Origin of the sequence: Brachybacterium tyrofermentans (genome assembly GCF_014897585.1) — a bacterium.
GTDB lineage: Bacteria > Actinomycetota > Actinomycetes > Actinomycetales > Dermabacteraceae > Brachybacterium > Brachybacterium tyrofermentans.
Window position 1 is genome coordinate 112994 of the sequence record NZ_JABUXW010000006.1, and the last position, 55749, is coordinate 168742.

Genomic DNA, 55749 nt, shown 5'->3' on the forward strand with positions numbered 1-55749 from the left:
TGAAGAAGTAAGGAGTCCCGTATGGGCCAGAAGGTCAATCCGAATGGGTTCCGTCTCGGGATCACGACGGAGCACAGCAGCCGGTGGTTCGCTGATTCCTCGAAGGAGGGTCAGCGCTACCGCGACTACGTGAAGGAAGACGTCGCGATCCGCGAGCTCATGTCCAAGGGCATGGAGCGAGCCGGCATCTCGAAGGTCGAGATCGAGCGCACCCGTGATCGTGTGCGCGTCGATCTCCACACCGCCCGCCCGGGCATCGTCATCGGGCGTCGTGGCGCGGAGGCCGAGCGTCTGCGCGGTGCGCTGGAGAAGCTCACCGGTAAGCAGATCCAGCTGAACATCCTCGAGGTCAAGAACCCCGAGGCTGATTCCCAGCTGGTTGCTCAGGGCATCGCCGAGCAGCTCGCCGCCCGTGTCTCCTTCCGCCGTGCGATGCGCAAGGGCATGCAGTCCGCGCAGCGCGCCGGTGCGAAGGGCATCCGAGTGGCCGTCTCCGGTCGTCTCGGCGGCGCGGAGATGAGCCGCAGCGAGTTCTACCGTGAGGGACGCGTGCCGCTGCACACCCTCCGTGCGAACATCGATTACGGCTTCTACGAGGCCAAGACCGCCTTCGGCCGTATCGGCGTGAAGGTGTGGATCTACAAGGGCGACGTCACCGCCAAGGAGCTCGCGGCTCAGCAGGCCGCCTCGCAGGGTCCCCGCTCCGGCGGACGTGGCGGCCCGCGTGCAGAGCGCCCGCGTGGCCGTCGTAACGAGCGCAACGCCACCGCACGTCGGGACGGCAGCACGGAGGGCGCAGCACAGGCTGCCGCTCCGGCCGCCGCTCCCGCCGAGCAGCCGGCTTCCGCTCCCGTCCAGCAGTCCGGAACGGAGGCCTGAGCGACATGCTGATCCCCCGCAGGACCAAGCACCGCAAGCAGCACCACCCGACCCGCAGCGGTATGGCCAAGGGCGGCACCGATCTCGCGTTCGGCGACTACGGCATCCAGGCGCTCGCGCCTGCCTACGTCACGAACCGTCAGATCGAGGCTGCACGTATCGCCATGACCCGCTACATGAAGCGTGGCGGCAAGGTGTTCATCAACATCTACCCCGATCGTCCTCTCACCAAGAAGCCTGCCGAGGTCCGCATGGGCTCCGGTAAGGGTTCGGTCGAGTGGTGGATCGCAAATATCAAGCCGGGACGCGTTATGTTCGAGATCGCCGGCGTCGACGAGGAGGTTGCTCGCGAGGCTCTGCGCCTGGCGATGCACAAGCTCCCCATGAAGTGCCGCATTCTGAGCCGAGAGGGTGGTGACATCTGATGGCAGCGACCAAGCTCACCGCCGAAGAAATCGACAAGCTGGATGATCCGAAGCTGGTCGAAGAGCTGGCAAAGGCCAAGGACGAGCTGTTCAAGCTCCGTTTCCAGTCGGCCACCGGACAGCTCGAGAGCTCCGGCCGCCTGCGGTCCGTCAAGAAGGACATCGCACGGATCTACACGATCCTGCGCGAGCGCGAGCTGGGCATCCGTCAGGCGCCCGGCAGCGCCGAGTGACCGCGAAGCGAGGAACAGAGATGACTGAGAACACCCAGGCCGAGACCCCGGCCGTCGAGGAGCTCGACAAGGAAGGCGCGCACGCGTCCTCCCACGAGCGTCCCTACCGCAAGACCGTTCGCGGCTTCGTGGTCTCCGACAAGATGGAGAAGACGATCGTCGTCGAGGTCGAGGAGCGTGTGAAGCACGCTCGGTACGGCAAGGTCACGACCAAGACCAGCAAGTTCAAGGCCCACGATGAGGAGAACACCGCCGGTATCGGCGACCGTGTCGTCCTCATGGAGACCCGCCCGATGTCCGCCTCCAAGCGGTGGCGTCTGGTCGAGGTCACCGAGCGCGCCAAGTGATCCCGCGGTCCTCGTGACCGCATCAGGATCGTTCGAAGGGCCGGTTCTCCCCACGGGGAGGACCGGCCCTTCGGTCGTCCCGGAGCATCTCTCGTCCACGGTGCGTGAGGCAGGACGGCTCAGCTGCTGCGTGAGCCGGGACGATTCGACCGGTGCGCGCGGCGGGAGGACTCAGCTGGGGTGTGAGCCGGGACGATTCAGCCGGCGTGCGTCAGGTGCACGAGCAGCGCCCCGGCGTAGGCATCCTCCGCTTGCGGGGCACGGATCTCACGACGCTCTGCGCCGTCAGCGGGGGAGAGGTCGACGGTGAAGACCCCGTCCTCCTCCCGCCGGAGCGCGCGGAACGCGGTGCCCAGTGCCGAGCGCAGCTGGTCCTCCCGCGGAATCCACAGCGCCTCGTGCTGCTCGATCGAGTCCAGCGCCCACTCCGTGGTGCCGTTGAACCGGAACACCTGTCCGCCGGCCAGTCCTGGCCCCCGCTCGATCACCATGGAGGAGAGCATGAACGCCTCGTCGCGCATCTGCTCGGTGTCGATCATGAAGAGGTCTCCGTCCGCGGGCTCCCACGGAAGGCCTGCGTCCTTGAGTCGCCGTGCGACGTCGATGTCGATCATGCACCGAGTCTAGGTCGTTCCTCATGCGGCAGGTCGGACGTCACGAGAGCAAGCACACACCAGGTAGATGCCCTTCGCAGGGTGACACCGCCCCGTGGTAGCGCGTAGTCTTGAGCAGTTGCCGGACGACTGTCCCCGAGCGCCCCCGGGTGCATGGGAGCTGGAGTCCGTGACAGGATCCGGTACCACCAGATCCCTCCTCGTCGGAGACCTTGCACGAGAAGCGAACGTTCTGCGTTCTCCATGCTAGTGCGTGAGTCCGGCTGAGGGTTTTTTGGTGCCCGGGGCCCGTCGTCGGTGACGCCCCCGGTCCATGCTGTGACCAGGGACGATGCCGGGCATGGTCCACATTCCGTTCCGCAAGGCTCGGTCGTCCCGCTCCCGCGGGGCGGAAGAGAACCGGTGAGACGATAGGAGAACGAGTGATTCAGCAGGAGTCGCGACTGAAGGTCGCCGACAACACGGGTGCCAAGGAGATTCTGTGCATCCGCGTTCTCGGTGGCTCCGGTCGCCGTTACGCCAGCATCGGGGACACCATCGTGGCGACCGTCAAGGACGCCATCCCCGGTGGCAACGTCAAGAAGGGCGACGTCATCAAGGCGGTCGTCGTCCGCACGTCCAAGGAGCGTCGGCGTGCCGACGGGTCCTACATCCGCTTCGACGAGAACGCAGCGGTGATCCTCAAGGCTGACGGCGAGCCGCGCGGTACGCGCATCTTCGGCCCTGTCGGTCGCGAGCTGCGCGACAAGCGCTTCATGAAGATCATCTCGCTGGCACCGGAGGTGCTGTGATATGGCAAAGATGAAGATCAAGAAGGGCGATCTCGTCCAGGTCATCACCGGTCGCTCGAGCGACGGCGACAAGCTCGCCGCGCGCGGGCTCGAGGCCGGCGACAAGGGCAAGCAGGGTCGTGTGCTCCAGGTGTTCCCCGACACGGGGCGCGTCCTCGTCGAGGGCATCAACCGGCGCACGCACCACCTCAAGCCGAACCAGGCGGGGGGCGCGGGCGGCATCGAGCAGCGCGAAGTCTCTCTTCACGTCTCGAACGTGGCCCTGGTCGACCCTGAGGACAACAAGCCGACCAAGGTCGGGTACCGCGTCGAGACCGTCGAGCTCGAGAACGGCCGCTCCAAGCAGGTGCGTGTCCGCTTCGCGAAGCGCTCCGGGAAGGACATCTGATGAGCGAGACCGCTACCCAGACGCCCACCCCGCGTCTGAAGACGAAGTACAACGACACCATCAAGACGCAGCTGACCGAGCAGTTCGGTTACGAGAACGTCATGCTGGTGCCCGGAGTGACCAAGATCGTCGTGAACATGGGTGTCGGCGACGCCGCCCGCGACTCGAAGGTCATCGACGGCGCCATCCGCGACCTCGCAGCCATCACCGGCCAGAAGCCCCAGGTCACCAAGGCTCGCAAGTCCATTGCGCAGTTCAAGCTGCGTGAGGGAATGCCGATCGGTGCGCACGTCACACTGCGCAACGCTCGCATGTGGGAGTTCCTGGACCGCCTGCTGTCGACCGCGCTGCCGCGTATCCGCGACTTCCGTGGTCTGTCGCCGAAGCACTTCGACGGCAACGGCAACTACACCTTCGGTCTCACGGAGCAGGTCATGTTCCACGAGATCGACCAGGACAAGATCGATCGCGTCCGCGGTATGGACATCACGGTCGTGACCACGGCGAAGACCGACGACGAGGGACGCGCGCTGCTCAAGCTGCTCGGCTTCCCCTTCAAGGAGAACTGATATGGCGAAGACAGCCCTGATCAAGAAGTCGGAGCGCAAGCCCAAGTTCGCTGTGCGCGGCTACACCCGGTGCCAGCGCTGCGGTCGTCCGCATTCCGTGTATCGCAAGTTCGGACTCTGCCGAGTCTGCCTTCGCGAGATGGCTCACCGCGGTGAGCTCCCCGGCGTGACCAAGAGCAGCTGGTAAGGACTACCGCCAGAGGTCCCGAGGCACAGCAATGATGCCGAGGGAAACCAGGTGAGGAAGAAGCAACAGACATGACCATGACCGACCCGATCGCGGACATGCTGACGCGGATCCGTAACGCCTCAGGGGCGTACCACGAGACCGCGTCCATGCCGTACTCGAAGTTGAAGGCCCGCATTGCGGACATCCTGAAGGCAGAGGGCTACATCCTCGGCTGGACCGAGGAAGAGGCCGAGGTGGGCAGCAAGCTCGTCCTCGAGCTCAAGTACGCGGAAAGCCGTGAGCGTGCCATCTCCGGGATTCGTCGCATCTCGAAGCCGGGCCTGCGTGTGTACGCGAAGTCCACCAACCTGCCCAAGGTCCTCGGCGGACTGGGCGTGGCGATTCTGTCCACGTCCTCCGGCCTTCTGACCGACAAGCAGGCAGCCAAGAAGGGTGTGGGTGGGGAAGTCCTCGCCTACATCTGGTGAGCGGGAGAGGAGACTAACTACTATGTCCCGCATCGGACGCCTGCCGGTTGCAGTACCGGCCACTGTCCAGAACGTCACCATCGAGGATCGCACCATCACGGTGACCGGTCCCAAGGGCGAGCTCAAGCACAACGTGCCGGAGCCCCTCACCGTCGAGCGCGGTGAGGACGGCGCCATCGTGGTGAGCCGCCCCGACGATGAGCGCGAGAGCAGGTCGCTTCACGGCCTGACCCGCACGCTCATCAACAACATGGTCCTCGGTGTCACCGAGGGCTACACCAAGAAGCTGGAGATCGTGGGCACGGGCTACCGTGTGACCGCGAAGGGCACCGACCTCGAGTTCGCCCTCGGCTTCTCCCACCCCGTGTCGGTGAAGGCGCCCCAGGGCATCACCTTCTCCGTCGAGTCGCCGACCAAGTTCTCGGTCGCCGGCATCGACAAGCAGCAGGTGGGCGAGGTCGCCGCGAACATCCGCAAGATCCGTAGGCCGGAGCCCTACAAGGGCAAGGGCGTGCGGTACGCGGACGAAGTCGTGGTGCGCAAGGCCGGAAAGGCTGGTAAGTGATCATGGGTTACGCACTCAAGCACACCAAGGGCAACCGCGGCAGCAAGCTGCGCTCGCGCGGTCGTCGTCACCTGCGTGTCCGTCGTCGCGTCGTCGGCACCGCCCTGCGTCCGCGCCTGGTGGTCACCCGCTCGTCGCGTCACGTCTTCGTTCAGGTCGTCGACGACTCGCTGGGTAAGACCATCGCGTCGGCATCGACCATGGAGGCCGACCTGCGCGGCTCCGAGGCACCCAAGGCAGACAAGGCCCGCACCGTCGGCGCGCTTGTCGCCGAGCGTGCCAAGGCGGCCGGGATCGACTCCGTCGTGTTCGACCGCGGCGGCAACAAGTACCACGGTCGCGTGGCCGCCATCGCGGATGGCGCTCGCGAAGCTGGCCTGGCGCTGTGACCGCCCCCCGGACACAGGACGAGAAGAGGATCTGAATATGGCTGTACAGCAGCGGAACAACGGTCCCGCGGCCTCCGGCCGGCGGGACGACAATTCCACCACCAACAACACCGATCGTGGCGCCCGTCAGGGCGGCAACGACCGCGGCGGCCGTCAGGGTGGCCGCGGGCGTGGACAGGAAGCCGAGAAGTCGGCGTTCCTCGAGCGCGTCGTGAGCATCAACCGCGTGTCGAAGGTCGTCAAGGGCGGCCGTCGTTTCTCCTTCACCGCCCTCGTGGTGGTGGGTGACGGCGACGGAACCGTCGGCGTCGGCTACGGCAAGGCGAAGGAAGTCCCGGCGGCGATCGCCAAGGGTGTCGAGGAGGCGAAGAAGAACTTCTTCCGCGTCCCCCGCATCCAGGGCACCGTCGTGCACCCGGTCCAGGGCGAGGATGCAGCAGGCGTCGTCCTGCTCCGTCCGGCAGCACCCGGTACCGGTGTGATCGCCGGCGGTCCGGTTCGCGCCGTGCTCGAGTGCGCCGGAGTGCACGACGTGCTCTCCAAGTCGCTCGGCTCGACCAACCAGATCAACATCGTGCGGGCCACCGTCGATGCGCTCAAGCAGCTCGAGGAGCCGGAGGCCGTGGCAGCACGTCGTGGCCTGTCGGTCGAGCACGTCGCTCCGGCGGCACTGCTCCGGGCACAGGCCGAGGGCCGCGCAGCTGCCCGGGCCGCGAAGGTGGGTGCCTGATGCAGATCAAGGTGACCCAGATTCGTTCCGACATCGGCGGTAGCCAGAGCCAGCGCGCCACCCTGCGAGGCCTCGGCCTCAAGCGCATCGGTGACACGGTGGTGAAGGAAGATCGCCCTGAGATCCGCGGCATGGTCCGCACCGTCACCCATCTGGTGACGTTCGAAGAGGTGGACTGACTCTCATGACTGATTCCAACCAGAACCCTCTGAAGCTTCACGACCTGCGCCCCGCGCCGGGTTCCAAGACCGCGCGCACCCGCGTCGGTCGTGGTGAGGCCTCCAAGGGCAAGACCGCCGGTCGTGGCACCAAGGGCACCAAGGCCCGCAATACGGTGCGCATCGGCTTCGAGGGTGGCCAGATGCCTATGCATATGCGTCTCCCGAAGCTGCGCGGCTTCACCAACCCCTTCCGCGTCGAGTACCAGGTCGTGAACCTGTCGGCCCTGCAGGAGCTGTTCCCCGAGGGCGGCACTGTCACGGTCGAGGATCTCGTCGCTCAGGGCGCCGTGCGCAAGAACCAGCCCGTCAAGGTGCTGGGCACCGGTGAGGTCAGCGTCAAGCTCGACATCACCGCACAGAAGTTCTCCGCCTCGGCGGAGAAGAAGATCGCGGCGGCCGGCGGTTCCGTCACCACCGCGTGAGTCTCTTTTGACGGGGCACCGTGGCGCAGAATAATCTGTGCTGCGGTGCCCCGTCGTCATACCGGGGCTGGTCCGACATGTCGCGGGACTTCTGCGACAGCCGGACGGACCGGGACGTCCTACGGTCCTGTCCCCGGACCTCCAGGAGGGAAACTGGTGAACTCGTTCGTGCGCGCGCTGCGCACCCCCGAGCTGAGGGCGAAGATCTTCTTCACCCTCGGCCTGCTCGCCATCTATCGACTCGGCGTCTTCGTCCCCACCCCGGGGTTCGACTACACCAACGTGATGATGTGCTCCGAGCAGTCGATGTCGGGACAAGGCGCCTCCGCGATGGGCATGATCAACATGTTCTCCGGCGGCGCATTGCTGCAGCTTTCCGTCTTCTCGTTGGGCGTCATGCCCTACATCACCGCCTCGATCATCGTGCAGCTGCTGCGCGTCGTGATCCCCCGCTTCGAGGCCCTCCACAAGGAGGGGGCCTCCGGGACGGCGAAGCTTACCCAGTACACGCGCTACCTGACCATCGGTCTGGGCGTGCTCCAGGCGACCACCATCATCACGCTCGTGCGCTCCGGGCAGTTCTTCGTGGGCTGCAACCTCACGCTGGTGCCGGATGAGTCGATCCCGGCGCTGCTGCTCATGGTCCTGGCCATGACCGTCGGCACCGTCCTGATCATGTTCATGGGCGAGATGATCACCGAGCGCGGTATCGGCAACGGCATGTCGCTGATGATCTTCACGTCCATCGCCGCGTCCTTCCCGGGCGCCATGAGCCAGGTCTTCGAGCTGCAGGGCTGGATGACCTTCGCCCTCGTCATCCTCGTGGCCCTCGTGGTCATGATCGGCGTGGTCTTCGTCGAGCAGTCCCAGCGCCGGATCCCGGTCCAGTACGCGAAGCGCATGGTGGGCCGGCGCATGTACGGCGGCACCTCGACGTACATCCCGATCAAGGTCAACCAGGCCGGCGTCATCCCCGTCATCTTCGCCTCCTCGATCCTCTCGCTGCCGCAGATGGCCGCGTCCTTCGGGAATGCGGACGCCGGGTGGGTGCAGTGGGTCAACCAGCACCTCGTGATGGGCGGTGCGTCCTTCTCCTGGATCTACGCCGTCGTCTACGTTGCGCTGATCGTCTTCTTCGCGTTCTTCTACGTGTCGATCACCTTCAACGCGGAGGAGATCGCCGACAACATGAAGAAGTACGGCGGGTTCGTGCCCAACGTGCGCGCGGGCAAGCCCACCGAGCGCTACCTGCGGTACGTGATCAACCGGATCCAGACCCCCGGTGCGATGTACCTCGCGGTGATCTCCCTGATGCCGCTGCTCGCCCTGACCTACCTGGGCGCCTCGCAGAACTTTCCGCTGGGCGGTGTCTCGCTGCTGATCATCATCGGCGTCGGCCTCGACACCGTGAAGCAGATCGATGCGAAGCTCCAGCAGCACCACTATGAAGGGATTCTTCGGTGACCAGCCCCGACCTCTCGACCGATTCCACCAGCCCGCAGGCCCCCGCAGGCATCGCGCGCCGACTGCTGATCGTTGGGCCTCCCGGCGCCGGCAAGGGCACCCAGGCCGTGCGTCTCGCGGAGTCGCTGTCGATCCCCGCGATCTCGACCGGGGACATCTTCCGGGCGAACGTCTCCCAGGAGACCGAGCTGGGCGTGCTCGCCAAGTCCTATATGGACAAGGGGGAGTACGTCCCCGATTCGGTCACCAACGACATGGTGCGCTCGCGCCTGGCCGAGGCCGATGCGCAGGACGGCTTCCTGCTGGACGGCTACCCCCGCACCCTGGACCAGGTGGGCGCCCTCGACGGCGTGCTGACCGAGCTCGGGACCGCCCTCGACGCCGTGCTGCTGCTCGAGGTCGAGACGGAGGCCGTCGTGGCGCGCCTCGTCGCCCGGGGCGAGGAGCAGGGCCGCAGCGACGACACCGAGGAGACCATCCGTCGTCGCCTCGACGTCTACGCAGAGCAGACCGCCCCGCTGATCGATGTCTACGACGGCCGCGGCCTCGTGCGTCGTGTGGACGGCATGGCCTCCATCGACGAGGTGACCGCCGCGCTGCAGGAGGCGCTCGCAGCACGATGAGCATCCTCCCGGAGCGGGTGGAGCTGAAGACGCCCGAGCAGATCGCCGTGATGCGGCGCAGCGGATACCTGCTGCACCGCGTGCACGACCTGCTGGAGCAGAGCATCCGGCCCGGCATCACGACGAACGAGCTGGATCGGCTCGCCCACGAGATGATCCGCGACGAGGGCGCGACGCCCAACTTCCTGGGCTACCAGGGGTACCCGGCCACGGTGTGCATCAGCGTCAACGACGTCGTGGTCCACGGGATCCCCGATGACCGGCCGCTGCACGACGGGGACATCGTCTCCATCGACGGCGGCCTGATCATCGAGGGATGGCATTCGGATGCGGCGCGCACCCACATCGTGGGCACCCCGCGCTCCGTGGCCGACGAGAACCTCGTCCGCACCACCCGCGAGGCGATGTGGGCCGGCATCGCCGCGCTCGCGACCGCCCAGAGGGTCGGCGAGGTCGGCGCGGCGATCGAGGACTACGTCACCGAGGAGGCAGGGGAGTCCCTGTCGCACCTCGAGGGCTTCGGGGGCCACGGCATCGGCACTGCGATGCACCAGGCACCGGACGTCATGAACTACCGCACCCGTTCCCGCGGGCCCAAGGTCCGCGCGGGCATGTGCCTCGCGGTCGAGCCGATGCTCATCCAGGGCCCCGGGGCCTGGGAGCTCGAGGACGACGACTGGACCGTGCGCGCCACGGCCGGCGGCCGGGCCGCCCACAGCGAGCACTCGGTCGCGGTGACCGATGCCGGACTGCTGGTGCTGACCGCGGGCGACGGCGGCGCCGCCGAGCTCGCGCAGCGGGGGATCACGGCGGCGCCGGATCCCCTGGACGCCGCGGGCCGCTGAGCCCGTCCCGCCGCCGGACCGGGGGGCGGACGCACCGCATGGGGCGCCCGACGTGCCGCACCGCGGGGGCTGGCGTGCGGGACCGCACGGGTCTGCTGCCTCTGTGCAGGTACCTGCGTGCGGGTGCCTCTGCGCAGGTGACGTGATCGGCGTCATCCTCGGGGGCATGGCCGTTACCGGAGAGTCCGTGTAAGCTCGACGATTGGGTGTGCTCCGTGCGCGACGTCTTCGTCGTGTGCAGTCTGCAGTCCCGTCGTGCAGTGCGTCGGCCGGTTCCACCGGTTCGTCCTGTCACGCGGGCGACGCGCTCCGGCGCCACCTACGTCGACCACCGTACCGTCACCCGACGGTCGGTGTGCATGGACTGAGTATTCATCGAATGCGGAACTCGGCCACCGGCTTGCCGGAGGCGAGAGATTGGGGAGGCATGGCGAAGAAGGACGGCGTGATCGAAGTCGAGGGCGTCATCACGGAGGCGCTCGCGAATGCGCGTTTCCGCGTGGAGCTCGACAACGGGCACAAGGTGCTCGCGCACATCTCCGGGAAGATGCGCCAGCACTACATCCGTATCCTTCCCGAGGACCGAGTGGTCGTCGAGCTGAGCCCCTACGACCTCGACCGTGGCCGCATCGTGTACCGCTACAAGTGATCGTCCCGGGAGAAGGAAAGCTATGAAGGTCAAGCCGAGCGTCAAGCCGATCTGTGACAACTGCAAGGTGATTCGTCGCCACTCGCGTGTCATGGTGATCTGCTCGAACCCGCGTCACAAGCAGCGCCAGGGCTGAGCGGAGCACTCCGCCCATCCCGGCATCAGCCGTGACGGCCACCCCCGAGGTGGCAGCCCCGCTGGGGCACCGTCCGAACCATCGGACACACAACAGAAGAACCGATACCACCGGCCCTCGGGCCGGCCACCCGCAGCGCGGAGGCTGCGGCGTCCGGATACAGACCCGGACGAGGTATCGGATCAGGCCTCCGAGACAGTAGGAGAATGCACATGGCACGTCTGGTGGGAGTAGACCTTCCGCGCGAAAAGCGCCTCGAAGTCGCCCTGACGTACATCTTCGGCATGGGACGCACCCGCGCCCTCGAGACGCTGGCAGCGACCGGCGTCTCCGGCGACAAGCGCGTGCGCGAGCTGACGGACGACGAGCTCGTCCAGCTCCGCGACCACATCGAGGAGAACTACCGGATCGAGGGTGATCTGCGTCGTGAGGTCGCCGCTGACATCCGTCGCAAGGTCGAGATCGGCAGCTACCAGGGACTGCGTCACCGCCGCGGCCTGCCGGTCCACGGACAGCGCACGAAGACCAACGCGCGTACCCGTAAGGGCCCCAAGCGCACCGTCGCCGGCAAGAAGAAGACTCGCTGACCCACGGCATCTGCCGTCGGACCGCGGGCCCTTCGCAGGCCGCAGTCACTTCGCGCCGTTGAGGGATCCGGCGCACCCGATACCCACCAGAGGAGTTCCGCCGTATGGCAACCAAGACCCGTCAGGCCGCTGCGCGCAAGCCGCGCCGCAAGGACAAGAAGAACATCGTCAACGGTCAGGCTCATATCAAGAGCACGTTCAACAACACGATCGTGTCCATCACGGACCCGACCGGCGCCGTCATCTCCTGGGCTTCGGCCGGGCAGGTCGGCTTCAAGGGCTCGCGCAAGTCGACCCCGTACGCCGCGCAGATGGCCGCTGAGTCGGCCGCGCGTCAGGCGCAGGAGCACGGCATGAAGAAGGTCGACGTCTTCGTGAAGGGCCCGGGCTCCGGCCGCGAGACCGCGATCCGCTCGCTGACCGCGACCGGCCTCGAGGTCGGCTCGATCCAGGACGTCACCCCGCAGCCGCACAACGGCACCCGCCCGGCCAAGCGCCGCCGCGTCTGATCGTCGTCGGCCGTCACGGGATCCCGGATCCCGTTCCTGACGGCCGACCCAGGTGCCGGGCCGGCTCAGGCCGTGCCCGGCGCCCCTGGACATCACCCATCCTCTAGGCCCACCGCCCCCTTCTGAGCGTCATATGGCGGACGCTCGCTGAAAGGATCCACAGTGCTCATTGCACAGCGCCCCACGCTGACCGAAGAGGTCGTGTCGGACAACCGCTCACGGTTCGTCATCGAGCCGCTCGAGCCGGGCTTCGGCTACACCCTCGGCAACTCCCTGCGTCGCACCCTGCTGTCCTCGATCCCCGGCGCAGCGGTCACCTCGATCCGCATCGACGGCGTGCTGCACGAGTTCAGCACCGTCCCCGGCGTCAAGGAGGACATCACCGAGGTCATCCTCAACATCAAGAACCTCGTCGTCTCCTCGGAGAACGACGAGCCCGTCGTGATGTACCTGCGTCGTGAGGAAGCCGGTCGCGTGACCGCCGCCGACATCACCCCGCCGGCCGGCGTCGAGATCCACAACCCCGACCTCCACATCGCGACCCTGAACGAGAAGGGCCGTCTGGAGATCGAGCTGATCGTCGAGCGCGGTCGCGGCTACGTCTCGGCCTCGCAGAACAAGGGCGTCGACGGAGAGATCGGTCGCGTCCCGATCGACTCGATCTACTCGCCGGTCCTCAAGGTGACCTACAAGGTCGAGGCGACCCGTGTCGAGCAGCGCACCGACTTCGACAAGCTCATCGTCGACGTCGAGGCCAAGCCGGCCATCAGCCCCCGCGACGCCATGGCATCGGCCGGCAAGACCCTGGTCGAGCTGTTCGGTCTGGCTCACGAGCTGAACCAGGAGGCGGAGGGCATCGAGATCGGCCCGTCGCCGACCGACCAGGCTCTCGCCGCCGATCTGGCGCTGCCGATCAACGATCTCAACCTCACGGTGCGGTCGTACAACTGCCTCATGCGCGAGGGTGTGCACACCGTCGGTGAGCTGACCGCCCGTTCCGAGGCCGATCTGCTCGACATCCGCAACTTCGGGCAGAAGTCCATCGACGAGGTCAAGGCGAAGCTCGCCGATCTCGGACTGTCGCTGAAGGATTCCCCGGCCGGGTTCGACCCGTCCGCCCTGGAGTCCTACTCCGACGACTTCGGCGACCAGTACTGACCTTTATCTTTAACTAGGAGAACGACCATGCCTACCCCCACCAAGGGTGCGCGCCTCGGCGGATCCCCCGCGCACGAGCGGATGATCCTCGCCGGCCTCGCCACCGAGCTGTTCCGCCACAAGGCGATCACCACGACGGAGACCAAGGCCAAGCGCCTTCGCCCGTACGCCGAGCGCCTCGTCACCTTCGCGAAGAAGGGCGACCTCTCGTCGCGTCGTCGCGTCATGCGCGTCGTCCGCGACCGCGGTGTCGTCTACTCGCTGTTCGAGGAGATCGCCCCGACCTTCTCGGAGCGTCCCGGCGGCTACACCCGCATCACCAAGGTGGCTCCCCGCAAGGGCGACAACGCCCCCATGGCAGTCATCGAGCTCGTCCAGGAGGAGTACTCCGCGAAGCAGTCCGTGGTGAAGGAGGCCGAGGGCGCCGCCAAGGGTGCCTCCACCTCTGACGCCGCAGCGGAGACCGCGACCGAGGAGAGCACCGCTCCCTTCGGCGAGGACTCCTACAAGGGCGACACCCCGCCCGAGGGCTTCGACATCAAGGGCAACGAGGACTCGATGAAGTTCCACACCCCCGAGTCGCCCTGGTACGACCGCACGGTCGCCGAGGTCTGGTTCCGCACCGCCGAGGCCGCCGAGACCGCCGGCTTCGTCAACGCGAAGCCTGCTGCCGACGAGGCCGACGAGGCCTGATCGACGCACCGCTCGCGGGCCGGGACAGCACACCACGCTGCCGCGCCTGACCCGCAGCACGAGCACCACGCCGAAGGCGGGCTGCCGGGAGAGATCCCGGCGGCCCGCCTTCGGCGTTCTGCTCGGTGAGGCATTCCGAGGTCACGCAGGGACCGCACGCAGGGACCGTGTCCTGACCGTGACGTGACGGCCCGAACGTCGCCTGATCGTGACCGAGCCTCGACCGGGCCGGGGCGCGAGAGCGTTACGGTGTCCACGGAGCCCGCTGGGGGACGGCCGGGGCGATGAGGCCCCGTCGTGTGCAGTGCGTGTCTCGGCATGCACTGGTTCTTCCGGCTTGGACTCGTCATGCGCCCTCGGAGAACCGGAGCAGTCCATGTCCACTCACCATCTCGACCCCACGCCCGATGCTGCTGTCTGGCCGACTACCGCGGAGGAGCCATCCTCGGAGGAGCGGACACCGCGTCATGGCCCCTCTCGGCGGGCCGTGCTCGTGGCCTCCGCGGCAGCGGCCGTCGTCCCCGCCACCGGGACCGTGCTGGTCGCGGCACCCGCTCTCGCCGATCCGTCGGTCGCCGGCGGAGAGACCCGCATCGTCGATGTCCCGCTCGCGGACGTCGCGCTGATCGACGTCGAGGGCGGCGTCGCGCGGGACCTCGCCGAGCAGCCGGCGACCATGATCGGGGTGACCTGGCCCGCGGACGCCGACGTCCCGGAGGTCCTGGTACAGGGGCTGGACCTCGAGGGCGAGTGGTCCGGATGGATCCCGCTCGAGGCCGCGGAGGACACGGAGACGGGGGAGGGTGCTCCGGGGACCGAGGTCGGCTGGATCGGGGCGGTGTCGGCGCTGCGGATCCGCGCCGAGGTCGACGGCGGGGACGTCACGGAGGCCCTGGTGGCGCACGTGGTCACCACCTCCGAGGCCCCGGGCGATCAGGAGTCGACCCTGCTCTCGGGCCCGGATGCGACGGTCTCCCAGAGCTCGCAGCTGCGCACGATGTCCGCGACGGCGACGTCGGCGAAGAACCCCGCCACCCCGACGCTCGGATCCGGCGCACCCAGGTTCGTGTCCCGCGCGACGTGGGGCTCGAATGAGTCTTCGGTGCGTGGCACGAGCAGCACGGATCGTCTCAAGGCTGTGGTCATCCACCACACGGCGGGCACCAACAACTATTCCAAGAGCCAGTCCGCCCAGATCATCCGGGGGATCCAGTCCTATCACGTGGGCACTCTGGGCTGGGCGGACATCGGCTACAACATGCTGGTGGACAAGTACGGCCAGATCTTCGAGGGCCGAGGTGGCGGCCTGCACCGGAACATCGTCGGCGCGCACGCCTATGGGTTCAACACCGGCAGCTTCGGCATCTCGGTGCTCGGTGACTACTCCTCGACCACGCTGGCCTCTGCCGGGCGCCGAGCGATCGCCCAGGTGGCCGGCTGGAAGCTGCTGAGCACCTTCCAGTCCTCGGTCACGGCGAAGGTCTCCTGGACCCCCGGTACCGGCACCCGGTTCCCTCCGGGGGAGAAGGTCTCGCTGCCGAGGATCATGGGGCACCGCGACGTGAATTACACCGAGTGCCCCGGGTTGAACCTGTATCGGCAGTTCGGCGCGGTCCGCAGCGAGGCGCAGAGCTACGCGGACTCCGGCTGGACCAAGCACCTGGCGGCCTTCGAGAAGGCGGGCGGCTCCGCGGTTCTCGGCACCGTCGTCAAGAGCGCCCACAGCACGGGCAAGTACAACGCGACCGTGCTGACCAAGGGCCTCGTGATCAACGAGAGCGGCATCTCCACGGCGTACTACTGCCCGACGGCTACTCATTGGCAGGCCTCCTGGGGCCGGCCCAGCGGGCGACCCTATGAGGACGGTGAACGGGTCGTGCAGGCGTTCTCGTTCGGGATGTCGGCGGTGAACGGTCGCTACAACCGCTTCTCGGCCACCAAGTTCGGCGACGTCGCTCCGGGCCGCGACTTCTACTTCGACATCAACGACCTCGTGGACCTGGGGGTGGTGCATGGTTACGGGGGCACGATGTATCACCCCGATGAGCTGACCCGGCGCGATCACATGGTGGTCTTCATCTACCGGGCGATGGGGTCCCCCTCCTTCACGCCGCCGAAGTCATCGCCGTTCTCGGACGTCTCTTCGCAGGACACCTTCTACAAGGAGGTGTGCTGGGCGGCGGCGGAGAAGATCTCCGTCGGCTACACGGACGGGACCTTCCGGCCGGCGGACACGATCCGCCGGGACGCCGTCGCCTCGCTCCTGTACTACGCAGCAGGATCGCCGCCGGCATCCCCGAAGGACGCCGCCCAGTTCTCGGACGTCTCACCGACCAGCGGCTACGCCACGGCGATCGGCTGGCTCGCCAAGACCGGCATCTCCCGCGGCTACAGCAACGGCACCTTCCGGCCCCGGAACCGGGTGCCGCGGGACGAGATGGCGGCGTTCCTCTGGCGCTGGACGCGGGAGGTCTGACGGCGTGCACCCCGCAGGAGTTCGCGGACTCCTCCGGGGTGCTGACCTGCTGTGCTGTGCTGTGCTGTGCTGTGCTGTGCTGTGCTGTGCTGTGCTGGGTCCCGGTCCCGGTCCCGGCCCCGTGCCCGGTCGGGGACGCGGGATGCGGCACCCGGGATTCGAGATGTGGGTTGTGGATGGTCGGTCGTCAGCCGTTCTGCGAAGCGTCGGCTGCGGGTTCCACTCCGTCGGCCCAGGCGTACGACGTCTGCGTGCCCGGCCGCGTGACCGAGTCCGAGGCATAGGCGCTGCCGGCCCGGATCGCGTCCAGCACGTCGCCCGAACGCACCCAGGTGGTGCTGAAGCAGCCGATGAAGGCGTCGCCCGCCCCGGTCGTGTCGATCGCCTGGACGGCCGGGGCCTCGACGATCTCCTGGCCGTCGGCATGGGCCCACAGGGCGCCGCGGGACCCGAGGGTGACGATGACGTTGCTGATCCCCGCGGTCAGCAGCACCTCGGTCGCCTTCGTGATGTCCTCGAGGCTCGAGACGGGCATGCCGGTGAGCAGCTCGAGCTCGGTCTCGTTGGGGACCAGGAAGTCCACTCCGGTGATCCGGGCCAGATCGAGCTCTGGGGAGGCCGGGGCCGGGTTCAGCAGCACCGGGATTCCCAGCTCCTCGCCGAGATCGATCGCGGCGTACACCGTCTCCAACGGGATCTCCAGCTGCAGCACGATGAGTCCGCAGCGGGCGATGTCCTCCCGAGCGGCCTCGACGTCCTGCGGGGTCAGGAGCGCATTGGCGCCCTTGACGATGATGATCGAGTTGTGGGAGTCGGGGTCCACGAAGATCGGGGCGACGCCGGAGGTGGCCTCGGTGCGCAGCACATGATCCGTGCGGATGCCGTTGCGTTCGAAGTTCGCCAGCGTGGTGTCGGCGAAGACGTCGTCGCCCACGCGGGAGACCATCACGACCTCGGAGCCCAGACGCGCGGCGGCGACGGCCTGGTTGGCTCCCTTGCCGCCGCAGCCCATGCGGAACTCCGGCGCCTCCACGGTCTCCCCTTCGGCGGGCATGCGGTGGATGTAGGAGATCAGGTCGACCATGTTGGACCCGATGACGGCGATCGGCATATCAGTGGCTCTCTTTCTCGGCGGCGGCCACCAGCCCGGTGGTCACCGAAAATCGTGTGCTCCGGCCTGCGGGCAGCTGTACCAGTGTGCCCGCCCGCTCCGCGGCCAGGAACCCCTCAGGTCTGCTGGTCGCGGGCAGGGCGAAGGCGGCGACCTGCTGGTCCGGGTTCGAGAGGATCCAGCGGGTGGCCGTGGGGAACTGCGAGCTGTCGAACTCCGTGACGAACTCGAACTCGTCGCTGTTGGCCAGCGAGAAGCGCAGCGGGCCGCCCTGGGCCGGGAGATCGTCGGCGAAGTAGACGATCTCGGGGTCGAACTGCTCCGCGCCCACCAGGCTGTCCGGATCGATCGCGCCGCTGCGGATCCGCTGCGTGATCTGCTCCCACGCGGGAGTCGGGGCGACATGCGCCGGGATGCTCTCGCGCAGGTGGAAGGTGCCCTCCGGCAGCGTCTGCGTCATCCGTGCTCCCTCGAGGAAGCGGTAGTTCAGGTGGCAGATGTACTGCAGCGGCATCGTCGCGTAGGCGGAGAGGTTGGTGACCTCCAGGTCGATGTCCAGCAGGGCGGACCCTGCGCGCAGGGTGACCGACGGGATGGCACGGTAGTGGTGGCCGAAGCCCATGACGTACTCGTGCACGGAGCGGATCGTCACGGAGTCCTCGGCGAGGACCAGCTCGGCGCTGTCCATCTCCGCGCAGGAGAACTCACCGTGCAGCGGGTGATCGTCCTCGGGGGAGGGGCAGCCGGCGGCCAGCAGCCCGGAGTGGAAGGCGAAGCACCCGTAGGTCTCCGCGATCCGCTCCACCTTCCGCGGCTCCTCGAACATGCTCGTCATCCGCAGGGACTGCCCGTCGAACTCGGCATCCCAGACGATCTGCCCCAGGAAGGGCAGCACCTCCACGCGGCCGCGGGAGTTGCGGATGCTCAGCGATTCCACACCGGTGCGGCACCGACGGGCCGAGACGGTCCACTCCGGGCTCTGGCACACCACGCGCGGAGTCTCACCGAACAGCTCCCGGGGGAGGTCCAGGGTGAAGGCCATCTCAGCGCACCTCGGTCCGGGCATCGCCAGCAGTGTCGGCCGTGGCGTCGGCCCGGGCAGCAGTGCGCTGCGCGAGGCTGCGACGGCGCAGGGCGACGAAGAACAGCAGCACCGCACCGAAGCAGAAGAAGTTCACGAGGAAGCTGAGCCGCATCGAGCCCAGCGAGTCGGAGAGCAGGCCCTGCACGGCGGGGATGAACGCGCCGCCGATGATCGACATGACGATGATCGCGCCGCCGGTCTCGGTGAACCGCTTGTCCTCGATGACGTCGAGGTTGCGGGCGAAGATCGTGGCCCAGCAGGGTCCGAGCAGTGCGGAGGCGACGATCGCCGCATACACCGAGGTGAAGTTCGGGACCGCGACGATGTACACGATCGTGAGCATGCCCAGCGCCGCGTAGCCGATGAGCACGAGGTCCTCGTCGATCTTCGTCATGAGGAAGTTCGCGATGAACTTGCCGGCGAAGAAGGCGATGAAGCCGGCGATCAGGTACGAGGCGGCGGAGCGCTCGTTGATCGAGGGGTCCAGGTCCATGGCCAGGCGGATGGTGAAGGACCACAGGGCGGTCTGCATCCCGACGTACAGGAACTGGGTGAGGATCCCCGCGCAGAAGATCCGGTTCTTCAGGAGGTGGGCGAGGGTCTCGCCGAGCGGGGCCTTGGCCTCGGAGGCGTCCTCGCGCAGGGGCTTCGAATGCGGGTACTGGGTGATCGCGATGAGCACCACGAGCACCAGCAGCAGCACCAGGATCACCTTGTACGGATCCAGGGTGCGCCCCAGGGCCTCGGAGGTGATCGCGGCCCGCTCCGCCTCGGTCGCGGCGTTCGCGATCTGGGCGTGCAGGGCGTCGCCGTCCGTGAAGACGAGGTACTTGCCGAGCACGGCGCCGCCGAGGAAGCCGACGGCGGTGAAGGTCTGCGAGATGTTCAGGCGCAGGGTGGCCTTCTTGCGCTCGCCGATCATCGAGGAGTACGTGTTCGCGGAGGTCTCCAGGAAGGACAGGCCGATCGCGATCGAGAACAGCGATCCGAGGAACACCGCGTAGGTGGCGACCTGCGAGGCGGGGAAGAACAGCACGCAGCCCAGCACGTAGACGCTCAGCCCGATGAGCAGACCGGTCTTGTAGCTCGTGCGACGGATGACCCGGCTGGCCGGGATCGCGATCAGGAAGTAGCCGCCGTAGAAAGCGGACTGCACGAAGGCGGAGGCGAAGTCCGAGAGCTCGAAGACGGCCTTGAACTGGGTGATGAGGATGTCGTTCATGCTGGCGGCCATGCCCCACATGGGGAAGCAGATCGACAGCAGGATGAACTGGAACCTCGGAGTGCGGTCGAGGTAGCCGTCGCGCAGCTGGCGGGAACGGTCCTTGATCAGGCCCCAGGAGGTGTTCGGGAGGCCGACCTCCCCCTCGGTCGTGGCGGTGGTGGCAGCGCTGGTGCCGGCGTCGTCGCGCATCGAGTTCATGGCGGTCACCGTCCCAGCAGGGCGGAGCCGGCGGAGGCCCCGATGCGGGTGGCCCCGGCGCCGACCATCGCGTGGAGGGTCTCGGCATCGCGGATGCCGCCGGAGGCCTTCACCCCGAGGCGATCGCCGACGGCGGCGCGCATGAGGGCGACCGCCTCGACGCTCGCGCCCCCGGAGGCGAAGCCGGTGGAGGTCTTCACGAAGTCGGCCCCTGCCTGCTCGGAGGCCTCGCAGGCGGCGGTGATCTGGGCGTCGCTCAGCAGCGCGGTCTCGAGGATGACCTTGACCAGGGCGTCGCCGCTGGCCTCGACCACGGCGGCGATGTCCTCGCGCACACGCTCCCAGTCGCCGTCCTCGACGGCGCCGAGGGAGATCACCATGTCGATCTCGGCGGCCCCGTCCGCCACGGCGGCGGCGGTCTCGGCGGCCTTCACGGAGGGCAGATGCGCCCCGGAGGGGAACCCGACCACGGTGCACACGAGGGTCGCGTGGCCCTCGAGCTCACGGGCGGCCTGCGCCACGCGGGTGGGGCTGACGCACACGGTGAGGAAGCCGTTCTCGGCGGCCTCGTGGCACAGTGTGCTGACCTGCTGCGCCGTCGCGTCGGGGGCGAGCAGCGTGTGATCGATCAACGATGCGGTATCCATTCCAACTCCTTTGTTCGGATACCCCTAGTGAAGGTCCCGGTGCGGAGCGGCTGCAACGTCAAGATGGCACGTATGTGCCAATGTCGATGGTGGGCAGGGGCTGGCAGGGCCGGGCTCAGAGGGTCTCGGCGAGGGCCGTCGCCGTCGCGAGGTCCGTCACCAGGTGGTTCGCATACCGGTTCTCCAGAGCCGCCCGGATCAGCGGCAGCATCTCGAGGCCGCTGGTGACGAGGACCGTGCGTCGCAGACGCCGCAGCTCGGAGAGGGTGGGTCCGAGCGTGCGCTGGCTCAGCGACGGGGCGACGATCCGCCCCTCGGCATCGATGTATCGCCCGCAGATCTGCCCCACGGCGTGGTCCTCGATGTGCCGACGGTCCTCCGCGGAGAGCAGCGGCGACCGGTGCAGCGCCGTCGCGGCGGGAGTCTCCGCGCCGAACACGACCGCGGCGCACTCCGCGCGCAGCGCGAGCACCTGGCGTGAGGCCGGATCGTTCTCGGCGTCGAGCCGTGCGGCGACGCTGTCGTGCAAGATCGGGAACGGATAGGGATGGACCGGGACTGCGGAACGAGCGGTGAAGGCCGCCAGGGCCGCATCCACCTCGACTCCGGGATCGGTGCCGTTGAGCTGCACCAGGGCACGAGGTCTCAGGCGCTGGCGGCCCATCGCCTCGGTGACGGCATGGATCGCATCCGACCACCAGAAGCCCAGCACGTCCTCGCCCGTGGAGAGATGGGCACCGAGCATCTCGGCGGCGCCGGAGCCGAGCGCATACCGGTTGTCCATCGGGCCGCGGCCCGCGGGGACCACCAGGCGCAGCTCCGCGAGGCGGAAGTGCTCCTGCAGCTCGGAGAGCAACGCGGCGTCGGACTCCCGGGGATCGGCGACGTGCGTGCGCACGAAGCCGCGCTCGCGCGCGGTGGCGACGAGCTTGGAGACCGTCGGCCGGGAGACGTGGAGGGTCTGGGCGATCTCCTGCTGGGAGAGGCCGCCGGCATGGTAGAGCTTGGCGGCGTCCAGGGACAGGCGATCACGCGGGGTCAGCCCGTAGCGGTCTCGCGCCATCGTCGGATCCTTCCCTCGGGAGCCGGGAGCCGGGAGCCGGGAGCCGGGAGCCGGGAGCCGGGAGCCGGGCAGCGCGGGACCGGTCCGTCGTGGACCTGGCCCGCGCAGGCTCCGGCTCAGCCGAAGTAGCGGGGCAGGGTGCCCTCGCGCAGGGTGCGCAGCTCGGAGACCGCGAAGGCACCGACGCCCTGGATGTCCAGGGTGTCCGCACCGCTGGTGCCGATCACCAGGTGCGGCACACCGTGCTCGGTGCACAGGGCCTCCAGGCGCTCGGCCTGCTCGGTCGGGACGGCGACGAGCGCTCGGGCCTGGGACTCCGAGAACAGGGCGGAGGCGAGGTCCACGCCGTCGCGCTCGAGCAGCGCGTCGAGGTCGATCTGCGCGCCGGTGCCGAAGCGGGTGGTCGACTCGACGAGCGCCTGGGCGAGGCCGCCCTCGGACAGGTCGTGCGAGGCGGCGGCGACGCCCTCCTGGGCGGCGGCGATGAGCACGCGGGCGAGCGAGCGCTCGGCCTCGAGGTCGACCTGCGGGGGCAGACCGCCGAGGTGACGGTGGATCACGTCGGCCCAGGCGGAGCCCGAGAGCTCCTCGCGGGTGGTGCCCAGCAGGACCACCGAGAGGCCCGCGCCCTGCCAGCCCGAGGGGACGCGGCAGGCGACGTCGTCGAACACGCCCAGCACGCCGACCACGGGGGTGGGGTGGATCGCCGAGTCGATGTTCCCGGGCTCGCCGGTGGAGTTGTACAGGGAGACGTTCCCACCCGTGACGGGCACCCCGAGGGTCTCGCAGGCCTCGGCGAGGCCGCCGATCGCCTCGACGAGCTGCCACATCGGGCCCGGGTCCTCCGGGGAGCCGAAGTTCAGGCAGTCGGAGATCGCCAGCGGCACGGCGCCGGAGGTGGCCACGTTGCGGTAGGCCTCGGCCAGCGCGAGCTGGGCGCCGGTGCGGGGATCGAGCTTGGTGTACCGGCCGTTGGCATCCGTGGCGAGGGCGACCCCGCGGCCGGTCTCCTCATCCACCCGCAGCACGCCGGCGTCGTCGGGCATCGAGAGCGCGGTGTTCCCGCCGACGTACCGGTCGAACTGGTCGGTGATCCACCCCGTGGAGGCCAGGTTCGGGGAGGCGATGAGCTCGCGCAGGGTGCGGGCGAGCTCCTCGGCGCCCTCGGGGCGGGGGAGCGCCTCGGCGCGGTCGGCCTGCAGGGCGTCCTGCCAGTCCGGCCGGGCGTAGGGGCGGTCGTAGACCGGGCCGTCGATCGCGACGGTCGAGGGGTCGACGTCGACGATGCGGTGCCCGTCGTGGTCGATGGTGAGGCGACCGTCCCCGGTGACCTCGCCGATCACGGAGGCCTCGACGTCCCACTTGTCCACGATCGCCTCGAACTCGGCCAGCTTCTCGGGGCTGACCACGGCCATCATGCGCTCCTGCGACTCGCTCATGAGGATCTCGCCGGCGTTCAGGGTGGGGTCGCGCAGCAGCACGTTCTCGAGGTGGATGTGCATCCCGGAGCTGCCGTTGGCGGCCAGCTCGCTGGTGGCGCAGGAGATCCCGGCGGCGCCGAGGTCCTGGATGCCCTCGACGGTGTGCGCCGCGTACAGCTCGAGGCAGCACTCGATGAGGACCTTCTCCATGAAGGGGTCGCCCACCTGGACGCTGGGGCGCTTGACGGGACCGCCCTCGTCGAAGGTCTCCGAGGCGAGGATCGAGGCGCCGCCGATCCCGTCGCCACCGGTGCGCGCCCCGAACAGGATCACCTTGTTCCCGGCGCCGGTGGCGGAGGCGAGGTGGATGTCCTCGTGGCGCAGCACGCCGATGGCGAGCGCGTTGACCAGGGGATTGGTCTGGTAGGCGGCGTCGAAGACGGTCTCACCGCCGATATTGGGAAGGCCGAGGGAGTTGCCGTAGCCGCCCACGCCGGAGACCACGCCGTGGACCACGCGGGCGGTGTCGGGGTGGTCGATCGCGCCGAAGCGCAGCTGATCCATGACGGCGACGGGGCGGGCGCCCATGGCGATGATGTCGCGCACGATGCCGCCCACGCCGGTCGCGGCGCCCTGATAGGGCTCCACGTAGGAGGGGTGGTTGTGGGACTCGACCTTGAAGGTCACGGCCCAGCCGTCGCCGATGTCGACGACGCCGGCGTTCTCGCCCATGCCCACCAGGAGCTTCTCGCGCATCTTCTCCGTGGTGTGCTTGCCGAAGGTGCTCAGGTGCTTCTTGGAGGACTTGTAGGAGCAGTGCTCCGACCACATCACCGAGTACATGGCCAGCTCGGCGTTGGTGGGGCGGCGGCCCAGGATCTCGCGGATGCTCGCGTACTCGTCGTCCTTGAGGCCGAGCTCGGCGAACGGCTGGGCCTGGTCGGGCGTGCTGGCGGCATGCTCGACGGTGTCGACGTCGCCGGGCCGGCTGTCCGGGGTGGCGGTCGCAGGGTGGAGGGCGTCAGCGGTCATCGCGGGATCGGGTCCGTTCATCACGAGGGCACAGGAGCACCGGCGGTTGCCGGCGCCGGAGAGCGGGCGAGCCGCCTCGGCCTGCCCAGTCTACGATCGCCGGGCTCCTGCAGGCGGACGCGCCCACCGTGAGGACGACGACGGGCACCCCGTGCTCGCCGTGGCGAGCGCAGGGTGCCCGGGTCGGAACGGGCGGACCGTCCCGCTCAGCGCTTCTGTGCGCGACGCGCCTTCTTCTCGCGATCCCGCAGGACCTTCTCGCTGACGGGTGCCTCCGAGCTCGCTCGCTGCGCCCGGAAGTAGGCGGCGGCCTCGTCCTGCCGCTCCCTCTCCCCGCCCAGGGCGATCGGAGCGCGCACATGGCCGGGACGGATGTCGAACGCCGCCACGAGGTCCAGCACATGGGGGCGCAGGCGCCACAGCAGGCGTCGCACGTCCGACCCGATCTGACGCCCGCGCTGGGCGGAGATCATGCCGCCCAGCAGGAACCACGCCAGATCGTCCTGGATGACCGTGAGCCCGAACAGATCGCGGAGCTCGGTCAGCACCGTGCGTGAGCCCTCGTCCTCGAGCTTCTCGATCGCGGTCGTGAAGGCGCGCCATCGGACCAGGTCCGCATGGGCGCGGGCCGCCTCCAGCATCTCGACCTGATGCTTGTTGACCTCCGCGGCGGCGTCCGCCGGACTCATCTTCGCGGCGGATCGCAGCGAGAGTGCGACCTCCTCGACCTTCACCCGAGCACGGGCCGTGAGCATTTCCTCCTGGAACTCGCTCTGGCGCATCGAGTCGAAGGCCCGACGGGAGTTGCCCCGGTCGCTGAGATCCTGTGCGAGCCGTGCCCACGGGGTGTGGCGCTTGGCGAGCACCTCGGCTCGCTGGGCGATGAAGCGACCGATGCCGGCGCGGTCCACGCTCTTGAGCTCGGAGGTGTAGTCGCTCAGCAGGCGCTTGGCGACCAGCTGCATCAGCACGGTGTTGTCGCCCTCGAAGGTGGCGTACACGTCGAGGTCCTGGTGGAGGCCGACGAGCTGGTTCTCGGCGATGAATCCTGCGCCTCCACAGGCCTCGCGGCATTCCTGGATGGTGTCCAGGGCGAGCCGGGTCGAGGTGGGCTTGAGCGCGGCGGCGAGGGTCTCCAGATCCTCACGGGCCTCGGGATCGTCCTCACGGCCCGAGAACACATCGTCGAAGGCCTGCAGCAGCTGCTCATGGGCGAAGGTGCCGGCGTAGGTGGCGGCGAGCTTGGGCAGCAGGCGGTGCAGATGCGCCTGGTAGTCCATCAGCACCGTCTCCCGCGTGGGATCGGCCGCCGTGAACTGCCGGCGCTGCGTCGCATAGGTGATCGCGATGTGCAGGGCGAGCTGGCTGGCCCGGTTCGCGGAGCCGTCCAGGGAGACGCGGCCCTGCACGAGAGTGCCGAGCATCGTGAAGAACCGGCGGCCGGGGGACTCGATCGGTGAGGTGTAGGTGCCGTCGGCGGCGACATCGCCATAGCGGTTCAGCAGGTTGGTGCGGGGCACGCGGACCTGATCGAAGGCGAGGCGACCGTTGTCGATGCCGTTCAGCCCGCCCTTGGGGCCGTCGTCCTTGCTGCGCACACCCGGCAGCAGCTCGCCCTCGGCGTCGCGCACGGGCACATAGAAGCAGTGCACGCCGTGGTCCACGCCCTCGGTGATGAGCCGGGCGAAGACCGTCGCGGCTTTGGCGTGGAGGGCGGCGTTGCCGAGGAACTCCTTCCAGGCGGCGGGGAACGGGGTGTTCAGCACCCACTCCTCGGTGGCGGTGTCGTAGGTCGCCGTCGTGGCGAGCGCCTGGACGTCGGAGCCGTGGCCGATCTCGGTCATGGCGAAGGCACCGGGGGTGGCCAGGCTCATCGCATCGGGCACCCAGGCCTTCTGCTGCTCCTCGCTGCCGAGCTGCACGATCGCCGAGGTGAACAGGCCCCACTGCACGCCCGCCTTGATCTGCAGCGAGGGATCGGCGACGACGAGCTCCTCGAAGCTGGCGACATTGCCGCCGTTGTCGTTGGGGCCGCCGAGGTGCTCGGGCATCATCAGCCACGAGACGTTCTCCTCGGCGAGGATCCCCATCTGCGCGTAGGTGAGCTCGCGGTGCTCGGCGACGGTGACGTCGAGCGGACGGTGCAGCTCGGGGCGGGCGGCACGCACCCGGGCCGTGCGGCGGGCGTCGGCCCACTTGCCCATCAGAGCCTCGGAGACGGCCGGGACGTCGAGCCGGTCTGCTCCGCTCGGCGGGACGGGGATCGGGCCGGTCGGTGTCGGGCTCGACGTCGCCGGGGCGGCGTCCTCGGAAGCGGTACCCGAAAGATCGGTGAGTCGGTCGGCGTTGACAGTCATGCGTGCATTCCCTTCATGAGCCAGGTGACGAGGTGGATGACGAGCTGGTCGGAGGTGAGCGGGGGGTGGTCGGGGTCGGGGCGCGACTCGATCTCGCTCATCCAGGTGTCCACAGCGCCCTCGACGAAGCCGACGGCACCGTGCGCCCAGATCTGGGGGGCGGGGACGGTGCTCGGGAGGAAGGTGGCGACCAGGCGGGAGACGGAGTGCAGGAAGTGGTTCAGCCCGTCGCTGGGACGGGTGACGAAGCGGTAGACGCCGGGGGAGCGCTGCGCGGTCTCGACGTAGGCGCGGATCATGGCGTGGATGCGCTCATCGGCATCCGGCTCGCGGCCCACACGGGATTCGAGCTCCCGCATCTCGTCCAGGAGCTTGGCGTGCATGGACGTCAGGATGCTGCGCCCGAGCGCCCTCTGGAGCGAGGCCTTGTCCTCGAAGTACCGGTAGACGATGGATTTCGAGGTCCCCGAGGCCGCGGCGATGTCCTCCATCGTCACGTCGGGGCCGTTGTCATGGATGAGGTGCCGGGCGATGTCCAGCAGCTCGGCCCGCCTCTCCTCCCGGTGGCGGGCCCAGCGGGCCGATCGGCCGTCCACGGGGGCTTGCGTCGTCGCGTTCACAGAACCTAGGGTATCAAGTACCGCCGGTTCTATGTAAAGTCCCGGTTCTCGGTACAGTCGTCGCCGACGACGATCTTCCGCTCGTCGGCCATCGGCCGTCGATGTCTGGTCGACCTGACCACCGTACGCAGTGACCACGAAGAGGTGCACCCAGTGACTGACTTCCCGCGCGACGCCCTGATCCTCGGCGGCAACCGCATCCCGTTCGCCCGCTCCGGCGGTCCCTACGCAGGGATCTCCAACCAGGACCTGCTGACGGCCGCACTGGACGGACTGGTCGCCCGCTTCAGCCTGCAGGGCGAGAAGCTCGGGGAGATCGCCGGCGGCGCCGTCCTCAAGCTCGCCGGCGACCTGAACCTCACGCGCGAGAGCGCACTGGGGACCCCCCTGGACCCGCGCACGCCCGCCCTGGACATGTCCCGGGCCTGCGCCACGAGCCTGGAGACCATGGTCCACCTGTCCAATCGGATCCAGCTCGGCCAGATCGACTCCGGCATCGCCTGCGGCGTGGACTCCGCCTCGGACTCCCCGATCGAGGTCACCCCGCGGCTGCGTCGGATCCTGCACCGGGCCTTCGCGGCCAAGACCGCGATGCAGCGGGTGAAGGCGCTCAGTGCGATCCGTCCCGCAGATCTCACCCCGGTCCCGCCCCGCAACGGCGAACCGCGCACGGGCCTGTCGATGGGTGAGCACCAGGCGCTCACCGGGGCCCAGTGGGGCATCACCCGCGAGGCCCAGGACGAGCTGGCGCTGGCCTCGCACCAGAACCTCGCGGCCGCCTACGACGCGGGCTTCTTCGATGACCTGGTCACCGGCTACCGGGGTCTCGCTCGGGACCAGAACCTGCGTGCGGACTCCACCCTCGAGAAGCTCGGCTCGCTCAAGCCCGTGTTCGGCGTGAAGTCGCCGCAGGTCAGCGAGCCCACGATGACCGCCGGCAACTCCACCCCGCTCAGCGACGGTGCCTCCGCGGTGCTGATGGGCAGCCAGGAGTGGGCCGACGAGCACGGTCTGACGCCGCTGGCCCGGGTGGTCGATGCCCGCAGCGCCGCCGTCGACTTCGCGCACGGCGCGGAGGGGCTCCTCATGGCGCCGGCCTACGCCGTGCCCGAGATGCTGGATGACAACGGCCTGACCCTGCAGGACCTCGACCTCTACGAGATCCACGAGGCGTTCGCCTCCACCGTGCTGTCGACCCTCGCCGCCTGGGAGTCCGAGGAGTTCTGCCGGGAGAAGCTGGGCCGGGGCGGCCCGCTGGGTGCGATCGACCGCAGCAAGCTCAACGTCACCGGCTCCTCCCTCGCGGCGGGGCACCCCTTCGCCGCGACCGGCGGGCGCCTGGTCGCGACCCTCTCCAAGCTGCTGCACCAGCGGGCGGTCGAGACCGGCCGCGTCCAGCGCGGCCTGATCTCGGTGTGCGCCGCGGCCGGCCAGGGCGCCGTCGTGCTGCTCGAGTCGGTCACCGACTGACACGCCCGGCACCGACTCACGCTCCCGGTACCGACTGACTCGCCCGGCACCGGCCGACACAGCCGGTGCCGGCCGGGCCACCCGGAGATCAGGCCCGCCCATCTCAGATCCGTCCAGACCAGACTCCGCGTCCTCGACGCCGCACCCTCGTGTGAAGGAGACCCCATGACCGACACCGCTGCCAGAACAGACACCTACACGAAGTTCGTCCGCTCCGCCCCGGGCAAGCTCATCGCCAAGCAGGTGGGCCTGCCGCGTCCCTCGACGCTCCCACGCCGCGGCGACCGCCCCGAGCCCGTGCTCGGGCCGGTGGTCGTGCTCGGAAGCTCCGCGGGCGCCGAGCAGATCACCCGTGACCTCCTCGGCCAGGGCGTCGACGTGCGCCGACGCTTCGACGAGCTGCGCTCCGTCGGCTCGGTCATCGCGGTGCTCGACGAGATCAGCACTCCCGCGGACCTCGGGAGGATCCTGCTCCCGCTGTCCGGCGCGATGCGCTCCCTCGCCCCCGGCGCCCGGGTCGTCACGATCTCCCGTCCCGCCCGGGGTGAGGACCCCGCACGCGATGCGGCCCGCGGCGGCGTCGAGGGCTTCCTGCGCTCGCTCGCCCATGAGATGCGCGGCGGGGCGACCGCCAACGGCATCCTCGTGCGCGACGGCGTGGACCTCGACGCCCCCGGCGTGACCGGGGCCCTGCGCTTCCTGCTCTCAGCCCGCAGCGCCTTCGTCACCGGTCAGTTCCTCACGGTCTCCACCGCCGACGGGTCGCGCACCGCGGACCTCGCCAAGCCCCTCGCCGGGCGCACCGCCCTGGTCACCGGCGCCGCCCGCGGGATCGGCGCGGCGATCGCCCGCACCCTCGCGGCCGACGGGGCCCAGCTCGTGGTCCTCGACGTACCCGGCGCGGGCACCGAGCTCTCGCGCCTGGCCAACGACCTGCGCGCGGTACCGGTGCAGCTCGACGTCACCTCCGACGGTGCGGGGGACCGCCTGGTGGCGTTCCTGCGCGAGCGGGGGCTGAGCCTGGACATCGCCGTGCTCAACGCCGGCATCACCCGCGACAAGCTGTTCGCCAACATGACCCCGGAGCGCTGGGTCCCCGTGCTCGCGGTGAACATCTCCAGCCAGATCACCCTCACGCAGGCGCTGATCGAAGCCGGGGACGTGCTCGGCGACCAGCCGCGCGTCGTCTCCCTGGCCTCCACCAGCGGCATCGCCGGCAACCGCGGGCAGACGAACTACGCCGCCTCCAAGGCTGGCGTGATCGCCTTCGTCGGTGCGCTCGCCGCCCGCCTGGAGTCGATCGGCGGCACCGCGAACGCGGTCGCGCCCGGGTTCATCGAGACCGAGATGACCGCCAAGATGCCGGCCCTGACCCGGGAGGTCGCCCGACGGCTGAACTCCCTGCAGCAGGGAGGCCTTCCGGTGGACGTCGCCGAGGCGATCGCCTTCCTCGCCTCCGACGAAGCGGGTGGCCTGCGCGGCGAGACCCTGCGTGTGTGCGGACAGAACATGGTGGGGAAGTGAGCGCCGTGACCGGCACCGGGACCTCCCAGACGGGCGAGCGGATCAAGGACCTCTCGGAGGTCCCCTCGTTCCCAGCCATCTATGCGGCGGCGCTGGACCCCCGCTCGGCCCTGGATCCGCGACGGGCCCGACGGGCCCCGCAGGCCGATCCGACCCTGCCGAGCATCGCCTACCGGGTGCGGAAGGTGCGGATCGATGCCGAGCGCGCCCGCGACTTCGACCATCTGATGGGTGGGCCGGCCACCGACCTGGTCCATCCCGGCGTGCTGCACGTGCTCGCCTTCCCGGTCTCGCTCGCCCTCCTCGCCCGGCGCGACGTCCCCTTCGCACTGCTGGGTCTGGTGCATCTGCGCAACCAGATCCTGCAGCACCGCCCCGTGCGCGTCGGGGAGCTGGTGGACGTCGAGTGCCGGGTGCGGGATCTGCAGCCTCATCGCAAGGGCCGCACCTTCGAGGCGGTCTCCACCATCCTCGGGCAGGATGGCGAGATCATCGCGACCGACGTCTCCACCTACCTGATCACGGGGGAGGGCGCGGAGAGCGGTTCTGCGAGCGCCGCCGATGGCAGCGCCTCGGGCTCAACGAGCAGCGGAGGCCCTGAGCACTCCGCACGTCGGGCGTTCGAGGCACCCCGTCCTACCGGACGGTGGAAGCTCCCGGCAGACACCGGGCGCCGCTACGCGGCCGTCTCCGGAGACGTGAATCCGATCCATCTCTCCGCCCTGAGCGCGAAGGCCTTCGGATTCCCGCGCGCCATCGCCCACGGGATGTACACCGCCTCGCGGGCCTTCACCGAATCCGGGGTGGATCTCTCGCGGCCGCTGCGCTGGGACGTCAGCTTCGACGCCCCGGTGACGCTGCCGGGCACGGTGCTGGTGGCCTACGACGATGACCGCGGCTCCGGCGACCCCCAGGGCTCCGGCGACGACCGCGGCTCCGGCGGCGTGCGCTGCGTGGGCTGGCGTGCGGGCTCCGGGGACAAGGGGCCGCGTCGCTGCTTCGAGGTCGCGGTCACCACGCTCGGCTGATCAGAGAGCACCCTGTTCAAGGGCACGCTGGCCAGAGAGATCGCTGGTCAGAGTGACCCCTGTTCACAGAGCGCCCTGAGAGTGCATGCTGATCAGGGTGCTCTCTCAGCTGCCGGATCGCTCTGCCGCCTGCGCCCTGAGACCCGCCTCGAGCGTGGCGAGCAGGTGCTCGATGAACGCCTTGGGCTGGACGCCGGTGAGCACGTCGACGTTCGGCTCCCGGCCCCAGCGGCCCAGCTCATCACCCACGCTCTGCCCGCGGGTGAGGGTACCGGCGAGCTCGACGTCGACCGGGAGCGGGCGCGTCCCGGCGAAATGCCCCGTCACCGCGTGCGCGGCGACCAGCGGGTCATGCACATGCGCCATCCAGCCGAAACCGTCGGCCTGATGGAACTCGAAGTAGAAGCGCAGCGCCTCGGCGAGGATCATCGCCACCGGGTGGCCGGTGCTCTCCCCGAGCTGCGTGATCCGGTCCAGGGTGTCCTGGTGGAACTGCACCGCTTCGGTGGCCTCGAGCGACCCGAGCACGGGGCGCGCCGGGGCGCCGGTGAAGGCGGCGAGCACGCGCTGGGCGGCCTCCGGATCCACGGCGAAGTTCCATTCGCTCGTGGCCCCGGTGTTCCCCCGATGGTTGATCGCCCCTCCCATGATGTGCAGGCGCTTCAGCAGCCGCGGGAGCTCGGGCTCGATCTCGAGCGCGAGGGCGAGGTTCGTGTGCGGGCCCAGCACGAGACCCACGAGCTCGCCGGGATGCGCGCGGGCGATGTCGACCCACAGCTGTGCGCCCGAGCGGGGGTCCTCGGTGCGCTCAGGGTCCGGGAGCACGGCGTGGCCGAGGCCCTGCGGGCCGTGGGTGTCGTCGGCATACATCGGCTCCTGCGCGAGCGGGTGCGACGCTCCGAGCGAGATCGGCGCTGCGATGTCGAGCAGCCCGGCCAGAGCGAGGTTGTTGCGGTGCACGGCGGGGACGGGCACGTTGCCGCCGGTGGAGACGATGCCGGCGATCTCCACGTCACGGCGGCAGGCGAGATAGGTCAGGGCGATCGCATCGTCGATGCCGGTGTCGCAGTCGATCAGCACGGGGAGGGTCATCGGGCCAGCGTAGAGCCACCGGAGGGCTGGCGGAGCACCGCCGATCACGGCAGGATCTCCCCATGGCGCATCCACAGATGTTCGACGACGACGATCCGATGCTGGAGCGCGTGCGGTCGGTCGCGCTCGCCCTGCCCGGCGCGAAGGAGAAGATCAGCCATGGCCGACCCGCCTTCTGCACCGTGAAGGTCCACTGCTACTACGGCGGGGCCCTGAAGGTGGACGGACAGTGGGAGCAGCACCCTCAGGCGGTGCTCGTGCACCTGCCGCCGTCGGAGACCGCCGCGCTGGCGGAGGATCCGCGCACCTTCGCCCCCGCGTACCTCGGAGCGTCCGGCTGGATCGGTGTGGACCTGGACGCGAGAACCACCGACGCAGAGCTCGCCGAGCTGATCGAGGAGTCCTATCGCAGGGTGGCCCCGAAGCGCCTCGTGGCGGAGCTCGAGGACCGGGCTTGACCCTCACGCGACGTCAGGCCGGAAGGTTGTCCTCATGACCGAGAAGCACACCCCTGACGACCTCACCGTGGGCCGCGTCGCCGACCTCGTCGGCGTGAGCGTCCGCACCCTGCATCACTGGGACGGGATCGGCCTGGTGCGTCCCAGCGGACGCACCTGGTCGGGGTATCGGCTGTACGACGCGCAGGACATCTCCCGGATCCACCGGGTGCTCGTCTACCGCGAGCTCGGTCTGGCGCTCGCCGAGATCGGCCGGATCCTCGATGATCCATTCGTCGATCCCGGCGTGCACCTCCACCGCCAGCGGATCCTCCTGCGGGAGCGGATCCACCGGCTCGAGAAGACGGCACGGGCCGTCGACGAGATGATCGAGAGAACCGACATGACGCACGAGAAGAGCACGACGGGCACCAGCCTGACCCCCGAGGAGCAGGCCCGCATCTTCGGCACCGACTGGGACCCCGCCTACCAGGACGAGGCCCGCGAGCGGTGGGGCGGGTCCGACGCCTGGAAGCAGTCCGCCGCCCGCACCGGATCCTGGGACGCGGCGCAGTGGCAGACGATCAAGGACGAGACCGACGAGGTCGAGGCCGCGCTCGCCGAGGCCCTGAGCCGCGGGGTGGAGCCGGGGAGCGAGGAGGCGAACGCGCTGGCCGAGCGCCACCGTGCTTCGATCGGGAGGCACTACGACTGCACGCCCTCGATGCAGGTCGTGCTGGCGCGGATGTACACGGAGGATCCGAGATTCGCCGCGCACTACGACGAGCGCGGCGAGGGTCTCGCCGTCTGGCTGCGGCGCGCGATCGAGGAGAGCGCCCGGTCCCAGGGCGTGGACCCGGAGACCGCGACCTGGCAGTGAGCGCTGAGACGCCGCGCAGCGGGTGAGCCACGGAGAGCCCCGTCGCCCCGTCGGGACGTCGAACTGTCGGGCCGACGTTCCGGGGTCGGCCCTCGGATAGATCGTCGTGCCGCGTCGTGAAAGGTGCCATCGGAGTGGCACCTTTCGCGACGCCCCGAGGGCGGGCGACGGATCTCGGCGTCTCGGCGTCTCGGCGTCTCGGGGGAGTGGCCGCCCGGAGCTCAGAGCTCGCCGTAGGCCTCGAGCAGGGGAGCGATCCGCCCGCCCATCTCCACCTGGGTGAGCACGATGCCCACCGTGCCGTCGGGGTCGACGAAGAAGTCGGTGCCCGCGCCGCCGGACCAGCCGAAGCGGCCGCGGTGCGGGCCGTCGGCCACCACGCAGACGCCGAAGCCCCAACCGGTGTGCTCCCAGAACCCCGGGAAGAACGAGCTCGGGTCCTTCGCGCCGTCGGGCACCTGGTCCCGGCTCAGCATCGCCAGATGCTCCGCATCGATCAGCTCGCCGTCGCGCAGCGCCCGCAGGAACCGCAGGTAGTCCGGCGCCGTCGAGAGCAGCTCGCTGTGGCTCATGTCGTAGGGCGGCGGGCCGACGTGGAAGCCGCCGGCCGCGGGCTCCCGCTCCACGAGCTCATCGCCCTCGACCCCGTAGGCCGCCGGGAGCCGGTGCGCCGTCTCCCGCGGCACGAAGTATCCCGTGTCGCGCATCCCGAGCGGGGCGAACAGGGTGGCCGCGAGATGCTCTCCGGCGCTGGTGCCGCTGATCCGCGACAGCAGGATGCCGAGCAAACCGAAGGAGTGGTGATAGCGCCAGACCTCTCCGGGCTGCCCGACCAGGGGCAGGGAGGCGAGCGCCGCGAGCCAGTCGTCGGCCCCCAGCGCCGGCGGCAGGGGCCCGGCCTCGGTGGCGCTGTCGGCCATGGCGCGCTGCAGCGGTGAGCCGTCGAGGATCATGCCGTAGCCGGAGGTGTTGGTCAGCAGGTGACGCAGGGTGATGGGCCGCTCGGCGGGCACGGTGTCGGTGAGCTCCTCATCGGGCCGGGAGAGGACCACGGGTTCGGCGAGCTCCGGCAGCCAGGTCGCCACCGGGGAGTCGAGCGCGAGCTCGCCCTGCTCGACGAGGCGCAGCGCGGCGACCGTGGTGATCAGCTTGGTCATCGACTGGATGCGGAAGATCGCGTCGGCCGGCATCGGAGAGCCACCGATCGACATCGTCCCCGCGGCGTGGGGCTCGGGGTCGTGCCCGTGGGCGATCACTCCACCGGGGACGGTTCCGTCCGCGACGAAGCTCTCGAGCAGGTGTGCGGGTCCGGAGGTCGGCATCGACATGCGGCCAGGGTACGCCGGGGCTCCCCGGGCCAGGCCGGCGCGGCTGGCACGGCTGGTACGGCTGGTACGGCTGGTGCGGCTGGCACGGCTGGTGCGGCTGGCACGGCCCTACACTCGGGCCATGAGCGCCCTCGAGAACGTCCTTCTGCTCAGCCCGCGAGCCGTCCCGCTCGGCGGACCGCGCGGGATGACCGTGCTCCGTACCCTGCCGGCGCGGCAGACCTCTCTCATCGGGGCCTGGTGCTTCGTGGACCATTTCGGGCCCGACGACGTCTCCGCGGGCGGTGGCATGCAGGTCGCCCGTCATCCCCACACCGGTCTCGCCACGGTCTCCTGGCTGTTCGAGGGCGCGATCACGCATCGCGACTCGATCGGCAGCCACGCTCTGGTGCGGCCGGGCGACGTGGACCTCATGGTGGCCGGCTACGGCATCACCCACTCGGAGTTCTCCACCCTCGACACCACGCTCCTGCACGGCGTGCAGCTCTGGTACGCCCTGCCGGACCGGGCCCGGTTCCGCGAGCAGGAGTTCGCGGTGCACACCCCGGTCGAACAGGCCACGTCGACCGTGCGCGTGCGAGTGGGGATGGGGGCCTTTCGGGCGGCCGACGAGGACGGGGCCGTGCTCGAGGACACCAGCCCCCTGGTCACCGACACCGCCCTGTCCATGGCACAGATCGAGCTGCGGGCCGGGCATCGGCTGCGCATCGACCTGGATCCGGCGCACGAGCACGGGATGCTGGTGGATCGGGGCGCGGCGCATCTGGTCGTCGGCGGCCAGGAGTCCGCTGCCGCCCGCGCCGAGCTCGCCGTGCTGCCCGATGGTGCCGACCATCTCGAGCTCCAGGCCACCGGGGACGAGGACCTGCGGGTGATCCTCCTGGGCGGCGAACCGCTGAGGGAGGACATCCTCATGTGGTGGAACTTCGTGGGTCGCACCCATGAGGAGATCGCGCAGTTCCGTGCCCGCTACCAGGCGGAGATCGAGGCGGAGGGTACGCTCGACCAGGCCCCGATCGCCTCGGTGGCCCGGGAGCGCGCCGGCCTCACGGCGGACGCCGAGCAGTTCGGCCCCTTCGCTCCCCACACTCCTGCGGCTCTGCCCGCCCCCATGCTCCCCAACGGTCGGCTGCGCCCCCGCGGTCGCGCCGGCCTCTCGAAGGACTGATCCCGTGCCCCACACCCCCGCAGCCGACGACAGCGCCGCGACGGCCTCCACAGCGACGCCCGCCACCGCGACGGATTCCACCGCGACGGAATCCACCGCGTCACCCCAGAACCCGACGGCACCGACTGCGGCGCAGACGCCTCAGGGCGCGGACCAGACCGATCGAGTGATCATGGCCGCGGCCGAGGAGGCCGGCATCGGCTGCCCCTGCGACGTCATCGTGGTGGACGATGCGACCGGCGCGCTGACCGACTTCGCGCTCGCCGCCGTGGCCGAGCACGAGGACGCGAAGGTGCTCAGCTGGACCTCATCGACGGTGCTGGCAGCGACCCTGGCGGAGCGCTTCGCGACGCCGCTCGCGGCTGGCCGCCTGCTGCTCCCCGTCGGACCCCAGCCCGTCGAGCTCGGCGCGGCCGCGGCGAGGGTCGAGGGGCACCAGATGGTGCTGATGCGCCTGCCCAAGTCTCTGCACGCCCTGGAGGACCGTGCCCGCCGGCTGGCCGAGGCCGTCCGCGGGCGCGGGGACGGCGGCCTCGAGCTCATCGCCGGTGGCCGGGTCAAGCATATGACGCGTTCCCAGAACGACGTGCTCGCGAAGCTCTTCACCGAGGTCCGGGCCAGCCGCGGCATCGGGAAGTCCCGCGCGCTGATCGGCACCGGCCTGCGGGAGCAGACCGCCGGGCCGACGCCCACCGAGAGCACCACGCGGATCGTGGTGCGGGGCCAGCAGCGGTCCCTGTCGCTGCGCGGCGTCGGCACCGTGTTCGGCGGGTCCGGGGCCGACGCCGGCAGCCTCCTGCTGCTGTCCTCCCTGGACCAGGCCGTGGCCGCCGGGGAGCTCGCCACAGAGGAGTCGCCGGTGCGCTCTGCGGCAGATCTCGGCTGCGGGAACGGCCTGATGACCTCCTACCTCGCGGCCGCGCTGCCCGAGGCCTCGGTGCTGGGAAGCGACGAGGACGCCGACGCGGTCGCCTCGACCCGGGCCACTCTCGCCGCGAACGCTCTCGAGCGGGAGGACATCGAACTGGTCTGGGACGACGCCTTCTCCCAGGTGGCAGATCGCAGCCTGGACCTGGTGCTGCTGAACCCGCCCTTCCACGACGGCACCGCGATCGATGCGACGCTCGTGGACGGGCTGCTCGACGCCGCCTCGCGGGTGCTGCGACCCGGCGGGCAGCTGTGGTTCGTGCACAACTCCCACCTGCGGTACCGCACCGAGGTGGAGCGTCGCGTCGGTCCGGTGCGTCAGCGGGCCCGCGACCGTCGCTTCACGGTGCTCTCCGCCGAGCGCGTCTGACGCCGCCTTGCGTCCGACCCCGTCGGCTGGACTCCGGGCCGGTCGAGCAGTGCGAGTTGAGCAGCGCTGGACGAGCAGGGCGGGTCGGGCGGTGCCGGAGGGTCAGCGCGGGCCGAGCAGCGCTGGACGAGCAGGGCAGGACGGTCAGTGCGGGCCGAGCAGCGCTGGACGAGCAGGGCAGGACGGTCAGTGCGGGCCGAGTAGTGCCGGTCGGACGTCAGCGCGGGGCGCACGCCGTGCTCCCGAGTTCTGCGCCCTGAGGACCGATGTTCGTGCCGGGATCGGTCCTCAGGGCGCATTACTCGACTGTGCGGAGGCGCCACTGCACTGTGTGGGGGCGCCACTCCACGGCGTGGAGGCACCACTGCACTGTGCGGAGGCACAGGCGAGATGCCGGGGGAGGCGCCGCGTCTCAGGCGACGAGGCTGCGCAGCACCGAGGTGAACACGCCCAGGCCGTCAGTGCCGGTACGGGTCCCCGCGCCGGGCTCGTCGGGCCCGAAGCCGGCCTCGACCGCGTGCTCGGGGTGCGGCATGAGGCCCACGACGTTGCCCGCGGCGTTGGTGACGCCGGCGATGTCGTTGCGCGAGCCGTTGGGGTTGGACTCGAAGCCGGCCGGACCGTGGGTGGCGCCGGCGGCGTAGCGGAACACCACGCGGCCCTCGTCCTCGAGCTGGGAGAGCGTGCGCTCGTCGGACACGTACTGCCCGTCCTGGTTCTTCAGCGGAACCCGGATGACCTGGTCCTGCTGGTAGTCGGAGGTCCAGGCGGTGCGCGTGTTCTCGACCCGCAGCGGCTGGTCGCGGCAGATGAACGAGCGGTGCGCGTTCTTGATCATCGCGCCGGGCAGCAGGTGGGTCTCGCAGAGCACCTGGAAGCCGTTGCAGATGCCGAGCACCGGCATACCGCCGTTGGCGGCGTCGACGACCTTCTCCATCACGGGCGCGAAGCGGCTGATCGCCCCGGCGCGCAGGTAGTCGCCGTAGGAGAAGCCTCCAGGCAGCACGACCGCCTGGACATCGGCGAGCTCGTCGTCGCCGTGCCATAGCGCGACCGGCTCGGCGCCGGCGATCCGCACGGCACGCAGGGCATCGCGGTCATCCAGCGTGCCCGGGAACGTCACCACACCGACGCGCATCAGGCCTGGCCCTCCGTGGCGGGATCCTCGACCTCGAGGGCGATGACGTCCTCGATCACGGGGTTGGACAGCAAGGTGGTGGCGGCTTCGCGGAGGGAGGCGAGCACCTCGTCGGTGACCTCGCCCTCGACCTCGAGCTCGAACCGCTTGCCCTGGCGCACGGAGCTGATGCCCTCGAAGCCCAGGCGGGGCAGGGCCGCGGCGACGGCCTTGCCCTGGGGGTCGAGGATCTCCGGCTTCGGCATGACATGGACCACGACGCGGGGCATGGGCGTTCTCCTGGAGGACGACGGCCGCGCTCGGGGCGGGCCGGACGGGATGATTCTGCAGGGCGGGGCGGGAGAAGCTCCCGGGCTCACCGACGGATCGGTGCCGACGCCCCCATCGTACCGAGCCGAGGGCGTCCGGCGGGGGAGTGCCCACGCGAGCAGGTTCCGCAGGGGGATCGAGACTGATCGGCACGGGAGCCGAGCGGTCTCCGCAGGCCATTGGCGGGGTGGTCCCATGTTCGTACGGTAGGGGCATCCGATTCCGCAGACCCCGGAGGCAGCCATGAAGATCCGTCACCTCGTCCATTCCTGCCTGCTCGTCGAGATGGCCGGGCGGCGGGTCCTCGTGGACCCCGGCACCTTCAACGGCGAGTCCGTGCGGGCGCTGGGCGCCGACGTGCTCGCGGGCATCGACACCGTCGCCATCACGCACCAGCACCCCGATCATCTCGACCGCGGCCTGCTGGACCACGTCCTGGACGCGAGCTCGCAGGCGGTCGTGATCGCCGAGCCTGAGACCGCCGCACAGCTCGCCGAGAGCAGCGAGGACGGCGCGGCGGTCTCGACCGAGAGGCTGCTGCCGCTCAGTGCGGGCGAGGCCCATGAGTTCCCGGCAGTGGACGGGCAGGAGGCGCTGCGGATCGGGGCGGCGGGCGGTCAGCACGCGATCATCCATCCCGATATCCCCCGCGTGGGCAATATCGGCCTCGTGCTCTCCGCGGGGGGCGGGCCGCAGCTCGGGATCACGGGAGACTCCCTGGATCCTCTGCAGGAGTTCCACGGGATCGACGCCCTCGCCTTCGCCGTGGTGGCACCGTGGTCCAAGATGTCCGAGACCATCGACTTCCTGCGCGCGGTGCGCCCGCGCCTCGCCCTGCCGGTCCACGACGCGGTGGCCAGCGACGGCGGTCGGGCGATCTACCTGCGCCAGGCGGGTGCGCTCTCGCCCGAGGGCACCGAGGTGCGTGACTGGCCGGAGGACGGCACCGTCGAGCTCTGAGCTCTGAGCTCTGAGCTCACGCCTACGTCCACGCCCACGATCTCGACCAGGACCTCGACAGCGACCACGCGGGCAGCGGGTCTCGTGGACGCGGTGCCCGGCGAGCCCGTGGGGCCGTCTACAGTGGCCCCGTGCACGGGAGTCCGGTAGGCCGGGCTGAGAGGGAGTTCTCCAACTCCGACCGTAGAACCTGACCCGGATCATGCCGGCGCAGGGAGCTCCGCCGGGCGAGATCCGCCGTGTGCCCGTGCCCTTCGTGAAAGGCACGGACCATGATCCTCTCCTCCCCGCCCCCTGTTCCCGGGAGCGTCCCTCCTGCCGCCCCGGGGCCCGCTTCCGCTCCCGCAGAGAACGCGGCGGATCCCACGCAGAACGCCGCGAATCCCACGGAACACGCCGCCGACCCCACCGCGACTCCGCTGGGCTTCGGCGTCGGCGCCCGGGTGAGCGCCGCCGTGATGGCCGACGACTACGCGTCGCTCCTGCGCGGCATCCTCTCCCGCCTCGACGACACCGGCCTCGTGCGCGAGACCGGGGACGTCTCCACCTACGTCGGCGGCCACGAGGCGCACCTGCAGCGCTATCTCATCGACCTCGCCGAGGATCTCGCCCGCACCGAGCACCACGCCACGATCTCCGTGCTGCTGTCCCGGGGATGCCCGGGAGAGGTGGCCTGCGAGCTGCCCGGCGGGGCCGGACCCCGCGGCGTGGAGGTCCTCGAGCCCCGCCGTACGGGCCGCTACGCCTCGGCGGAATGGGCGCTGTACCCACTGGCCGACCAGGTGCTCGCCGACGGCACGCTCCCGGACCACATGCGGGACATCTACGCCGCGATCGACCACGCCCGCGAGCTGGGCACCTTCCGCGGATCCGAGCACTTCGTGACCCGCCTCGAGGGCGACGTCGGCGATGTCCTGGCCACCGCGATCGCCGGATGGCTGCTGGTGGGACGCAGCGTCCAGCACGTGACCAGCCACCTCACGATCTCGCTGAACAGCCCCTCGCACGCCACGCACACCCTGGACGAGGTGACCCGATGACCGCGGTGCAGGCGGGCCCGACCCGCAGGCGGTCCCGCTTCACCCTGCGGGAGATCGTGCTGGTCGTCGTGCTCGGCGTCGTGTTCGGCTTCCTGTACTGGGTCTTCGTCCAGGCATGGAACGGCCTTGCGATCGCCATGGGCCCCGCGGGCGACCTCGCCCAGCACGTCCTGTTCGGGTCCTGGCTGCTCGTCGGCCCGATCGCCGTGGCGATCCTCCGACGGCCCGGCAGCGGCATCCTCGCCGAGCTGATCGCGGCGGTCGTCGAGGTGGTGTTCCTGGGCAGCCCCGTCGGCCCGCTGCTGGTGCTCTCGGCGCTGCTGCAGGGGATCGGCAGCGAGCTGCCCTTCGCCCTGACCCGGTACCGTCGCTTCGGCTGGGGCGTGTTCGCCGCCTCGGGCGCCTTCGGCGCCGCGCTCGTGTTCTTCTGGACCGCATATCGGATGGGCTGGTACGGGCAGGATCTGCTCGAGCTGCGCCTGGGCGTGCAGGTGCTCTCGGGGATCGTTCTCGGCGGGCTGCTGGCGAAGGTCATCGTCGGCGCACTGCGGCGAACGGGTGTGCTCGACGACTTCGCGATCGGTGCCGCGCCGCGTGACGCGCAGGACATCGTGGAGCGACGTGTCCGCTGAGACCACCCACGGTGAGCCGAGGGATGCGGTCGTCTCCGTCTCGGCCCCGTCGGCCCCGTCGGTCCCCTCGGCCCCGCTCCTCGAGGCAGAGGACCTCGAGGTGGTGCTGCCCTCGGGGGACGGGGTCGGACCGTGGAGCGGCACCCTCGCGGTCGGAGACCACGTGCTGCTGATCGGCCCGAGCGGGGCCGGGAAGTCGACGCTGCTGCGCACGCTCGCCGGCGCGATCCCCTCGCACCTGCACGGCCGCGTCACCGGGAGCATCCGCGTGGGCGGGATCGACCCGGTGGCCGACGGTGTGGTCGCGGCCTCGCGCACGGTCGGCTATCTCGGGCAGGACCCGGCCAGCGGGGTCTGCCTGCCTGATGTGGCCGACGACGTGGCCCTGCCGCTGGAGAACCGTCAGGTCCCGGCCCCACAGATCGGGGGTCGGGTGCACGCGGCGCTGACTGCCGCCGGCGCCGAAGGCCTCGCATCCCGGAAGGCCTCGACCCTCTCGGGCGGGCAGCTGCAGCGCGCCGCACTCGCCGCGGTGCTCGCCGCAGAGCCCCGGCTCCTCCTGCTCGATGAACCCACCGCGATGCTCGATGCGGGCGGCATCGCCGCGGTGCGTGGGAGCGTCCAGGCGGCCCTGCAGGACGGAGAGACCGCGGCGATCCTCGTCGAGCACCGTCTCGACGAGTGGGCGGGCGCAGGCGGCCTCGCCGCCCTCCCTCCGCGCACGATCGCGCTGGATCGCTCCGGGCGGGTCCTCGCCGACGGGCCGACGCACGAGGTGCTCCTCCAGCACGGGGCGACGCTGCGCGCGGAAGGATGCTGGCTTCCTCGCGACCTCGAGAGATCGCTCGAGGGGATGCTCGAGAGGCCGCCCGAGGGACCGGTCGAGGAATCGCTCGACGAGTCAGCTGAGGCAGCGATCCCGGCGCCGACCCCGGCCGGTATTCCGACTGCTGCGCGGCCAGGATCCCGGGCCTCGGAGCAGGAGCAGACCACTGAGGAGACGGTGGCGCCGGGCCGTGCGGCCGTCCCGGGCAGGCCGCTGCTGACCGCGAACGGGGTCGCACTCGGGTACGAGGGTCGACGTCTGCTCGAGGGCGTCGACCTCGAGGTGCGATCCGGTCAGGTGCTGGCGGTCGTCGGCCGCAACGGTGCCGGCAAATCCACCCTGCTGGCCGCCCTCGCGCGACTGGACCCGCCCCGTGCAGGCGCCATCTCCGGTGCCGCAGCCGGACTGGTCTTCCAACGTCCCGAGGCCCAGTTCATCGGCTCCACCGTGGTCGGAGAGCTCCGGGCGTCCGGCGCGGAGGAGGCCGCGGTGGGCGAGATGCTGGAGCAGCTCGCGCTGCGTGACTGGGCGGAGGCGAGCCCCTTCCGGCTCTCGGGCGGGCAGCAGCGGCGTCTCTCCCTCGGAGCGATGCTGCTCACCGGCCGTCCCGTGCTCCTGGCAGACGAACCCGGCTTCGGTCTGGACCGGGCGGCCCAGGACACCGTGCTCGAGCTGCTGCGGGAGAGCGCGGCGAACGGGCGCGCCGTGCTCATGACCACCCATGATCTGCGGGCCGTCGAGCAGGCGCACGCCGTGGCGGTGCTCGCCGATGGTCGCGTGCACGGTCCGATGCCACCCGCGAAGCTGCTGGCCGACGCGGACCTGCTGCATCGGGCCGGGCTCGTCGCATCCCCCACGGCGGAGACGGGCAGGCCCGAGCGCGGCGACCGGGGAGAGCGCGGGTGCGAGGACAGAGGAGAGGCGGGCACGGCAGACCCGTCGGCCGCAGCGCACGGCTGGCTGTCCCAACGCAACCCGACCGTGCTGCTGGGCCTGCTCACGGCGCTGAGCATCGTGTGCATCGCGCTGACCGACCCGGTGCCGCTGGTCGCGCTGTACGTGCTGCTCACGGCGGCGACGCTGGCCGGATGTCGGATCCGGCCGCTCGCGCTCCTGCGGGCGCAGGTGCCCTTCGTGGTGTTCGCCCTGGGGGTGTTCGCGGTCAACGTGCTCAGCAGGCCCGGCCATGAGCCGTGGCCCGAGCTGCCGGTGCGGATCACGCAGGAGGGGATCGTCCTGGGGACGGCGCTCGCCCTGCGCGCCCTGGTGATCGGGCTCGGGGCGCTCGCGGTCGCCCGGGCCACCGATCCGCGTCGCACGATGGTGAGCCTGCAGCAGCATGCCCGCCTGCCGGCCCGGTACGCCTACGCCCTGCTGGCGGGCCGGAGGCTCCTGGACGACCTGCCGTCGCGCTGGGCGACGATCACGCGCGCCCACCGTGCGCGCCCGCCCGTGCGGACGGACGGCACCGTGGGCAGGCTCCGCCCCCGACACCTCGTGGCCTGCGCCTTCGCGCTGCTCGTCGACGCGATCCGCAGCGCGGAACGCCTCGCCTTCGCCCTCGAGTCCCGGGGGCTCGGCGAGGGGCCGCGCACGATCTGGCGACCGGTCCCCTGCGGTCGGGCCGATCTGCTGCTCGGGGTGGTCGTGGCGACGGTCGTCGGCGCCGTCCTGGTGCTCAGCTGACCGGGCGCACTCGGCACGTCGGACGCACCGGGCGCACCGGAGCCCGTGGGCATCGGTCGTCGCGGGGCGGGCCCGGGGCCCGGCGTCTCGGCCAGGGGGTCTGCGGTGCGGACCCGGTCAGAAGGTCCGGCCGGTGAGCCGCTCGTAGGCCTGGACGTAGCGGGCCCGGGTCTGGTCGATGACCTCGGCGGGCAGCTCCGGAGGAGGCGTGTTCGAGCCCTTGTGCCAGCCCGAGGCACGTGAGGTCAGCCAGTCCCGCACGAACTGCTTGTCCAGGCTGGGCTGGGTGCGGCCCTCGACGTAGGTGTCCGCGGACCAGAAACGGCTCGAATCAGGGGTGAGCACCTCATCGCCGAGCATCAGGGTGCCGTCGACGCGCGAGTGGCCGAACTCGAACTTGGTGTCGGCCAGCAGGATGCCGCGCTCAGCGGCGATCGTCCGCGCCTTCTCGTACGCGGCGAGGGTGAGCTCCTCCAGATCGTCCGTGAGCTCGGGCCCCAGCAGGTCGCGGGCCTGGGCGACGGTGATGTTCTCGTCGTGCTCGCCCGCCTCGGCTTTGGTGGACGGCGTGAAGATCGCGGGGTCCAGGCGCGAGGCGTCCACCAGGCCGCCGGGCAGCACGTGGCCGCCGACGGAGCCGCCGGCGCGGTAGTCGGCCAGACCCGATCCGGTGAGATAGCCGCGGGCGATGCATTCCAGCGGCACCATGTCCAGGCCCTGGCAGCGCAGCGCCCGCCCGGTGACGGCCTGCGGCACATCGCTCGCCGAGATCACATGGTTCGGGACGATGTCCGCCAGCTGCTCGAACCAGAACGTGCTGATCGCCGTGAGCACCCGGCCCTTGTCCGGGATGCCGGGCCGGAGGGAGTGGTCGTAGGCGCTGATGCGGTCCGTCGCGACCACGAGCACCTCGGTGGCGGCCGACGGGTCGGTGCCCGCGGGGACATACAGCTCGCGGACCTTCCCGGAGACGACGTGGTCCCATCCCGGGAGATCGGGGGCCTCGATCAGGGGAGAGGCGGTGGTGGTGCTCATGCGGGGGCTCCGTCGTCGAGGGTGGGCGCCGGGTGCGCGTCGGGACTGTGCTGCGCGCTCGACGCGCTCAGCGCGTCCCGGGCGTCCCGAGCGGCGGTGCGGGCGATGTCGTGGCGGTGCTGGCACCCTTCGAGGGCGATCGCCTCGGCGCCTGCGAGGGCGAGGACACGAGCCTCCTCGAGGTCCGCGCCGGAGGCGACGACGGACAGCACCCGGCCGCCGCTGCTGAGCAGGGCGCCGTCCTCGGTGCGGCGGGCCGTGCCGGCATGGATCACGTGCGTGCCGAGCATCTCGGCGGCGTCGATCCCGGCGATCACGTCACCGGTGCGGGCTGCGGCGGGATATCCGGAGCAGGCGACCACCACGGTCACGGCGGCGGCATCGTGCCACTGCGGCGCCGGCACGGTGCTCAGGTCACCCTGGGCTGCGGCGAGCAGCAGCGGGGCGAAGGGGGAGGCCAGTCGCTCGAGCACGACCTGCGTCTCGGGATCGCCGAAGCGGGCGTTGAACTCCACCACGCGCATGCCGCGCGAGGTGATCGCCAGGCCGCAGTACAGCACTCCGACGAAGGGGATGCCGCGGGCCGCGAGCTCGTCGATCGTGGGCTGGGCGACCGTGCCGATGACCTCGTCGACCAGTCCCTCGGGCGCCCAGGGGAGCGGCGAGTAGGCACCCATGCCGCCGGTGTTGGGGCCCTCGTCGTCGTCCAGGGCCCGCTTGAAGTCCTGGGCCGGGGCGAGGGGGACCACGCGGGTCCCGTCGCTCACGCAGAACAGCGACACCTCGGGGCCGTCGAGGTACTCCTCGAGCACCACGGAACCGCCGGCGTCCAGGACCGCCTCGCCGTGCTCGACGGCGGCCGCGCGATCGGAGGTGACCACGACGCCCTTGCCGGCGGCGAGGCCGTCGGCCTTGACCACGAACGGCACATCGCCGAGCGGGTTCACGCGGTCCAGTCCCGCGTCGAGCTGGTCGGGCGCGGTCACGGTCACGGAGGCGGCGGTCGGCACGCCGGCCGCCGCCATGATCTCCTTCGCCCACGACTTCGAGCCCTCGAGGACCGCGGCGGCGGCCGACGGGCCGAACACCGCGAAGCCCGCCTCCCGCAGCCGGTCCGCGCTGCCCGCGACCAGCGGGGCCTCGGGGCCGACCACGACGAGATCGGGGGCCAGTTCCTGGGAGAGCCGCACCTGGCCGTCGAGGTCATCGACGGAGATGTCGTGGCAGGTGGCGAGCTGCGCGATCCCGGGATTGCCGGGAGCAGCATGGAGCTCAGGGGCGGGGCGGTCGGCGGCGAGACGACGAATGATCGCGTGCTCGCGGCCTCCGGAACCGATGACGAGGATCTTCACGCGGTCAGGGTACCGAGCGGGCCACCGTCGCCGGAGAAGTGCCCGCACTCCGGCATTCCGGGTCATCGGAACACGGTTCCTCAGGGGTACGGGGCGTCCCAGAGCGACAAGGCCTCCAGCACGGCTGCAGCCCGGAGCAACCCGTCGACCGGAAGTGGAGACGGTGCTGTTGCGGGCAGGGGAACCTGTCGATCCAGGCGATGGAGACCGCGTTGGCGGAGCGCATCGAGGTGGTCGGCGGGGGAGAGCTCCTGGCTGATGTCGTCGAGCGAGCGGTTCTCATCCAGGAGTCGTCGCGCGGTGACCGGGCCCACCCCACGGACCCCGGGCATACCGTCCGCGCGATCGCCGACGAGAGCGACATAGTCGCACCAGCGTGAAGGGTGGATCCCGTATCGCTCGACCACGGTGTTCTCCGTGATCCATCCGCGGCGCAGGCCCTGCGCAGAGTCCCATTGGTGGACGGCGCCCTGCAGAAGTTGATGGAAGTCCTTATCCCTGCTGATCACGATGGATCGGCGGCCCGCGACGCGATCGCGATCCACGAGGGTCGCGATCACATCGTCGGCCTCAGAAGCGTCATGGGTGACGTGGGTGATCCCCCAATGGTTGAGGGCGCGCAGGATGGCAGGCAGGTGACGGAACGGGTTGCTCGGGCTGTCCGGGGGCTCGGCTCGGCGCTCAGCGCGGTACCGGGCGTCGAGCTGCGTGCGTGGAGACCGGGCGTCCGCATCGAAGATCACGAGCGCATCGGTGGGTGCGACAGGTGAGCGGTGCAGGGCCTGTCTCATCAGGGCGAGAAAGCCGAAGGTGCCGGTGATGTCCTGTCCACGGCGGGTGCGTATCCGGGTCGGGAACCCGAACTCGGCCCGGTAGAGCATCTGGGCTCCGTCGACGTAGGCGATGGTCTGTGGGGTCATGGCGCGCTCCGGTAGGGATAGTCGTCCTACCCGGGCGCGTCAGACGTGCTGACGCCGGGGTCCGGCACCGTCGGCAGCGAACCGCCTGGGCCAGAAAATGTGAGACCAGCCTAGCTCGGGCGCAGTGCCGCGCCTAGCGCCACGGACGTCAGTCGACCGCCGACACTGACTTCGGGTGCCCACCGCTACGATCAGGGCCATGCCTGCTGTTCCCTCGGACCCTGCCGCGTCCGCGACCCCGGTGGATCCCGCGACCCCGGTGGAGTGGACCGTCCCGACGGGGGCCGATGACCTGGGGTCCGGACAGGTGGTACGACGGAGCGCCGATCCGGCGACGACCGCGAGGCTGCGGCTGGACCTCTCCTATGACGGCACCGGGTACCACGGCTGGGCCGCGCAGCCGGGGCATCCCACCGTGGAGGGCGAGCTCGAGAGGGCCCTGGCACAGATCGCCCGCGTGCCGCTGCGCGTCACCGTCGCCGGCCGCACCGACTCCGGCGTCCACGCCCGCGGCCAGGTCTGCCATCTCGACGTGCCGCGCTCGATCCTCGCCACCTTGCCGGGGCGTTCGGACCGTCGGCCCGAGGAGGCGCTCGTGACCCGGCTCGCGGGGGTTCTGCCCCGCGACATCGTCGTGCACGCCGCCCGCGAGGTCCCGCTGGAGTTCGATGCCCGCTTCGGAGCCCTGTGGCGCCGGTATCGCTATCGGCTCTCCGACGGCCCGGCCACGCATGACCCGTTGCGCCGGGACGTGCTGCGTCACCGCCGTCCCCTCGATGTCGAGGCGATGAACCGCGCCAGCCGCACCCTGCTGGGCGAGCACGACTTCCTCTCCTTCTGCCGCCCGCGCGAGGGCGCGACGACCATCCGCACGCTGCGGGAGCTGAGCTGGGAGCGCCCGGGCGCAGGGCGCGCCGACGAAGGACTGATCGTCGCGACCGTCATCGCGGACGCCTTCTGCCATCACATGGTGCGCTCCCTGGTGGGTGCCATGATCGGCGTGGGCGAGGGACGGCGCGACATCGATTGGCCCGCCGGCGTCCTCGCGGCCCGCACCCGGGCTGCGGCGACCCGCGACGGCACCGGGTCCGCACCGATCTGCCCGCCTCAGGGCCTCACGCTCGACCATGTGGCCTACCCGCCCGACGAGGAGCTCGCCGCGCGCGCCGCGATCGCACGGGCCCGACGGGTCTGAGTGCACAGCGGGCCCGCCACCGGCGTCGGATGAGTGCCTGGCGAGCGACGGACGGGAGCCGGAGATCACACCCAGTCGGCCCTCGCCGCGTTGACGCTGGCTCCGTGCGCGAACTATTGTTAGCGGTCGTTGTGCCTCGATGTGTGCCCAACCCGCAGCCGTTCGCTCACGTCCGGCGCGTCAGGGCATCTCACACACATCCAGGACCGCCGTCGCATAGTCAGCGGAGCGGTCCGGGTGCAGCAACAGGGCCATGCTTTTACCCGAAGGAAGCGTGCCCACGGTCCATCGAACCGTGCCTGGTCGGCGATCTGCCGCCCGGGCACCATGACGAGAGAAGAAGGCACGAGTGCGTACGTTCACCCCGAAGCCCGGCGATGTCGAGCGTTCCTGGTACGTCATTGACGCAAACGATGTCGTCCTCGGCCGGCTCGCTTCCCAGGCTGCACAGCTCCTCCGCGGTAAGCACAAGCCGGTCTTCGCACCCCACGTGGATGCAGGCGACTTCGTAATCATCATCAACGCTGACAAGGTCGCCCTGACCGGCAACAAGCGGGACGCCAAGCTGGCGTACCGCCACTCCGGTTACCCCGGCGGTCTCCGGAGCGTCCCTTACTCCGAGCTGCTCGAGAAGAACCCCGAGCGCGCTGTGGAGAAGGCCATCCGAGGCATGCTCCCCAAGAACAAGCTTGCTGATCAGCAGATCAAGAAGCTGAAGATCTACTCGGGCGCCGAGCACCCCCACACCGCTCAGCAGCCCGTCCCCTTCACCATTGATCAGGTGGCGCAGTAAGCGGGTGCCCCGCCACTCCGCCCTGCCGCACGGACGAACCAAGGAGAACCGTGACTGAGACCACCACCCCCGATACCACCGAGAACCTCGAGACCGTGACCGACGAGTCCGCTCCCTCGAGCTTCACCACCGAGTCGACCGGCGAGTCCGCCGTCGGCGGCGGCCAGTCGGCGATCGAGCCGGGCTACGGCACCGGCCGTCGCAAGCAGGCCATCGCCCGCGTGCGCCTGGTCCCCGGCTCCGGCCAGTGGATCATCAATGGCCGCGCCATCGATGACTACTTCCCGAACAAGCTGCACCAGCAGGAGATCAACGACCCGTTCACGGTCCTCGATCTCCAGGGACGCTTCGACGTCTGGGTCCGCCTCCACGGCGGCGGCCCGTCCGGACAGGCCGGCGCCGTGCGCCTCGGTGTGTCCCGCGCGCTGAACCAGATCGATGAGGAGGCCAACCGCGCCACCCTCAAGAAGGCCGGCTTCCTGAAGCGCGACCCGCGCATCATCGAGCGCAAGAAGGCCGGTCTGAAGAAGGCCCGCAAGGCTCCGCAGTACTCCAAGCGCTGATCGGTCGCGGAGCACTGCTCCGCACCCTTCCTGCGTGATGCACGATGCCCTCGACCTCCGGGTCGGGGGCATCGTCGTGTTCGGCGGGCGTGGGCCCGCTCGTCCTCACGGCGGCCGACGAGGGATGAGCTCCCGATAGGCTTCCGCCATGGAGCCGATGCCGCGTCGCTGGTGGGAGGGGCCGTTCGATGTCGAGCGCCTGGCGTGGTCCGCTGTCACCGCGGCCCGTGACGCCGCCGGGGAGCTCGCCGTCGCTCGTGGTCTCGACCTCGCGATCGATACCACGCCCGAGCTCGTCGCCGCCTCCTTCGCCGCAGTCGATCACCTCCGGGTCGACGGCCGGGCGCCTGCCGCCTGGGCGAAGCTGTCCGGCGTCGTCGCCGCGCGGGACGGTTGGGTGCGTCTGCACGGCAACTATCCCCACCACGCCGCCGTGATCCGCTCCGTGCTCGGGATCGAGGACCGTGCGGGCCTGGAGCGCGAGTGCGCCCGACGCGACGCCGCCGAGATCGAGGAGCAGATCGCTGCCGCCGGTGGCATCGCGGTGGCCGTGCGCACCCGCGAGGAGTGGCAGCGGCACCCGCAGTCCCGGGCGATGTCGGACGCCCCCTGGGCGGACGTCGCGGACCGTGGTGAGCGGCCTGATCTCGGGAGGATCGGCGGCGTGAGCGCGGCAGGCGGGGTGCCCGCCGCAGGCCGTGGACCGGCCTCGCCGGGCCTGCTGCGCGGCGTGCGGGTGCTCGACCTGACCCGCGTGATCGCCGGGCCGACGGGGTCCCAGCTGCTCGCCGCCCTCGGGGCCGACGTGCTGCGGATCGATCCGCCGCAGCGTCCCGAGATCCTGGACCAGCACCTGTCCACCGGGATGGGCAAACGCTCCGCCGAGGTGGACCTGCGCGAGAGCGCCGAGCAGGTGAGGGCCCTCGCCGCCGGGGCCGATGTGGTCCTCGACGGCTACCGACCCGGAGCGCTGGCAGCGCACGGTCTGGGCACCGAGGACCTCGAGGAGCTCGCCCCCACCGCCGTCCTCGTCTCCCTCTCGGCCTGGGGTGAGATCGGGCCCTGGGGGAACAGGCCCGGCTTCGACTCCATCGTGCAGGCCGCCACCGGGATCGCCGACGCCTGCGGCGCGGACGGTCGGCCCGGAGCTCTGCCGGTCCAGGCTCTCGATCACGCCACCGGCCACCTCCTGGCGGCGCAGGTGCTGACCGCCCTGGCGCGGTCCCGGGCCGCGACGATCCATCTCAGCCTGCTCGGCGCCGCCCGCACGCTGCTCGAGGCTCCGGAGCCCCCTGCTGAGCTGGCGGCGGAGCTGGCCGTCCCGCTCGTGGCCACGACGTCGGGCGCCCTGCGCCTGGACGCCGTGCCGCCGCTGCTGCGGATCGACGGCTCCACCCTCGAGCTGCCCGTCGGCGTCTACGCCGCCTCGCCGCTCGCCTGGAAGGACGGGGTCAGCTGAGCAGCTCGCGGATGTCGTCGGCCGTGACGGCGGAGCGGAAGGCCTCCCCGCCGTCGGTGAAGGCGTCGAACAGCTCGGCCTTGCGCTGCTGCAGCGCCAGCACCTTCTCCTCGATCGTGTCCTCGGCGACCATCCGGTACACCATGACCTGGCGGTCCTGGCCGATCCGGTGCGCACGGTCCACGGCCTGCGCCTCGGCGGCGGGGTTCCACCACGGGTCCAGCAGGAACACATAGTCGGCCTCGGTCAGGGTCAGGCCGAAGCCGCCCGCCTTGAGGGAGATGAGGAAGACGGGCGCGTCGCCCTCGCGGAACCCGGACACGGCACCGTCGCGGTCCCTGGTCGAACCATCCAGATGCGCATAGCCGACGCCACGTGCGGAGAGCTCTGCGGCGACCCGATCCAGGTAGGAGGTGAACTGGCTGAACAGCAGCACGCGGTGGCCGTCCCCGACCACCTCCTCGAGCCGGTCGAACAGGGCCTCGAGCTTCGAGCTGGGCACGTCGGCGTAGGCCTCCGCATCCACCAGCGACGGATCGATCGCCATCATCCGCAGCAGGGTCAGGGAGCGGAACACGACGAACCGCTGCCGGTCCAGATCCGTCTCGATGAGACCGAGGACCTTCTTGCGCTCACGCTGGAGCACGGAGTCGTAGACGGCACGATGCTCCTGGCCGAGCGTCACCGTGAGCACCTCTTCGTGCTTCGGCGGCAGCTCGGTGGCGACGAGCTCCTTGGTGCGACGCAGCAGGAAGGGCCGCACGCGCCGGCGCAGCAGCTCCATGCGGTCCGGGTGCTCCCCGGTCTCGATCGGCATCGTGTACCGCTGCCGGAATCCGTTCGCGCCGCCCAGCAGCCCGGGGGCCACCAGGTCGAAGATCGACCACAGATCGTCCAGGGAGTTCTCCATCGGGGTGCCCGTGATCGCCAGACGGAAATCGGCGCGGACGCCCTTGGCGGCCCGGTGGGTGCGGGAGCGGCGGTTCTTCACGAACTGCGCCTCGTCGAGCACGAAGCCCTGGAAGGTCTGCGCGGCGAAGAGCTCCTCGTCGATCCTCAGCACGGCATAGCTCGTGACCACCACGTCCGCCCCGGCGAGCTGGGAGGCGAGATCGGTCGAGCGCTTCGCGCTGGTGCGGTCCAGCATCCGCACGTCCAGGGAGGGCGTGAAGCGTTCCGCCTCGCGCCGCCACACCGGCAGCACCGAGGACGGTGCGACCACCAGGAACGGCGGCGCGTCCAGGTCGGCGGCGCGGGCATGGGCGATCAGCGCGAGGGTCTGGATCGTCTTGCCCAGGCCCATGTCGTCGGCGAGCACGCCGCCGAGCCGGAGCGAGAACAGCGCGGCCAGCCAGGCGAAGCCGTCGTGCTGATAGGGGCGCAGGTCCGCGTCCAGTCCGGCCGGGAGGGCGGGCGCGGCAGCACGCGGCAGCTCCGCCAGGCGGCCGACGGTGCGATCCCAGTCGGCGCTCTCGTCGACCTCGTCGGCCATCTCCTCGAGGTCGTTCCACATCTCGACCTGGAAGCGGCTGATGCTCTGGCGCTCAGGCTCCCATTCGGCGAGCGCCTCGCCCTCACGGATCAGCTCGCGCAGGCTGTCGAAGGCGGGATGCTCGAGGGAGAAGTACGTCTTGTCCGGCATCAGCAGCGTGCTGCGGCCGCGGGCGAGGGCGATGAACAGCGAGGGGAAGGGGATCGTGCGGCCCTCGATGGTGACCTCGAAGCCGAGGTCGAACCAGTCGTGCTTCCCCGGGGAGGCCTGCTGGGTGACCCGCACCTTCGGGGCGCCGTCGAGCTCGCGATACTCGTGGCGGGTGCCGACCACCTCGGTCTCGACGTGATCCATCTCGTCCAGCTTGTCGAGCACGTGCTCGGAGAAGAGGGCGGTGTCGGGGCCGCTGAGCAGATCAGGGGACTCGGAGCCGGCCGTCGGCCAGAGCGTCATGGCGGCTGCGATCACCTCCTCCTCGTGCGCGACGTCGCGGTGCGCGCCCTGGCGCTGATCGATCGGCAGGATCCGGTCGGGGTCGTGGTAGTGCCACGACCAGCGCAGGGTGAGTCGGTCCCCGGAGGCGTAGGAGGCGGTGAGCCGCAGGGTGGGGCGACGCGCCGCCGGCAGGGGAACGCTCCCGTCGAGGCTGGTCACGGTGGTGAGGGAGCGCAGCTGAGGGTAGGCGATCTCGAGGAACGCCTCGCGGTCCGCGGCAGGGACGCGCAACGGGCGGCGGCGCTGGAGGAGGGTGCGCAGCGCCCGCGGCACGGGGTTCCCGAGCGGGGCGATGCGCGCGGCGAGGGCATCGGCGCCGTGCGGTTCGACGTCGAGTACCCCGGCTGCGCCCAGCAGCCGGGCCCCCGGGGCACGCTCGCCCTCGAGGTCGATGCGGGGGCGCACCTCGAGATCCTGGGACTCGTCGGCCACCTGCAGGTCCAGGCTCGCATCGGCGCTGCCGAGCAGGGTGATCGAGGTCAGCCCGGAGCCGGGGAGGAACTCGATGCCGGCGTCGCGAGCGTGGACCAGGGACTGCCACAGCAGCGGCGAGGTGATCGTGTTCACCCAGAGGTGGTCGATCGCACCGCTGGAGTAGGAGCGCTCGGTGGAGGCCGAGGCGAAGACACGGGTGAGCGCCTCGGCCTGCACCGCGTCGTACTCGCGTCCCAGCAGCCGCCCCTCGAAGCTTCGCCAGGAGAGCTCGCCCTTGATCCAGGTGCCCTTGCGGCCACGGGTGAGCGGGCGCAGACCCAGCCACAGGTCGGCACCGGATTCGAGGTCCGCCGCCGTGGCGGGCTCGCGGCTCTGGCGCGATGCCCCTGTGCCCGGGGCGCCGGCCTCGAGATCGAAGCGGATCGCCAGCGGTCGCGGAGCCGTGCCCGCGGCACCGGCTGAACCTGTCGGCGCGGAACCGTCCGCTGAGCTCGTGCCGCCCGAGCTCCCCGAGGTCAGCAGGGGCCGCAGCACGCTGCGCCATTCCGCCGGGGGAGCGGACTTCTCGGCGCGGTCCCCGAGGTCGTTGAGCCGGTAGAGCATCGCGGCGACGTGCTCGCAGCTGCCGTCGGCGGGGCAGCTGCACTGCGATCCCCGCGGTCGCCAGAGCCCTCCGGGGGCCGACGGCAGGAAGCGCCGCGAGACGGAATCCTCCGCGTACTCGTCCAGCAGCGCCTGTGATCGCTGCACGGTGCCCGCGTCGTCCGTGACCGTCGCCGAGACCATCGAGGTGTCGGGATCCCAGGCGAGGCCCTCGACCCGACCGGCCCGTGCGCGGTGCAGCCCGCGCCCGGCGGATCGGTCACCGACGTGGTGGCTGATGGCCGACGGCAGCAGACGGGGGAGCAGGACAGGATCAGGCATAGCTCCCAAAGTATCGTCGACAGCCCACCGGTGACGGGTCGACGCCCCCTCAGCGGGTAGTCTCACAGCGAAAGTCCGGCCCGGATCGCACCTTTCGCGGCCCCGCCAGGACGATGCAACCCCTGCTCATGAGGAGAACCCTGTGGCACGACTGTTCGGAACCGATGGAGTGCGCGGACGCGCGAACGACGACATCACCGCGGAGCTCGCGGTCGAGCTCTCCGTGGGTGCGGCCCACGTGCTGGGCACCCTGGGCGCCTTCAACGGCTCCCGCCCGCGCGCCATCGTCGCCCGCGACCCGCGTCCCTCCGGCGACTTCCTCTCCGCCGCCGTGTGCGCCGGGCTCGCCTCCGCGGGGGTCGACGTGGAGGACGCAGGCCTGCTGCCCACCCCCGGCCTCGCGTTCCTCGTGCAGTCCACCGGGGCGGACCTCGGCGTGATGATCTCCGCCTCCCACAACCCCCACCCGGACAACGGCATCAAGTTCTTCGCGCGCGGCGGCACCAAGCTGCCCGACGAGGTCGAGGACGCCATCGAGGCGCGCCTCGGGGAGGAGTGGGAGCGCCCGCAGGGGACCGACGTCGGCACGATCACCGCGTACGACGGCGCGATCGAGGCCTACGTCCAGCACCTCGTGGGCACCCTGGACCGTTCCCTCGAGGGCCTCACCGTGGTCGCCGACTGCGCCAACGGCGCCGCGAGCGTCACCGGACCGCTGGCCCTGAGCCGCGCCGGCGCGACCGTGCACGTGATCGGCGACCGCAGCGACGGCGGCCTCATCAACGACGGCGTGGGCTCCACGCACCTCGGCCCGCTCCAGGACGCCGTGCGCGCCCACGGCGCCGACATCGGCGTGGCCTTCGACGGCGACGCCGACCGCTGCCTCGCGGTCGACGCGAACGGCGACATCATCGACGGCGACCAGATCATGGGCATCCTCGCGCTCGACCTCAAGGAGCGCGGCCGCCTCCACGAGGACACCCTCGTGGTCACCGTGATGAGCAACCTCGGACTCAAGCTCGCCATGCGCGAGCACGGCATCCACCTCGGCCAGACCGGGGTCGGGGACCGCTACGTCCTCGAGGAGATGAACCTCGGCGGATTCTCCATCGGCGGCGAGCAGTCCGGCCACGTCATCATCGC

58 protein-coding genes and 1 riboswitch (2 of these 59 only partly in view) are annotated in these 55749 nt (G+C 70.4%); of the genes, 41 read left to right on the forward strand and 17 right to left on the reverse strand.

From position 1 onward, the window contains the following. The 5 genes in view from rplV to rpsQ are tightly spaced (at most 20 nt apart) and all read left to right on the forward strand, a layout consistent with a single transcriptional unit that may run on beyond the window. Positions 1–11, forward strand: the 3' portion of a protein-coding gene (gene rplV / locus INT49_RS05930; RefSeq protein ID WP_193116793.1) for a 50S ribosomal protein L22. The gene continues 343 nt to the left of window position 1, outside the view; 11 of the gene's 354 nt are visible here — the last part of the coding sequence; its start codon lies off the left edge, out of view; the stop codon is at positions 9–11. A gap of 10 nt (positions 12–21) precedes the next feature. Further along, positions 22–879 (forward strand): 30S ribosomal protein S3, encoded by an 858-nt coding sequence (gene rpsC, locus INT49_RS05935; protein ID WP_193116794.1) that lies wholly within the window; start codon positions 22–24, stop codon positions 877–879. Positions 880–884: 5 nt separating this feature from the next. Beyond that, on the forward strand, positions 885–1304 hold the full coding sequence (rplP, locus tag INT49_RS05940; RefSeq protein WP_193116795.1) for a 50S ribosomal protein L16: 420 nt from the start codon (positions 885–887) through the stop codon (positions 1302–1304). Further along, complete coding sequence (gene rpmC, locus INT49_RS05945) at positions 1304–1537, forward strand: 50S ribosomal protein L29 (protein WP_193116796.1); 234 nt, start codon at positions 1304–1306, stop codon at positions 1535–1537. Before rplP ends, rpmC begins: the two co-directional genes overlap by 1 nt. Before the next feature lie 20 nt (positions 1538–1557). After that, positions 1558–1884, forward strand: a complete 327-nt coding sequence (gene rpsQ / locus INT49_RS05950) for a 30S ribosomal protein S17 (RefSeq protein WP_193116797.1) — start codon at positions 1558–1560, stop codon at positions 1882–1884. A 197-nt stretch (positions 1885–2081) separates the two neighbouring features. Here the strand turns inward: rpsQ and INT49_RS05955 are convergent, their stop codons facing one another. Further along, the gene (locus tag INT49_RS05955; RefSeq protein ID WP_193116798.1) at positions 2082–2498 is read right to left on the reverse strand and encodes a hypothetical protein; all 417 of its coding nucleotides are present in this window, start codon (positions 2496–2498) and stop codon (positions 2082–2084) included. Positions 2499–2920: 422 nt separating this feature from the next. Here INT49_RS05955 and rplN point away from each other — a divergent pair, with 422 nt between their 5' ends. The 20 genes from rplN to INT49_RS06055 all read left to right on the forward strand — a co-directional run bounded on the left by rplN (position 2921) and on the right by INT49_RS06055 (position 16370). Then, entirely contained in the window at positions 2921–3289 is a 369-nt protein-coding gene (gene rplN, locus INT49_RS05960) for a 50S ribosomal protein L14 (protein ID WP_193116799.1), read from the forward strand. A 1-nt stretch (position 3290) separates the two neighbouring features. Next, a complete protein-coding gene (gene rplX, locus INT49_RS05965) occupies positions 3291–3677 on the forward strand; it encodes a 50S ribosomal protein L24 (protein WP_226849815.1) in 387 nt (128 codons plus the stop codon). Next, positions 3677–4246 carry a 50S ribosomal protein L5 gene (gene rplE, locus INT49_RS05970; protein WP_226849816.1) on the forward strand — a complete coding sequence of 190 codons (570 nt, stop codon included), beginning with the start codon at positions 3677–3679 and terminating at the stop codon, positions 4244–4246. The genes rplX and rplE overlap by 1 nt, the downstream gene beginning before the upstream one ends. A gap of 1 nt (position 4247) precedes the next feature. Beyond that, complete coding sequence (locus INT49_RS05975) at positions 4248–4433, forward strand: type Z 30S ribosomal protein S14 (RefSeq protein ID WP_193103395.1); 186 nt, start codon at positions 4248–4250, stop codon at positions 4431–4433. Between the two features lie 71 nt (positions 4434–4504). Next, positions 4505–4903, forward strand: a complete 399-nt coding sequence (gene rpsH / locus INT49_RS05980) for a 30S ribosomal protein S8 (protein WP_193116800.1) — start codon at positions 4505–4507, stop codon at positions 4901–4903. Between the two features lie 22 nt (positions 4904–4925). Further along, on the forward strand, positions 4926–5468 hold the full coding sequence (gene rplF / locus INT49_RS05985) for a 50S ribosomal protein L6 (RefSeq protein WP_193116801.1): 543 nt from the start codon (positions 4926–4928) through the stop codon (positions 5466–5468). Between the two features lie 2 nt (positions 5469–5470). After that, positions 5471–5857, forward strand: coding sequence for a 50S ribosomal protein L18 (gene rplR, locus INT49_RS05990; protein WP_193116802.1), 387 nt, complete (start codon positions 5471–5473; stop codon positions 5855–5857). A 37-nt stretch (positions 5858–5894) separates the two neighbouring features. Further along, entirely contained in the window at positions 5895–6587 is a 693-nt protein-coding gene (rpsE, locus tag INT49_RS05995) for a 30S ribosomal protein S5 (RefSeq protein ID WP_193116803.1), read from the forward strand. Beyond that, positions 6584–6766 carry a 50S ribosomal protein L30 gene (gene rpmD / locus INT49_RS06000; RefSeq protein WP_319021532.1) on the forward strand — a complete coding sequence of 61 codons (183 nt, stop codon included), beginning with the start codon at positions 6584–6586 and terminating at the stop codon, positions 6764–6766. The genes rpsE and rpmD overlap by 4 nt, the downstream gene beginning before the upstream one ends. 5 nt (positions 6767–6771) lie before the next feature. Beyond that, positions 6772–7230 carry a 50S ribosomal protein L15 gene (gene rplO / locus INT49_RS06005; protein ID WP_226849817.1) on the forward strand — a complete coding sequence of 153 codons (459 nt, stop codon included), beginning with the start codon at positions 6772–6774 and terminating at the stop codon, positions 7228–7230. 156 nt (positions 7231–7386) lie between these two features. Continuing rightward, positions 7387–8694 carry a preprotein translocase subunit SecY gene (secY, locus tag INT49_RS06010; protein ID WP_193116805.1) on the forward strand — a complete coding sequence of 436 codons (1308 nt, stop codon included), beginning with the start codon at positions 7387–7389 and terminating at the stop codon, positions 8692–8694. After that, a complete protein-coding gene (locus INT49_RS06015) occupies positions 8691–9317 on the forward strand; it encodes an adenylate kinase (RefSeq protein ID WP_377802341.1) in 627 nt (208 codons plus the stop codon). Before secY ends, INT49_RS06015 begins: the two co-directional genes overlap by 4 nt. Further along, positions 9314–10162, forward strand: a complete 849-nt coding sequence (map, locus tag INT49_RS06020) for a type I methionyl aminopeptidase (RefSeq protein WP_193116806.1) — start codon at positions 9314–9316, stop codon at positions 10160–10162. Before INT49_RS06015 ends, map begins: the two co-directional genes overlap by 4 nt. A gap of 427 nt (positions 10163–10589) precedes the next feature. Next, positions 10590–10811 (forward strand): translation initiation factor IF-1, encoded by a 222-nt coding sequence (gene infA, locus INT49_RS06025; protein ID WP_193116807.1) that lies wholly within the window; start codon positions 10590–10592, stop codon positions 10809–10811. A 22-nt stretch (positions 10812–10833) separates the two neighbouring features. Then, positions 10834–10947 carry a 50S ribosomal protein L36 gene (gene rpmJ / locus INT49_RS06030; RefSeq protein WP_010532506.1) on the forward strand — a complete coding sequence of 38 codons (114 nt, stop codon included), beginning with the start codon at positions 10834–10836 and terminating at the stop codon, positions 10945–10947. A 212-nt stretch (positions 10948–11159) separates the two neighbouring features. Next, positions 11160–11534: a 30S ribosomal protein S13 gene (rpsM, locus tag INT49_RS06035; protein ID WP_193116808.1), complete on the forward strand. Its 375-nt coding sequence runs from the start codon at positions 11160–11162 to the stop codon at positions 11532–11534. Between the two features lie 104 nt (positions 11535–11638). Next, positions 11639–12043, forward strand: coding sequence for a 30S ribosomal protein S11 (gene rpsK, locus INT49_RS06040; RefSeq protein ID WP_193116809.1), 405 nt, complete (start codon positions 11639–11641; stop codon positions 12041–12043). 162 nt (positions 12044–12205) lie between these two features. Continuing rightward, complete coding sequence (locus INT49_RS06045; RefSeq protein ID WP_193116810.1) at positions 12206–13201, forward strand: DNA-directed RNA polymerase subunit alpha; 996 nt, start codon at positions 12206–12208, stop codon at positions 13199–13201. A gap of 27 nt (positions 13202–13228) precedes the next feature. Beyond that, a complete protein-coding gene (gene rplQ, locus INT49_RS06050) occupies positions 13229–13894 on the forward strand; it encodes a 50S ribosomal protein L17, sunset domain variant (protein WP_193116811.1) in 666 nt (221 codons plus the stop codon). A gap of 376 nt (positions 13895–14270) precedes the next feature. Continuing rightward, positions 14271–16370, forward strand: a complete 2100-nt coding sequence (locus tag INT49_RS06055; protein WP_193116812.1) for an S-layer homology domain-containing protein — start codon at positions 14271–14273, stop codon at positions 16368–16370. A 187-nt stretch (positions 16371–16557) separates the two neighbouring features. On the opposite strand, the gene rbsK is transcribed toward INT49_RS06055, so the two are convergent. From rbsK to INT49_RS06095, 8 genes are all read right to left on the reverse strand, one after another. Next, positions 16558–17481 (reverse strand): ribokinase, encoded by a 924-nt coding sequence (gene rbsK / locus INT49_RS06060; protein WP_193116813.1) that lies wholly within the window; start codon positions 17479–17481, stop codon positions 16558–16560. 1 nt (position 17482) lies between these two features. After that, on the reverse strand, positions 17483–18523 hold the full coding sequence (locus INT49_RS06065; protein WP_193116814.1) for an aldose epimerase family protein: 1041 nt from the start codon (positions 18521–18523) through the stop codon (positions 17483–17485). A gap of 1 nt (position 18524) precedes the next feature. Continuing rightward, positions 18525–19988 carry an L-fucose:H+ symporter permease gene (fucP, locus tag INT49_RS06070; protein WP_319021529.1) on the reverse strand — a complete coding sequence of 488 codons (1464 nt, stop codon included), beginning with the start codon at positions 19986–19988 and terminating at the stop codon, positions 18525–18527. Between the two features lie 5 nt (positions 19989–19993). After that, on the reverse strand, positions 19994–20635 hold the full coding sequence (deoC, locus tag INT49_RS06075) for a deoxyribose-phosphate aldolase (protein ID WP_193116815.1): 642 nt from the start codon (positions 20633–20635) through the stop codon (positions 19994–19996). A gap of 115 nt (positions 20636–20750) precedes the next feature. Further along, the gene (locus tag INT49_RS06080) at positions 20751–21698 is read right to left on the reverse strand and encodes a sugar-binding transcriptional regulator (protein ID WP_193116816.1); all 948 of its coding nucleotides are present in this window, start codon (positions 21696–21698) and stop codon (positions 20751–20753) included. A 116-nt stretch (positions 21699–21814) separates the two neighbouring features. After that, entirely contained in the window at positions 21815–24151 is a 2337-nt protein-coding gene (gene purL, locus INT49_RS06085) for a phosphoribosylformylglycinamidine synthase subunit PurL (protein WP_193116817.1), read from the reverse strand. 206 nt (positions 24152–24357) lie between these two features. Then, positions 24358–26508: an acyl-CoA dehydrogenase family protein gene (locus INT49_RS06090; RefSeq protein WP_193116818.1), complete on the reverse strand. Its 2151-nt coding sequence runs from the start codon at positions 26506–26508 to the stop codon at positions 24358–24360. Further along, positions 26505–27128 (reverse strand): TetR/AcrR family transcriptional regulator, encoded by a 624-nt coding sequence (locus INT49_RS06095; protein ID WP_193116819.1) that lies wholly within the window; start codon positions 27126–27128, stop codon positions 26505–26507. The genes INT49_RS06090 and INT49_RS06095 overlap by 4 nt, the downstream gene beginning before the upstream one ends. A gap of 153 nt (positions 27129–27281) precedes the next feature. Here INT49_RS06095 and INT49_RS06100 point away from each other — a divergent pair, with 153 nt between their 5' ends. From INT49_RS06100 to INT49_RS06110, 3 genes are all read left to right on the forward strand, one after another. Next, complete coding sequence (locus INT49_RS06100) at positions 27282–28598, forward strand: acetyl-CoA C-acetyltransferase (protein ID WP_193116820.1); 1317 nt, start codon at positions 27282–27284, stop codon at positions 28596–28598. Between the two features lie 165 nt (positions 28599–28763). After that, the gene (locus tag INT49_RS06105) at positions 28764–30122 is read left to right on the forward strand and encodes a 3-oxoacyl-ACP reductase (RefSeq protein WP_193116821.1); all 1359 of its coding nucleotides are present in this window, start codon (positions 28764–28766) and stop codon (positions 30120–30122) included. Then, entirely contained in the window at positions 30119–31150 is a 1032-nt protein-coding gene (locus INT49_RS06110) for a MaoC/PaaZ C-terminal domain-containing protein (RefSeq protein WP_319021530.1), read from the forward strand. Before INT49_RS06105 ends, INT49_RS06110 begins: the two co-directional genes overlap by 4 nt. 105 nt (positions 31151–31255) lie before the next feature. Here the strand turns inward: INT49_RS06110 and INT49_RS06115 are convergent, their stop codons facing one another. Then, positions 31256–32242 (reverse strand): nucleoside hydrolase, encoded by a 987-nt coding sequence (locus tag INT49_RS06115; protein WP_193116822.1) that lies wholly within the window; start codon positions 32240–32242, stop codon positions 31256–31258. Positions 32243–32304: 62 nt separating this feature from the next. Here INT49_RS06115 and INT49_RS06120 point away from each other — a divergent pair, with 62 nt between their 5' ends. Next, positions 32305–32700 (forward strand): MmcQ/YjbR family DNA-binding protein, encoded by a 396-nt coding sequence (locus tag INT49_RS06120; protein ID WP_193116823.1) that lies wholly within the window; start codon positions 32305–32307, stop codon positions 32698–32700. A 34-nt stretch (positions 32701–32734) separates the two neighbouring features. Beyond that, on the forward strand, positions 32735–33559 hold the full coding sequence (locus INT49_RS06125) for a MerR family transcriptional regulator (RefSeq protein WP_193116824.1): 825 nt from the start codon (positions 32735–32737) through the stop codon (positions 33557–33559). Positions 33560–33780: 221 nt separating this feature from the next. Here the strand turns inward: INT49_RS06125 and INT49_RS06130 are convergent, their stop codons facing one another. Then, the gene (locus INT49_RS06130; RefSeq protein ID WP_193116825.1) at positions 33781–34887 is read right to left on the reverse strand and encodes a serine hydrolase domain-containing protein; all 1107 of its coding nucleotides are present in this window, start codon (positions 34885–34887) and stop codon (positions 33781–33783) included. Between the two features lie 121 nt (positions 34888–35008). Between INT49_RS06130 and INT49_RS06135 the strand changes: the two genes are divergently transcribed. Both INT49_RS06135 and INT49_RS06140 read left to right on the forward strand, forming a co-directional pair. Beyond that, positions 35009–36055 (forward strand): pirin family protein, encoded by a 1047-nt coding sequence (locus INT49_RS06135; protein ID WP_193116826.1) that lies wholly within the window; start codon positions 35009–35011, stop codon positions 36053–36055. A gap of 4 nt (positions 36056–36059) precedes the next feature. Then, positions 36060–37352 carry a class I SAM-dependent methyltransferase gene (locus INT49_RS06140; protein ID WP_319021531.1) on the forward strand — a complete coding sequence of 431 codons (1293 nt, stop codon included), beginning with the start codon at positions 36060–36062 and terminating at the stop codon, positions 37350–37352. Between the two features lie 412 nt (positions 37353–37764). On the opposite strand, the gene purQ is transcribed toward INT49_RS06140, so the two are convergent. Both purQ and purS read right to left on the reverse strand, forming a co-directional pair. Further along, on the reverse strand, positions 37765–38490 hold the full coding sequence (gene purQ, locus INT49_RS06145) for a phosphoribosylformylglycinamidine synthase subunit PurQ (RefSeq protein ID WP_193116827.1): 726 nt from the start codon (positions 38488–38490) through the stop codon (positions 37765–37767). After that, entirely contained in the window at positions 38490–38759 is a 270-nt protein-coding gene (gene purS, locus INT49_RS06150) for a phosphoribosylformylglycinamidine synthase subunit PurS (RefSeq protein WP_193116828.1), read from the reverse strand. Before purS ends, purQ begins: the two co-directional genes overlap by 1 nt. A gap of 283 nt (positions 38760–39042) precedes the next feature. On the opposite strand from purS, the gene INT49_RS06155 reads away from it, so the two are divergent. From INT49_RS06155 to INT49_RS06170, 4 genes are all read left to right on the forward strand, one after another. Next, complete coding sequence (locus INT49_RS06155) at positions 39043–39759, forward strand: MBL fold metallo-hydrolase (protein WP_193116829.1); 717 nt, start codon at positions 39043–39045, stop codon at positions 39757–39759. 125 nt (positions 39760–39884) lie between these two features. Next, positions 39885–39993: riboswitch (TPP riboswitch) on the forward strand. 38 nt (positions 39994–40031) lie between these two features. Continuing rightward, positions 40032–40799 carry a YkoF family thiamine/hydroxymethylpyrimidine-binding protein gene (locus tag INT49_RS06160; RefSeq protein ID WP_193116830.1) on the forward strand — a complete coding sequence of 256 codons (768 nt, stop codon included), beginning with the start codon at positions 40032–40034 and terminating at the stop codon, positions 40797–40799. Continuing rightward, complete coding sequence (locus INT49_RS06165; RefSeq protein WP_193116831.1) at positions 40796–41431, forward strand: ECF transporter S component; 636 nt, start codon at positions 40796–40798, stop codon at positions 41429–41431. The genes INT49_RS06160 and INT49_RS06165 overlap by 4 nt, the downstream gene beginning before the upstream one ends. Continuing rightward, entirely contained in the window at positions 41421–43943 is a 2523-nt protein-coding gene (locus tag INT49_RS06170; RefSeq protein WP_193116832.1) for an ATP-binding cassette domain-containing protein, read from the forward strand. Before INT49_RS06165 ends, INT49_RS06170 begins: the two co-directional genes overlap by 11 nt. 117 nt (positions 43944–44060) lie before the next feature. Here INT49_RS06170 and INT49_RS06175 read toward each other — a convergent pair whose 3' ends face one another. The 3 genes from INT49_RS06175 to INT49_RS06185 all read right to left on the reverse strand — a co-directional run bounded on the left by INT49_RS06175 (position 44061) and on the right by INT49_RS06185 (position 47250). Beyond that, positions 44061–44978: a phosphoribosylaminoimidazolesuccinocarboxamide synthase gene (locus INT49_RS06175; protein WP_193116833.1), complete on the reverse strand. Its 918-nt coding sequence runs from the start codon at positions 44976–44978 to the stop codon at positions 44061–44063. Beyond that, a complete protein-coding gene (gene purD / locus INT49_RS06180) occupies positions 44975–46330 on the reverse strand; it encodes a phosphoribosylamine--glycine ligase (protein ID WP_193116834.1) in 1356 nt (451 codons plus the stop codon). Before purD ends, INT49_RS06175 begins: the two co-directional genes overlap by 4 nt. Positions 46331–46410: 80 nt before the next feature. Continuing rightward, positions 46411–47250, reverse strand: coding sequence for a 5'-3' exonuclease (locus INT49_RS06185; protein ID WP_193116835.1), 840 nt, complete (start codon positions 47248–47250; stop codon positions 46411–46413). Positions 47251–47449: 199 nt separating this feature from the next. Here INT49_RS06185 and truA point away from each other — a divergent pair, with 199 nt between their 5' ends. The 4 genes from truA to INT49_RS06205 all read left to right on the forward strand — a co-directional run bounded on the left by truA (position 47450) and on the right by INT49_RS06205 (position 51260). Further along, the gene (gene truA, locus INT49_RS06190) at positions 47450–48445 is read left to right on the forward strand and encodes a tRNA pseudouridine(38-40) synthase TruA (RefSeq protein ID WP_226849821.1); all 996 of its coding nucleotides are present in this window, start codon (positions 47450–47452) and stop codon (positions 48443–48445) included. A 349-nt stretch (positions 48446–48794) separates the two neighbouring features. Further along, positions 48795–49238: a 50S ribosomal protein L13 gene (rplM, locus tag INT49_RS06195; RefSeq protein ID WP_193116836.1), complete on the forward strand. Its 444-nt coding sequence runs from the start codon at positions 48795–48797 to the stop codon at positions 49236–49238. A 50-nt stretch (positions 49239–49288) separates the two neighbouring features. Then, positions 49289–49801 (forward strand): 30S ribosomal protein S9, encoded by a 513-nt coding sequence (gene rpsI, locus INT49_RS06200; protein ID WP_193116837.1) that lies wholly within the window; start codon positions 49289–49291, stop codon positions 49799–49801. A gap of 148 nt (positions 49802–49949) precedes the next feature. Further along, the gene (locus tag INT49_RS06205; protein WP_193116838.1) at positions 49950–51260 is read left to right on the forward strand and encodes a CoA transferase; all 1311 of its coding nucleotides are present in this window, start codon (positions 49950–49952) and stop codon (positions 51258–51260) included. Here the strand turns inward: INT49_RS06205 and INT49_RS06210 are convergent. Continuing rightward, a complete protein-coding gene (locus tag INT49_RS06210) occupies positions 51253–54606 on the reverse strand; it encodes a DEAD/DEAH box helicase (protein ID WP_193116839.1) in 3354 nt (1117 codons plus the stop codon). The two genes, INT49_RS06205 and INT49_RS06210, sit on opposite strands and share 8 nt — an antisense overlap. A 142-nt stretch (positions 54607–54748) precedes the next feature. Between INT49_RS06210 and glmM the strand changes: the two genes are divergently transcribed. Then, positions 54749–55749, forward strand: partial view of a phosphoglucosamine mutase gene (gene glmM, locus INT49_RS06215; RefSeq protein WP_193116840.1) — the 5' portion only. Its footprint extends 346 nt past the window's final position; the window shows 1001 of its 1347 coding nt (coding positions 1–1001); the start codon lies at positions 54749–54751; its stop codon lies off the right edge, out of view.

What these genes read in the sequence shown, in the direction of transcription:
- rplQ (WP_193116811.1), top strand. Translation starts at nt 13,229, where the DNA reads ATGCCTACCCCCACCAAGGGTGCGCGCCTCGGCGGATCCCCCGCGCAC.
- INT49_RS06135 (WP_193116826.1), top strand. Translation starts at nt 35,009, where the DNA reads ATGAGCGCCCTCGAGAACGTCCTTCTGCTCAGCCCGCGAGCCGTCCCG.
- INT49_RS06155 (WP_193116829.1), top strand. Translation starts at nt 39,043, where the DNA reads ATGAAGATCCGTCACCTCGTCCATTCCTGCCTGCTCGTCGAGATGGCC.
- INT49_RS05955 (WP_193116798.1), bottom strand. Translation starts at nt 2,498, where the DNA reads ATGATCGACATCGACGTCGCACGGCGACTCAAGGACGCAGGCCTTCCG.
- INT49_RS06185 (WP_193116835.1), bottom strand. Translation starts at nt 47,250, where the DNA reads ATGACCCCACAGACCATCGCCTACGTCGACGGAGCCCAGATGCTCTAC.
- INT49_RS06160 (WP_193116830.1), top strand. Translation starts at nt 40,032, where the DNA reads ATGATCCTCTCCTCCCCGCCCCCTGTTCCCGGGAGCGTCCCTCCTGCC.
- rplF (WP_193116801.1), top strand. Translation starts at nt 4,926, where the DNA reads ATGTCCCGCATCGGACGCCTGCCGGTTGCAGTACCGGCCACTGTCCAG.
- purL (WP_193116817.1), bottom strand. Translation starts at nt 24,151, where the DNA reads ATGACCGCTGACGCCCTCCACCCTGCGACCGCCACCCCGGACAGCCGG.
- rplX (WP_226849815.1), top strand. Translation starts at nt 3,291, where the DNA reads ATGGCAAAGATGAAGATCAAGAAGGGCGATCTCGTCCAGGTCATCACC.
- INT49_RS06125 (WP_193116824.1), top strand. Translation starts at nt 32,735, where the DNA reads ATGACCGAGAAGCACACCCCTGACGACCTCACCGTGGGCCGCGTCGCC.
- INT49_RS06165 (WP_193116831.1), top strand. Translation starts at nt 40,796, where the DNA reads ATGACCGCGGTGCAGGCGGGCCCGACCCGCAGGCGGTCCCGCTTCACC.
- INT49_RS06115 (WP_193116822.1), bottom strand. Translation starts at nt 32,242, where the DNA reads ATGACCCTCCCCGTGCTGATCGACTGCGACACCGGCATCGACGATGCG.
- rpmC (WP_193116796.1), top strand. Translation starts at nt 1,304, where the DNA reads ATGGCAGCGACCAAGCTCACCGCCGAAGAAATCGACAAGCTGGATGAT.
- INT49_RS05975 (WP_193103395.1), top strand. Translation starts at nt 4,248, where the DNA reads ATGGCGAAGACAGCCCTGATCAAGAAGTCGGAGCGCAAGCCCAAGTTC.
- deoC (WP_193116815.1), bottom strand. Translation starts at nt 20,635, where the DNA reads ATGGATACCGCATCGTTGATCGATCACACGCTGCTCGCCCCCGACGCG.
- truA (WP_226849821.1), top strand. Translation starts at nt 47,450, where the DNA reads ATGCCTGCTGTTCCCTCGGACCCTGCCGCGTCCGCGACCCCGGTGGAT.
- rpsC (WP_193116794.1), top strand. Translation starts at nt 22, where the DNA reads ATGGGCCAGAAGGTCAATCCGAATGGGTTCCGTCTCGGGATCACGACG.
- rplE (WP_226849816.1), top strand. Translation starts at nt 3,677, where the DNA reads ATGAGCGAGACCGCTACCCAGACGCCCACCCCGCGTCTGAAGACGAAG.
- fucP (WP_319021529.1), bottom strand. Translation starts at nt 19,988, where the DNA reads ATGAACTCGATGCGCGACGACGCCGGCACCAGCGCTGCCACCACCGCC.
- INT49_RS06175 (WP_193116833.1), bottom strand. Translation starts at nt 44,978, where the DNA reads ATGAGCACCACCACCGCCTCTCCCCTGATCGAGGCCCCCGATCTCCCG.
- rpsQ (WP_193116797.1), top strand. Translation starts at nt 1,558, where the DNA reads ATGACTGAGAACACCCAGGCCGAGACCCCGGCCGTCGAGGAGCTCGAC.
- rplP (WP_193116795.1), top strand. Translation starts at nt 885, where the DNA reads ATGCTGATCCCCCGCAGGACCAAGCACCGCAAGCAGCACCACCCGACC.
- rpsE (WP_193116803.1), top strand. Translation starts at nt 5,895, where the DNA reads ATGGCTGTACAGCAGCGGAACAACGGTCCCGCGGCCTCCGGCCGGCGG.
- rbsK (WP_193116813.1), bottom strand. Translation starts at nt 17,481, where the DNA reads ATGCCGATCGCCGTCATCGGGTCCAACATGGTCGACCTGATCTCCTAC.
- purQ (WP_193116827.1), bottom strand. Translation starts at nt 38,490, where the DNA reads ATGCGCGTCGGTGTGGTGACGTTCCCGGGCACGCTGGATGACCGCGAT.
- INT49_RS06205 (WP_193116838.1), top strand. Translation starts at nt 49,950, where the DNA reads ATGGAGCCGATGCCGCGTCGCTGGTGGGAGGGGCCGTTCGATGTCGAG.
- INT49_RS06210 (WP_193116839.1), bottom strand. Translation starts at nt 54,606, where the DNA reads ATGCCTGATCCTGTCCTGCTCCCCCGTCTGCTGCCGTCGGCCATCAGC.
- rpmJ (WP_010532506.1), top strand. Translation starts at nt 10,834, where the DNA reads ATGAAGGTCAAGCCGAGCGTCAAGCCGATCTGTGACAACTGCAAGGTG.
- rpsK (WP_193116809.1), top strand. Translation starts at nt 11,639, where the DNA reads ATGGCAACCAAGACCCGTCAGGCCGCTGCGCGCAAGCCGCGCCGCAAG.
- INT49_RS06120 (WP_193116823.1), top strand. Translation starts at nt 32,305, where the DNA reads ATGGCGCATCCACAGATGTTCGACGACGACGATCCGATGCTGGAGCGC.
- rplR (WP_193116802.1), top strand. Translation starts at nt 5,471, where the DNA reads ATGGGTTACGCACTCAAGCACACCAAGGGCAACCGCGGCAGCAAGCTG.
- INT49_RS06065 (WP_193116814.1), bottom strand. Translation starts at nt 18,523, where the DNA reads ATGGCCTTCACCCTGGACCTCCCCCGGGAGCTGTTCGGTGAGACTCCG.
- infA (WP_193116807.1), top strand. Translation starts at nt 10,590, where the DNA reads ATGGCGAAGAAGGACGGCGTGATCGAAGTCGAGGGCGTCATCACGGAG.
- rpsM (WP_193116808.1), top strand. Translation starts at nt 11,160, where the DNA reads ATGGCACGTCTGGTGGGAGTAGACCTTCCGCGCGAAAAGCGCCTCGAA.
- purS (WP_193116828.1), bottom strand. Translation starts at nt 38,759, where the DNA reads ATGCCCCGCGTCGTGGTCCATGTCATGCCGAAGCCGGAGATCCTCGAC.
- INT49_RS06090 (WP_193116818.1), bottom strand. Translation starts at nt 26,508, where the DNA reads ATGACTGTCAACGCCGACCGACTCACCGATCTTTCGGGTACCGCTTCC.
- rplO (WP_226849817.1), top strand. Translation starts at nt 6,772, where the DNA reads ATGACTGATTCCAACCAGAACCCTCTGAAGCTTCACGACCTGCGCCCC.
- rpsH (WP_193116800.1), top strand. Translation starts at nt 4,505, where the DNA reads ATGACCATGACCGACCCGATCGCGGACATGCTGACGCGGATCCGTAAC.
- map (WP_193116806.1), top strand. Translation starts at nt 9,314, where the DNA reads ATGAGCATCCTCCCGGAGCGGGTGGAGCTGAAGACGCCCGAGCAGATC.
- INT49_RS06130 (WP_193116825.1), bottom strand. Translation starts at nt 34,887, where the DNA reads ATGTCGATGCCGACCTCCGGACCCGCACACCTGCTCGAGAGCTTCGTC.
- INT49_RS06080 (WP_193116816.1), bottom strand. Translation starts at nt 21,698, where the DNA reads ATGGCGCGAGACCGCTACGGGCTGACCCCGCGTGATCGCCTGTCCCTG.
- INT49_RS06055 (WP_193116812.1), top strand. Translation starts at nt 14,271, where the DNA reads ATGTCCACTCACCATCTCGACCCCACGCCCGATGCTGCTGTCTGGCCG.
- INT49_RS06105 (WP_193116821.1), top strand. Translation starts at nt 28,764, where the DNA reads ATGACCGACACCGCTGCCAGAACAGACACCTACACGAAGTTCGTCCGC.